Source organism: Pseudomonas sp. 14P_5.3_Bac1, from assembly GCF_025466135.1.
Classification (GTDB): Bacteria; Pseudomonadota; Gammaproteobacteria; order Pseudomonadales; family Pseudomonadaceae; genus Aquipseudomonas.
In genome coordinates this window covers 1-48,773 of sequence record NZ_JANLOF010000086.1, presented here as the reverse complement: position 1 = coordinate 48,773, position 48,773 = coordinate 1, and the positions used below count along the sequence as shown (strand labels likewise).

Here is a 48,773-nt window from a genome sequence, read left to right as displayed (position 1 = left end):
TCAGTGCCTGAGTACTACTCGTCAGTCTTCGGATCCATGTCCGGAAACATCACTTCGATAAACCCGAACTTGCTGAAGTCGGTAATCCGCGAGGGATACAACCGGCCGATCAGGTGATCGCATTCATGCTGCACCACGCGCGCATGGAAACCCTCGGCGATGCGTGTGATCGGCTCGCCTTTAGGGTCGAAACCCTCGTAGCGAATCTGCTGATACCGGTCTACCGCGCCACGCAGGCCGGGCACGGACAAGCAACCTTCATAGCCCTCTTCCACCACCGGGCTGAGCGGGGTGATCAACGGGTTGATCAGGATGGTCTGCGGCACCGGTGGCGCATCCGGGTAACGCTCGCTGGCCTCAAAACCAAAGATCACCAGTTGCAGATCGACGCCGATCTGCGGTGCGGCCAGGCCAACGCCGCCGACGTGTTCCATGGTCTGGAACATGTCGTCAATCAACTGCCAAAGCTCGGGGCTGTCGAACATTTCCGGCGGAACCGGCGGTGCAATACGCAGCAGGCGCTCATCGCCCATTTTCAGGATTTCACGGATCATCGATCAGGCTCAATGGGTGTGGGCTTGGAGTGGTCCCGGCCTAGGCCTGAGACGTGCTGTTTTTCATCCGTGTCAGAAACGTGTTCGGCGGGTTCATCGAACTCTTTTTCTCCCGGGTCCTTGCCTTCAGTCGACATGTGTTCGATCACGGCATTCATCTCCGCGCCCAGCAGCAGCACCGCGGCGGAAATATAGAAGTACAGGAGCAGGACGATGATCGCACCGATACTGCCATACATGGCGTTGTAGTCGGCGAAGGTTTTAACGTAGTAGCCAAAGCCCAGGGAAGCAACGATCCACACCACCACGGCGAGCACCGAGCCTGGCGTGATGAAGCGGAATTTCTGCTCCACATCGGGCATCACGTAATACATGAGGGCCACGGCGAACATCAGCAAAATCACGATCAGCGGCCAGCGCAGGATGGTCCATAAGGTCACCACGAATTCCTGCATGCCGATCTGCCCGGCGAGCCACTCCATCACCTGCGGGCCAAGCACCATCAAGGCGGCGGCGGCGAGCAGCATGCCGGCGATGCCGACGGTGTAGAACACCGAGAGCGGGAAGCGCTTCCAGATCGGACGGCCTTCGACCACATCGTAGGCGGCGTTCATCGCGCTCATCATCAGCCGTACACCGGCGGACGCGGTCCACAGGGCAATCACGATACCCACGGAGAGCAAGCCACCTTTGGACTGCTGCAACTGGTCGATCACCGGGTTGACCTGCTCCAGCGCCTGGGGCGGCAACACCAGTTCCGATTGCATGCGCAGCCAGGTGAAAAAGTCCGGCAGGTGCAGGAAACCGATCAGGGCGATAAGGAACAGCAGGAAGGGAAACAACGAGAACAGCATCTGGTAGGCCAGTGCCGAGGCATAGGTGGGCATTTCGTCATCGACGAATTCCTTGACGGTGCGCACCAGCACCTTATGCAGGGGTAAACCTTGTAATACCGGAAAAATCATAGCGTCTCCTTTCGCCGCAAAAGGGTGAGGTCGTGGGCGACTCAGGGGCCGTTTTCTACATCAAAAGTAGCCTACTTGGCGACTTTGAAACAATTACCAGATTTTAGTTGCAGCATCTGACATAAAAACGGCCATCCGTGGATGGCCGTCGGGCTGCACGCATACAGCCAGCGATTCAGACTTACTTGGTGGCTTTTTTTACCGCGTCTTTGGTATCGCCCACCGCTTTCTGCACTTCGCCTTTCTTTTCTTGAACCACGCCTTCGGCGCGCAGCTTGTCGTTGCCAGTCACTTTGCCAACACCTTGCTTGACGTTGCCGACGGCTTCGTTAGCCAAACCTTTTGCCTTATCCGATGTGCTGCTCATGGTATTTCTCCTGGAACAATCGAGGTTTTTGGTCATTACGTAGAGATTGACCCGAGGCTGTTCGGCAGAGTTTCAATTATTTTTCGACCCGCATTTCATCGCCGCCTGCAGGTTTGGCTTTATGTTTTGCAGCCAACCCACGAGAATGCCCCGCACATTCAGGCTATAACGCTGAATAACAGATCCCGTAGGAAGGTTATGAAACTCAATAAAGCACAGGCTATCGCCCGCAGAAACCAGGAACTGGGCGGTGCCGTACTCGGCCTCAACAACTGCCACTTCACCGACCTGGACCGCAAACGCAACATCTGGTGGTTCGACCTGCCGGTGGGCCGTATTGCCGTGGGCCAGTACGAGTGGATTCACCTGTTGATGCATAACGCCGAGTCCGACCAGTTGCTGCACCTGAAGGTGCCGACAGCATTTTTGCGTGAAAAACTTGAAGGCCTGGTGGTGCGCAATGCAGGCAAGCGCAGCCCGGAAATCACTCTGGAGCTGAGCGCGGACAAGGACTCGTTCCTCACCGATGTGCGCCCGGCGGGTTCGGGTGTGAGCTTCGCGCAGTTTGCGGTGTAAGCACTCGGTGAAACAGTGTGGGAGCTGGCTTGCCTGCGATAGCGGTAGGTCAGTCACATTACATTGACAGTTACGCCGCTATCGCAGGCAAGCCAGCTCCCACAGGGATAGTGTTTCGCCAGCAACAGGCCATAAAAAAACCCCGCAATTGCGGGGTTTTTATTGGGTTACTTTTTCAGGCCGAGCTTCTTCAGCTCTTCATCACGCAACTCACGTCGCAGGATCTTGCCCACGTTGGTGGTCGGCAATGCATCACGGAACTCAACGGCCTTGGGCACCTTGTAGCCGGTGACATTGGCGCGCATGTGCTCCATCACCTGGTCTTTGGTCAGGGTGGCACCGGGCTTGACCACGATGAAGATCTTGATGTGCTCACCGGATTTCTCATCCGGCACGCCGATGGCCGCGCACTGCAGCACGCCCGGCAAGGTTGCCAGCACGTCTTCCAGCTCGTTGGGATAGACGTTGAAGCCGGAGACCAGAATCATGTCTTTCTTGCGATCGACGATGCGCATGTAGCCGTCAGGCTGGATGATCGCGATGTCGCCGGTCTTCAACCAGCCTTCGCTGTCGAGGATTTCGGCGGTAGCGTCTTCGCGCTGCCAGTAGCCCTTCATCACTTGCGGGCCTTTGACGCACAGTTCGCCGATTTCACCGAGGGCCAGCTCGACGCCGTCGTCGGTGATGACTTTGCACACAGTCGATGGCACTGGAATGCCGATGGTGCCGATCTGGATGTTCTGGATCGGATTGACCGTCGCCACCGGGCTGGTTTCGGTCATGCCGTAGCCTTCGCAGATGTTGCAACCGGTCACGTCTTTCCAACGCTCGGCCGCAGCCAGTTGCAGGGCCATGCCGCCGGACAGGGTGACTTTCAGCGCAGAGAAGTCCAGCTTGCGAAAACCTTCGTTATTGCACAGCGCCACGAACAACGTGTTGAGGCCGACAAAGCCGCTGAACTTCCACTTCGACAGTTCCTTGACCATCGCCGGCAAGTCGCGCGGGTTGCTGATCAGGATGTTGTGGTTGCCGATCAGCATCATCGCCATGCAATGAAAGGTGAAGGCATAGATGTGGTACAGCGGCAGCGGCGTGATCAGGATTTCGCAACCTTCGTTGAGGTTGGAGCCCATCAGCGCCTTGCACTGCAGCATGTTGGCGACCAGGTTGCGGTGGGTGAGCATCGCGCCCTTGGCCACGCCGGTGGTGCCGCCGGTGTATTGCAGCACGGCAACATCACTGCTGGCCGGGCTGGCATCATTGACCGCTTGGCCGTGCCCCTTGGCCAGCACGTCGTTGAACTTGATCGCCTTGGGCAAGTGATAGGCCGGGACCATTTTCTTCACGTACTTGATGACGCTGTTGATCAGCAGGCGCTTGAACGGCGACAACAGGTCGGCGACTTCGGTGACGATCACGTGTTTGACGGCGGTCTTGGGCACGACTTTTTCAGCCAGGTGCGCCATGTTCGCCAGGCAGACCAGGGCCTTGGCCCCGGAATCATTGAATTGGTGTTCCATTTCCCGCGCGGTATACAGCGGGTTGGTGTTGACCACGATCAGGCCGGCACGGATGGCGCCGAACACCGCAACCGGGTATTGCAGGACATTGGGCAGTTGCACGGCAATGCGATCGCCAGGCTTCAAGTCGGTATGTTGTTGCAGGTAAGCGGCGAAAGCACCGGACAATTCGTACAGTTCACCGTAGGTGATTGTTTTGCCCAGGTTGCTGAAAGCCGGCTTGTCGGCGAAGCGCTGGCAGGACTGTTTCAGTACCGCCTGAATATTTGGATACTCGTCTGGATTGATGTCTGCAGCAATCCCGGCGGGGTACTTATCCTTCCAAAAGTCTTCGTTCATGGAAGCCCACTCCTCAGCGACGCGAATTCATCATCGCATTTGATGCGATTATTATTGGTGTATGTTTTTTTAAAGGTGAGTCTGGCGCTTTCAAGCAGGCCGAGAAGTCACAAAGCGCGCCGAGAGTAGCAGCTTTGCCAAGGGCCGCCTAGAGCCAAAAGGGGCCCCTACGGTCATAAACATGACTGTCCTACAATATTTGGTCACACTTTAAGCTGCGATGAAATATCCCAGCAAAAGGCTCTGGAATAGGGTTTTCAGGGCAATAAAGAATCTATGTGTAAGGGGGCTTGCCCCCGATAGCGGTGTTTCAGCCAACACATCTGCTGACTGATACACCGCCATCGGGGGCAAGCCCCCTCCCACATTTTGAGTGGATTTCAAGCAGGGTCAGGCGATGTCGCGAAGCTCCCTGCGCAAAATCTTGCCTACCGGCGTCATCGGCAGCGAGTCGCGCAACACAATATGCTTGGGCACTTTGTACCCGGTGAAATTGGTCTTGCAGTACGCCTTCAGTTCTTCAAGGCTCACGCCTTGGGTACGCGCCACGACAAACAGCTTCACCGCCTCCCCGGTGCGGTCATCCGGCACGCCGATGACCGCGCAGTTGGCCACCGCCGGGTGGGCCATCACCACGTCTTCGATCTCGTTGGGATAAACGTTGAAGCCCGAAACGATGATCAGGTCTTTCTTGCGATCAACGATGCTGACGAAGCCATCGTTGTCGATCACCGCAATGTCACCCGTCTTGAACCAACCGTCGGCGTCCAGCGCCTCGGCGGTAGCGGCCGGCTGCTGCCAGTAACCCTTCATCACCTGCGGGCCCTTGATGCACAGCTCGCCGCGCTCACCCAGTGGCAGCTCGTGCCCGTCATCGTCGATCACCTTCATCGCTGTACCCGGCACCGGAATGCCTACCGTGCCCAGGCGCGATTGGCTGCCGTACGGGTTGGTGCTGGCCACGGGTGAGGTTTCTGTCAGGCCGTAGCCTTCGCCGATGGAACACCCGGTCACCGCCTTCCAGCGCTCGGCCGTGGCCTTGATCAGGGCGGTGCCGCCGGAGTTGGTGATCTTGAGGTGGGAGAAATCCAGGGTCTTGAAGTCGGGGTGGTCCAGCAGTGCCACAAACAGGGTGTTGAGCCCCAGCAGGCAGGAGAACCGCCACTTTTTCAGCTCTTTGATGAACCCGCCGATGTCGCGCGGGTTGGTGATCAGCACGTTGTGGTTGCCGGTCACCATCATGCACATGCAGTTCGCCGTGAAGGCATAGATGTGGTACAGCGGCAGCGGCGCGATCATCACCTCCTGCCCTTCCTTTACCAGCGGCTGGCCATCGTCGGTGACCTGGGACATGCACGCCCGGACCTGCTGCATATTCGCCACCAGGTTGCCGTGAGTGAGCATCGCGCCCTTGGCCAGACCAGTGGTGCCGCCGGTGTATTGCAGCACGGCGATGTCATCCAGCGTGACCGGATGCCGGATCACCCCTTGCCCCGCGCCCATGCGCAACGCGCGTTTAAACGACACCGCCCGTGGCAGGTGGTAGGCCGGGACCATTTTCTTGACTTTGTCGACCACGGTGTTGATCAACCAGCCCTTGGCGGCCGGCATGAAGTCGCCCATTTTGGCTTCGATCAGGTAGTCGATCTCGGTGTCGGCGCACACCTCCTGCACCCTCGCACCAAACAGGTTGAGGTACACCAGCGCACGCACGCCGGCATCCTTGAACTGGTGACGCATCTCGCGCGGGGTGTACAACGGGTTGGTGTTGACCACGATCAGCCCGGCGCGCAGTGCGCCGAACACGGCAATCGGGTAATGCAGCACGTTGGGCAGCTGCACCGCGATACGCTCGCCCGGCTTGAGGTCGGTGTGTTGCTGCAGGTAACCGGCGAACGCAGCGCTCTGGCGCTCAAGCTCGGCGTAGGTCAGGGTGATGCCCATGTTGCTGAACGCCGGACGGTCGGCAAAGGCCTTGCAGGAACGTTCGAAGACTTCGATCACCGACTTGTACGTGGTGAGGTCGATGTCATTGGGAACGCCCGCGGCGCGTTTGTCATTCCAGAAATCAGGTTGCATTATTCTTGTCCTCTTACCTGAGTGTGTCCGACCGCTGCAGCGATAAAAAACGTGCTGCTATAAAAAGCGGAGCTTTGGGGACGTTAGCAGCTATGGCCAAACAGGCAAATACAGGAAAGAGCGTCATTAATTGCGTGAATCTTCCTACAAGGGCCTGCACTGATCAGACGCAAGCCCGAGGATGAGCTATACACTGCAACGACCCTGAGCAAAGGAAGCGCCATGAACCACAGCACCTTCTGGCTGACCGCGAATGACCGCAGCCGCCTGTACGTCAATCAATGGCTGCCGGAAGGCGAGACCCGGGCAATCATCATGCTGTCCCACGGCATGGCCGAGCACAGCGGTCGATATGCACGCCTGGCCCAAGCCCTGTGCGGTGCCGGTTACGGCCTGTATGCGCTGGACCAGCGCGGTCATGGCCGCACCGCCGATGAAGGCACGCTGGGGCTGTACGCCGAAAAGGACGGCTGGAACAAAGTGGTGGGCGACCTGGCCAGCCTCAACCAGCACATCGGCCAGCAGCAGCCGGGGCTGCCCATTATTCTGCTGGGCCACAGCATGGGCAGCTACATCGCCCAGGCCTACCTGCTGCACCACAGCGCCAGCCTGAATGGCGCGATTCTCAGCGGTTCGAATTTCCAGCCGATTGCGCTGTACCGCGCGGCAGCGGTGATTGCTCGTATCGAGCGGGCACGCCAGGGTTTGCGCGGGCGCAGTGCGCTGATCGAGTTCCTGTCGTTCGGCTCGTTCAATAAAGCCTTCAAGCCCAACCGAACGGCGTTTGATTGGCTCAGTCGCGACCCGGTCGAGGTCGACCAGTACATCACCGACCCGCTTTGCGGCTTTCGCTGCACCAACCAGTTGTGGATCGACCTGCTGGGCGGCTTGCAGCAAATCAGCAAAGCGTCCAATCTCGCGCAGATCGATCCGGGCCTGCCGATCCTGGTAATGGGCGGCGAATGTGATCCGGTGAGTGAAGGCAAGCGTCTCAAAAGCCTGGCCCATGCGTTGCGTGAGGCCGGCTGTCAGCACCTGCAATTGAATATCTACCCGCAGGCGCGTCATGAAGTGTTCAACGAAACCAACCGTGATGAAGTCACAGCGGATGTACTGGCGTGGTTGCAACAGGCTCTGACCTTGCGCAGGCCGACCCGCTGCGAATAATTTTTCGTTTAAAATCAAACGCTTAAAATCATACTGTTTAATTACCGATTAGCCACAGGATGCACCCCGAGATGACTCAGGTTACCAACACCCCGTACGAAGCCCTCGAAGTCGGTCAGACCGCCAGCTACAGCAAGACAGTCGAAGAGCGCGATATCCAGTTGTTTGCCGCGATGTCCGGCGACCACAACCCGGTGCACCTGGATGCCGAGTACGCCAAGGCGACCATGTTCAAGGAGCGTATCGCCCACGGCATGTTCAGCGGCGCCCTGATCAGCGCGGCCGTTGCCTGCGAGCTGCCTGGGCCGGGCACTATCTATATCGGCCAGCAGATGAGCTTCCAGAAGCCAGTGAAAATCGGCGACACCTTGACCGTGCGTCTGGAAATCCTCGAGAAGCTGCCCAAGTTTCGCGTGCGCATCGCCACTCGCGTGTTCAACCAGCGCGATGAGCTGGTAGTGGACGGTGAGGCGGAAATCCTCGCACCCCGCAAGCAGCAGGTGGTGACATTGACCGAACTGCCGCCGATCAGCATCGGCTGATACCCGGGTATAAAAATCGCCCATAAAAAAGCCCCGCATCAGCGGGGCTTTTTCTAATCAGGCGCGACTCAAGACTGAGCGCGAGCCTGGTTACGCAGGGCTTTCACCTGGTCGTGGTTACGTTGGGCGCCGTGGAACTGACGCTCAACCAGGTCACGAATACCCAGCAGGTTGTGCTTGTTGATCTTCTCGATCGCTTCTTTGTAAGCCTTCAGTGCGTGGTCTTCACCGCGCTCGGCTTCGTTCAGTACGGCTTCTTCATCTTTGCCGGTAACCATCGATTTCACGTCGACCCAACCACGGTGCAGTGCGCCGGCAACCGAACCGGAATTTTCCGGATCGCCACCCAAGGCTTTCACAGCGGTTTGCAGCTCAGCGGCAGCGCTGGCGCAATCGGCGGCACGTTTCTGGAAGAGCGCTTTGAGCTCTGGGTGCTTGATGTCTTCAGCACAAGTTGCGAAGCCTTTCTGGCCGTCTTTGCTGGTCTCGATCAGGTCGTTAAGTACAGAGATCGATTCTTTGTTGATATCAGTCATTTTTCAATTCCTTGTGCGGGTTAAGAAACGTGTATTAATGATTGCAGCGCCCGTGCCAAGTTTTAAAAAACAACTTTTTCCTTATTTTTCAACAAGATAAAAATTATTGAACCATCTGTATGCGAGTTATTTGCATGATCTGTCATTTGGCCTTCATGCAGAATGCCTGTATTTTCCAAGGTCTCGACTTGAACGCTTGAAGACCATGAACCCCGAAAAACTTGAATTGCTGATCACCCGCGAAATGCCCTTCGGCAAATACAAGGGACGGATCATCGCCGACTTGCCCGGCCCCTACCTGAACTGGTTCGCCCGTGAGGGTTTCCCTCACGGCGAGTTGGGCGGCTTGCTGGCGTTGATGCAGGAAATCGACCACAACGGCCTGTCCGAACTATTGGAACCGCTGCGCGTAAAGCACGGCAAACCTGCCCCCCGCCACTGAGAGCCTCGCCATGCCAAGGAATGCAGATAACGAACGTCACTGGCAGGCCATTGCCCAGCGCTATGAGCTGGAACCTGGCCCGATCAATCTGGAAAACGGCTACTTCGGGCGTATGAACCACGCGGTACGGGCGCAGTACCTGGAGCACGTCGCGTTTATCAACCGCAGCAACTCGCTGTATGTGCGCCAGCGCTTTGAGCAGGGTGAAAACGACGAGGTGCGCCGCCAACTGGCCGGACTGATCGACGCCGACCCGGAGTCGATTGCGTTCACCCGCAATGCCACAGAGGCTTTGCAGTCACTGATCCGCAACTACAACAACCTGCAACCGGGCGACCAAGTGCTGATCAGCGACCTGGAGTACGACACGGTCAAAGGCGCGATGCGCTGGCTGGCGGGCTATCGCGGTGTGGAGGTGATCGAGTTATCCCACGCTCATCCGGCCAGTTTCGACAGCCTGGTGCAGACTTATCGCACTGCGTTTGTGCAGTACCCGCGCCTCAAGTTGATGGCCCTGACCCACGTGACCCACCGCACCGGCCTGGTAATGCCCGTCGAGGCGATTGCCACAGCCGCACGTGAGCACGGCGTGGATGTGATCCTCGATGGCGCCCACGCCCTGGGCCAGATCGAATTCAACCTCGCCCAACTGGGCATCCAGTTCGCCGGCTTCAATTTGCACAAATGGATCGGCGCGCCGCTGACCCTGGGCTTTCTGTACATCGCCCCGGAGCGCCTGGCCGATATCGACCCGGACATGGGCGAGTGTCATTACCCGGCCACCGATGTTCGCGCGCGTACGCCCTATAGCACACCGAATTTCCCGGCGCTGATGACCTTGCCGCTGGTGCTGGAAGAGCACCGTGCACTGGGTGGCTCGGCGGCCAAGGGCGCACGGGTCAATTACCTGCGGGATCTGTGGGTGAACCCGGTGCGTCAGCTGCCGGGCATCGAAGTGCTGACGCCGGATGACCCACGGCTGTATTGCGGGATCACGGGGTTCAAGTTCACCGGACGTGATCAGCAGGTGATGGCGGATCGGTTGCTCAAGGACTACGACCTGTTTACCACCACCCGTGTCGGCGCGGCCTTTGGCAGCTGCATTCGGGTGACGCCGGGGTTGGTGACTTCGGCGGCAGACATCGATGCCTTGGTCAAAGCAATAACCGAGCTAAGCGCGGACTGAAATGTGGGAGCGGGCTTGCTCGCGAATAGGCTGGGTCAGTCGACGAATAGGCCAACTGAACCAGCGCATTCGCGAGCAAGCCCGCTCCCACATTGCTCAGCGTTAGATTTGAGGTTTTCTACAGGCAAAAAAAAGCGGCACACCGACCAAGTGCGCCGCAAAAATGCCGTTAAGCACAGCAACAACGATTCGGTAAATCAGCTCAATCCAGCAGTGCCAGCGCCTGTGCGGTGACTTCCTGGATGCGGGCCCAGTCGCCGTTCTTGATCCACTCCGGATCAAGCATCCAGCTACCGCCCACGCACATCACGTTTTTCAACGCCATGTAGTTTTTGATGTTGGCCGGGCCAACACCTCCGGTTGGGCAGAATTTCACTTCGCCGAACGGACCACCCAGCGCCTTGATCGCAGCAACGCCGCCACTCACTTCAGCCGGGAACAGTTTGAAGCGACGGTAACCCAGGCCATAGCCTTCCATGATGCCGGAGGCATTGCTGATGCCTGGCAGCAACGGGATCGGGCTGTGCACCGAGGCTTCCAGCAGGTCACGGGTAATGCCTGGCGTGACGATAAACTGCGAGCCCGCCACTTCGGCGGCTTCGAGCATGTGACGGTCGAGCACGGTGCCGGCACCGGTGCACAATTCAGGGCGTTGCTCGCGCAGCACTTGAATCGCCTTGAGGCCGAACTCGGAACGCAAGGTCACTTCCAATGCGGTCAAACCGCCCGCTGCCAGGGCATCGGCCAGCGGCAGGATGTCCTGCTCGCGGGCGATGGTGATCACCGGCAGGATCCGCGCCTTGGCGCAGAGGCTGTCGATCAAGGCAACTTTATCCGCCATGGACACGGTCGGTTGAGGGCTTTTCATAGCGGCTGATCCTTGGCTCATGGGCACCAGTAAATCTCTAAAGTAGGTTGCAAAAACGCGCGTATCGGCATGGCAGCAACGTCGTCACTGGCCAGCGCGGCGCTCAAGGTGGTCAATTTGGCGCTGCCGGAAATCGACAGCACGGTGTAGTGGGCCGTGGCAAGCAACGCGCGACTCATGGTCAGGCGCTGGTGCGGCACGGTCGGCGCAAGCATCGGCCAGCAACGGCGGGTACCGTCGGCCTTGAGTGCTTCAGCCAGGTTCGGGCTGTTGGGGAACAGCGACGCGGTGTGGCCGTCATCGCCCATGCCGAGTACCAGCACGTCGATGGCGGGCAACTCTGCCAACTGGCGATCGGCCAGTTCGGCGGCATCTTCAAGCGTGGCGGCAACGTGATACAGGCTGAGGAACTTGGCCTTGGCCGCTGGACCTTGCAGCAAGTATTTCTTCAGCAGGCCGGCATTGCTGTCGGCGTGTTCCACCGGCACCCAACGTTCGTCGGCCAGCGTGATGGTGACCTTGGACCAGTCCAGCCCCTGTTTGGCCAGGTTCTGGAAAAACGCCACAGGGCTGCGGCCGCCGGACACCACCAGGGTCGCCTCGCCACGGGCACTGATGGCCGCGCGCAGTTGCTCGGCCACGTCATTGGCCAGGCCATCGGCCAGCAATACAGGCGTGCGGTACTCATGAGCAGTTACGCCCTGAGGCAGTTTCAATTCAGATATCGCCATACCATGACCTCCCATCCCGCGTGATCAGTGCAATTGAGCTCATCGGCCCCCAGGAACCCGCCGCGTACGGCTTGGGCGCATCACCGGATTTTTTCCACCCGGCGATCAACTGGTCACACCACTTCCACGCGGCTTCGATTTCATCTTTGCGAACAAACAGGTTTTGATTGCCGCGCATTACTTCCAGCAACAACCGCTCGTAGGCATCCGGAATACGGGTGCTGCGATAGGTGTCGGAAAAATTCAGTTGCAGCGGGCCACTGCGCAGCTGCATGCCTTTGTCCAGGCCCTGCTCCTTGGTCATCACACGCAAGGAAATACCTTCGTCCGGCTGCAGGCGGATGATCAGTTTGTTGCTGATCTGCAGGCGCTGCTCGGGGGCGAAGATGTAGTGGGACGGTTCCTTGAAGTGGATGACGATCTGCGACAGCTTTTGCGGCATGCGCTTGCCGGTACGCAGGTAGAACGGCACCCCGGCCCAACGCCAGTTACGAATATCGGCACGCAGGGCGACAAACGTTTCGGTGTCGCTCTGGGTGTTGGAATTCTCTTCTTCCAGGTAACCCGGCACCGGCTTGCCGGCGCTGTAGCCGGCGATGTACTGGCCGCGCACCACTTGGGTGGTCAGGCCTTCCGGGCTGATCGGCGCCAGCGCCTTGAGCACCTTGACCTTCTCGTCACGGATGCTGTCGGCGGACAGGTCGGCCGGCGGGTCCATGGCGATCAGGCAAAGCAGTTGCAACAGGTGGTTCTGGATCATGTCGCGCAGCTGGCCGGCCTTGTCGAAGTAACCCCAGCGGCCTTCGATACCCACTTGCTCGGCCACGGTGATTTCCACGTGGGAAATGTAGTGCTGGTTCCACTGGGTTTCGAACAGGCTGTTGGCAAAACGCAACGCGATCAGGTTCTGGACCGTCTCTTTGCCCAGGTAGTGGTCGATACGGTAGGTGCGGTTTTCCGGGAAAAACTGCGCCACGGCGTCGTTGACCTTGCGCGAGGACTCCAGGTCCGAACCGATGGGTTTTTCGAGCACGACGCGGGTGTTTTCCGCCAGGCCGACCTTGGCCAGGTTTTCGCAGATCGCCCCGTAAACAGCCGCCGGAGTGGCGAAATAGGCGATCAGGCGTTGGTCGCTACCGACCTTCTCGGCCAGGCCGACGTAATCGTCGGCTTTCATGAAATCGACATGCACATAGGCCAGGCGCGCGAGGAAGCGTGTCGCCACGGCTTCATCAAGTTCCTTGCCGACGTACTTACGCAGTTCTTTCTCGATGTGGGCAATGTGTTGCTGTTCGGAGCCGGCCTCACGGGCCAGGGCCAGGATGCGCGTGTCGTCGTGCAGGAGGCCCGCGCCATCGAGTTGATAGAGAGCAGGAAATAACTTGCGCAGCGCCAGATCACCCAACGCGCCAAACAGGGCAAAGGTGCAGGGTTCTACGGTTATCGAAGGCATGATGTTTGTTCTTTTATCAAGTTAAGCTACAAATACCTTTTTTCAAGGCATCACTCAAGGAAAAATGTAGTAATAACCACAACATTTTCCCGAAATACGCATTCCGAGTGGTGGTGTTCAGCTACCCTCAGTAGGATAGGCCACCGCAAATAACCACTCGTCGATTGGTTATCGCCCTTAATTTGCATCGTCGCCCGAAGGAAAGACTGAATGGACCGCGTGCGAAATCTTCTGGAACAGATCCGGAACCGCCTCGAAGAATTGAACAAGGCCGAGAAAAAAGTCGCCGAGGTTATCCTGCTCAACCCGCAGCAGGCGACCCGCTTCTCTATCGCCGCCCTCGCCCAAGCCGCCTCGGTCAGTGAACCGACGGTCAACCGTTTCTGCCGTTCGTTCGGCGTCAGCGGTTACCCTGAACTTAAATTGCAGCTGGCGCAAAGTTTGGCCAGTGGCGCGGCGTATGTCAGCCGCGCCGTGGAAGCCGATGATAACCCTGAGGCCTACACGCAGAAGATCTTTGGCAGCGCCATTGCCTCGCTGGACAGCGCCTGCCAGGCCCTGGACCCGGCCCTGATCAGCAAGGCCGTGGACCTGTTGATCCAGGCGCGGCAGATCCACTTCTTCGGCCTTGGCGCTTCGGCCCCGGTGGCCATGGATGCGCTGCACAAATTTTTTCGCTTCAACCTGGCCGTGACCGCGCATGCCGACGTGCTGATGCAGCGCATGATCGCGTCTGTGGCGCATACGGGCGAGCTGTTCGTGATTATTTCCTACACCGGGCGTACCCGTGAGTTGGTGGAAGTGGCGCGCATCGCCCGGGAAAACGGTGCGTCAGTGCTGGGCGTGACCGCCGAGAACTCGCCACTGGCCAAGGCCAGTACGGTAAGCCTGAACATTCCGCTGCCCGAAGACACGGACATCTACATGCCGATGACCTCGCGGATCATCCAGCTCACCGTGCTGGATGTACTGGCGACCGGCATGACCTTGCGCCGCGGGGTGGATTTCCAGCCGCATTTGCGCAAGATCAAAGAGAGCCTGAATGACAGCCGGTATCCGGTGGGGGATGAGTTCAACTAAGCCAGCCTGTGTGCTGGCTTCACTTGCCCCCGATGAGGCCATCAGCCGCACCACTAAGCCCCTGCCCTGGCCTGCAAACTCAAATGCGCCCTCTCCCCCGGTGCCAAGCTCGCACCGGCCATCGCCGACTCCACGCACACAAACCCTGACGCCTCGTTAAAGCTCACGCCCAACAACGGCCGGCTGCCCGGGTGCCACACCACGGTGTCGGCGCTGTCGCCGGTGTCGATGCACAATTCGCGTTGCCAGGCGTGGTCCTTGAGGTGCAATTCGCCCTCGTGCTGGAACACCCGTTGGCACCCGCCATCCACGCGCAGCTCGCCTTCCTGCTGGCAAGCCTGGCGATTGAGCTGGTCATAACCTTGCGCGCCATCAAGCCCAGACAGCGCTATCTCATCCACGTGACCAATACGCCAATAGGCGTGCAAAGCATGGCTCAATTGGCACGGCAACTCGTCCTGATGCTCGGTGCACAGGCGCAGTTCCAGGGTTTCACCCAGGTGTGCATGCAGGTCGACCTGCCAGTCGCACAGCTGCAATTGCCAGTGCAGGCGCACGCCGTCGTCGTCGGTGCTGCTGTCGAGCAGCTTCCAGTCGATCAGCCGCGCCCACCCATGGGAAGGCCACGCGTTTTCGCTCGGATGGCGCCCATACCACGGCCAGCACACCGGCACGCCGCCTCGGATGGCGCCGACTTGCGGCCACTTGGCCGCGCACCACAGCCAGGGTTTCTGGCCACGCGGTTGAAAGTGCAGCAATTGCGCGCCCTGACGGCTGAACACTGCCTGGCACAACGGATGGTCGATGACCAACACGTCGCGCATCTGAAAGCGTTCCCAGGCGAACACCGGACGCTCGCGCAGGGATTTGAAAAAGCGTTGCAGCGGATGCTCATGCATGTGCCACGGTCCTGAAGTTCTTCACAGTGCAATCCAAAAAAAAGCGGATAGCCATGGCTATCCGCAAAATGCGCACAGAGAGAAGGAGCTTATCGCAACAGCGTTAGAACGTAGACTGAATTTTCAGGCCCGCTACTACCGCGTTGTCGACTTGTTTCACACCACCTGGGTTGGCGATGTATTGCAGGTTAGGACGCACGGTCAGCCAGTTGGTGACGTGGATGCCGTAGTTGAGTTCGACGTTGTACTCGGTGTTACGCAGCGGTGCGTAACCGGACTGGTCGTAGTCGGTGAAGCCACCGGCCGCGTTGAGCAGCTCAGCGTTTTTCTTCACGTCACTGTTGGCATGGATGCGGGAAACACCGATACCGACGTCATCTTTGGTACGCGCGTCGAATGGACCTTTATACACAAGCATCAGCGACTGGTAGTTGTCGACCAGGTTGGTGTCTTTGTCGTGGAAGGTCACGTTGGCCGCAATGTTCAGGCCGCGCGAAGCATCGCCATTGTGCGTGGTGAGTTGCTGTTGCAGAACGCCCCAGTAGCCGCTTTTGCTGCTACGCACGCGGAACGCCGCACCGGTGGTGCCCGCATCGTTACCGTTGACGTCTTCACGTACGTCGGTAGCGTCAGCGGTGCTCTTGTAGTAACCCACACGGTATTCGCCCGGCAGGCCATTGACCTTCGGCGACCAGACCAATTCCACCGGCAATACGGTGCCCTTGGTGCCGCTGCCGCTGAGTTTGAAGCCGTTGCCGTGCTCCAGCTGCGATGGGTTCTGGTTGTACGCACCGATTTGCGCATACAGCTCAGGCGTGATGTTGTACTTCACGCGGATCGCCGCCTGGCTGACAGGCCAGTTGTACCAGGTGTTGACGTAGTTACCCACTTGCGAGCCGCAGAACGACAGGTTCTGGAAGTCGCATGGGAAGGTGTTGAAGTCTTCGCCTTCACCGAAGTAACCGAGCTTCACGTCCAACTTGTTGTCGAACATCTGGTGCTGAATCCAGAACTGGGTCAGACGCACCATGTGGCCTCGGCCATCAACTTCTTGAGACGAACTCAAGGTGCCGGCACGCGGGTCACCAATGCGGTCATTGGAGATGTTTGCGCCGTTCCGGTTGGTCAGTTGGATCTTGGCCTGGGTGTTATCCCAGCCCCACAGCTTTTGCAGATCCAGTGCTACGCCCAGACCGAACTGGTCAGCGTAACGGGCAGTTTTGTCGTTGTTGTAGCCACCGCTCAGGTTGCCACCGACTTCCCCAACGTAATCAGCCTTGATATCGATACCTTGCTCGATCAGCTTGGTACGCTCGCCGCCCCAATCGCCGGTCATCCACTTGGAATCGGCACTGAAAGCATCGTCCGCCATCGCATTGGCGGACAATACCAGGGCTGCTGCCGCTGACAGTTGGCAGATCAGCCGGGTGTTGTTGTGTTGCTTTTTCATCCCTACATCCTCGTCTTTATTGTTATTAAACTGTTTTTATCTAACGCGGGTTACTTTTTTTAACTAAAACAACAAGTTATCCATTCAGGCGCAACACTCAGCGTCCCTTGAATTGGGCCACATTATCCGCACGGTCCTGTGCTGGCAATGAAGCGGCAGTGCCCAGGCGCTCGCCGGTGTTGGCGTCAAACAGCAGCACCTTGGCTGGATCGAATTGCAGGGTCAGGGTCTCGCCCACCTGCGGCGCCACGTCGGGCGCCAGGCGGCAGCAGACCTTGGTGTCGTTCAGTTGCACGAACACCAGGGTGTCCGGACCAGTCGGCTCGGTGACCTGGACTTCGGCACGAATGCTCGATGCGCTGTCGCCCTCGCCTGCCGCCAGCATGATCTGCTCCGGGCGCAGGCCCAGGATCACGTCGCGGTCTTCGAGGCCGGCGTCCGACACGTTAAGCGCCAGCTCGCAGCGCGCCTGGCCGCTGTCGAGCAGCGCCACCAGACGACCGTCCTTGCGTTGCAGGCGCAGCGGCACGAAGTTCATCGGCGGCGAACCAATGAAGCTCGCCACAAATTGGTTGGCCGGGTTGTTGTAGATCTCTTTTGGCGTGCCGAACTGCTGGATGATGCCGTCCTTCATCACCGCCACTTTGTCGCCCAGGGTCATCGCTTCGATCTGATCGTGGGTGACGTAGACGGTGGTGGTTTTCAGACGCTGGTGCATCAGTTTCATTTCGGTGCGCATCTCGACGCGCAGCTTGGCGTCGAGGTTGGACAGCGGTTCGTCGAACAGGTAGATCTTCGGCCGACGCGCCAGGGCACGGCCCATGGCCACACGCTGTTGCTGGCCACCGGACAGTTGTCCCGGTTTACGGTTGAGCAAGTGTTCGATCTGCAGCAGCTTGGCCACGCGCGCTACTTCGGTGTCGATATCGGCCTGGCTCATTTTGCGAATCTTCAGGCCGAACTCGATGTTCTCGCGCACGCTCATGGTCGGGTACAGCGCGTAGGACTGGAACACCATGGCGATGTCGCGATCCTTGGGGCTCATGCCGCTGACGTCTTTATCACCGATCATGATCGCGCCGCCGGTGATGGTTTCAAGCCCGGCGATGCAGTTCATCAGCGTGGATTTGCCGCAACCCGAAGGGCCGACCAGGATCAGGAATTCGCCTTCCTTGATCGACAGTTCGATGTTCTTCAAGGTGTCGGGCAGGCCGGCGCCATAGGTCTTGTTTACATTGCGAAGTTCAAGCGTAGCCATGATTACCCCTTGACCGCGCCGGCCGTGAGGCCGCGCACGAAATACTTGCCTGCGATCACATAGACCAGCAGGGTCGGCAGCCCGGCGATCATCGCCGCCGCCATATCCACGTTATATTCCTTGGCCCCGGTGCTGGTGTTGACCAGGTTGTTCAGCGCCACCGTAATGGGCTGCGAGTCGCCGCTGGAGAACACCACACCGAACAGGAAGTCGTTCCAGATCTGGGTGAACTGCCAGATCAGGCAGACCATGATGATCGGCGTCGACATCGGCAGAATGATCTGACGGAAGATGGTGAAAAAACCCGCACCGTCCAGTCGTGCCGCCTTGATCAGCGCATCCGGAATGCTCACGTAGTAGTTACGGAAGAACAGTGTAGTAAACGCCAACCCGTAGACCACGTGCACAAACACCAGGCCGGTGGTGGTACTGGCCAGGCCCATTTTGCCGAGGGTGAACGAGGCCGGCAGCAGCACGGTCTGGAACGGCAGGAAGCAGCCGAACAACAGCAGGCCGAAGAACAACTGCGAGCCTTTAAAGCGCCAGAACGACAGCACATAGCCATTCAACGCGCCGATGGCGGTGGAGATCAATACGGCCGGAACGGTGATCTTGATCGAGTTCCAGAAGTAGCCATCTACAGTGGCCCAGGCCTTGACCCAGCCGATGCCGGTGACCACGGTCGGCCAGCTCAGCAGGTTGCCGGTGCTGATGTCTTCCGGGGTTTTGAAGCTGGTCAGCAGCATCACCACCAGCGGCACCAGGTACAGCAGCACCGCGAGGATCAGCACCGCGTAGATCGCGACGCGACTCAGGCTGGTGGTCGGTTTGGAAGCGAGACTAGTCATTACGCTTGGTCCTCAGCTCGGAGTACAGGTAAGGCACGATGATCGCGAGGATCGCGCCGAGCATCAGGATTGCACTGGCCGAGCCCATGCCCATCTGGCCACGACTGAAGGTGAACGAGTACATGAACATCGCAGGCAGGTCGGAGGAGTAGCCCGGGCCGCCGGCGGTCATTGCCGCCACCAGGTCGAAGCTCTTGATGGCGATGTGCGCCAGGATCATTACCGCACTGAAGAACACCGGACGCAGGCTGGGCAGCACCACGCTCCAGTAGATGCGCGGCAGGCTCGCGCCGTCGATCTGCGCGGCACGGATGATCGACTGATCAACGCCACGCAGGCCGGCGAGGAACATCGCCATGATGAAACCGGAGGCTTGCCACACGGCGGCAATCACCAGGCAGTACACGACGCGGTCGGGGTCGATCAGCCAGTCGAGACGGAAGCCTTCCCAGCCCCAGTCACGCAGAAGTTTGTCCAGGCCCATGCCCGGGTTGAGCAGCCATTTCCAGGCGGTACCGGTGACGATCATCGAGAGCGCCATCGGGTACAGGTAAATGGTGCGGATAAAACCTTCGCGGCGGATTTTCTGGTCGAGGAAAATCGCCAGGGTCACGCCAATCACCAGGGTGATACCGATAAACATCCCGCCAAAAACCGCCAGGTTCTTGCTCGCTACCCACCAGCGGTCGTTGTCGAACAACCGCGCGTATTGCGCAAGGCCGGCCCATTTGTAACTTGGCAGGAAGGTGGATGTGGTGAACGACAGCACGAACGTCCACAGGATGTAGCCATAAAAGCCCACCAGCACGATGAACATGCTGGGCGCCAGCACCAGTTTAGGGAGCCAGCGCTGCAGTGCATCGAACGGCGAGGCCTTGCTGAACACAGCAACAGAACTCATGGGAAAATCCAGTACAGGGAAAAAGGACTACAGGAACAAACCTTGTGAGGGGTCAGGGGGTTTCCCCTCACAAGGATCAGCCGTGCTAACCGTTACTTCGCAGACTTGATCGCAGCGCCGAGTTTCTTGGCGGTGTCGGCCGGGTCGGCTTTCGGGTCGTTGATGTAGTTGGTCACGACATCAAAGAACGCACCTTGCACGGCCAGGGTGGTGGCCATGTTGTGCGCCATGCTTGGCTGCAGGCCGCCCGTCTTGGCGTCAGCCAGGAAGTCTTTGGCAGCGGTCTGGGCGCAGGAGTCGAAACCGAGCTTGTCCATTTCGTTGAGCATGTCGGTGCGCACAGGGATCGAGCCCTTGTTGATGCTGAAGACTTTCTGGAAGTTTTCACCCAGCACGACTTTGGCAATGTCCTGCTGACCGGCAGCAGTGCCTTTGTCTTTCTGCTTGAACACCGCCAGGGAGTCGATGTTGTAGGTGAAGGCTTTGTCGGTGCCCGGAAAGGCTACGCACTCGTAATCCTTACCGGCGACTTTCTTGGCGGCGGTCCACTCGGACTTGGCCCAGTCACCCATGATCTGCATGCCGGCCTTGCCGTTGATGACTTTGCCTGCTTCCAGGTTCCAGTCCTGGCCTTTGCCGTCGACGTCCATGTAGGTCGCGACTTTCTTCAGCTCAGTCAGAGCCTTGACCATTTCAGGACCGGTCAGCGCGCCGTTGTCCAGGTCAACCAGGGCTTTCTTGTAGCCGTCGGCACCCATCACCGACAGCACGACCGCTTCGAATACGGTGCTGTCCTGCCAAGGCTGGCCACCGTGGGCAAGCGGAATGAAGCCCGCGGCTTTGAGCTTGTCGCCGGCTGCGTAGAATTCTTCGAGGGTGGTCGGGTTCTTGGTGATACCGGCTTTCTTGAAGACTTCCGGGTTGATCCACAGCCAGTTGACGCGGTGGATGTTGACCGGTACGGCAACGTAGTTACCTTCGTACTTCACGGTATCGGAGACTTTCTTGTCGAGCAGGGAGTCCCACTTTTCTTCTTTGGCGACGTCTTTGAGCACGTCGGTGTCGAGCAAGCCAGTGGACGCCCATTCCTGGATGTCGGGGCCTTTGATCTGGGCAACGCCGGGCGGGTTGCCGGCAACTGCGCGGCTTTTCAGCACGGTCATGGCCGTGGCACCACCGCCGCCTGCGACAGCACCGTCTTTCCAGGTGAAGCCGTCTTTCTCAACTTGGGCCTTCAGGACATCTACAGCCGCTTTTTCACCGCCCGAGGTCCACCAATGCACAACTTCAACCGTCCCTTTCGAGTCGGCGGCAAATGCACTGAGGGGAAACAACGAGGCAATGGAAATAGCTACGGCGAGGCGATTAATCGCGTTCATCTGAGTACCTTTTCTTGTTGTTATGCATGCAAGTCTAGAGCTTGCGCTGCACGGAGTTTAAACAGGGATTTTCAAGGCGCAGGTAACAAAGGGACGTACAAATGTCACCATTTGGTGACATAACAACCCTGTGCCAAAGCGCTGGTCATGCTGGGTGACAAGGGTAGCGCAGGCAGCACCACCGCTTGCCAGGCGTGATAAAGGTCTGGCTTGCCGCCCCAGATCTTGCTGCTGGGCTGGTTGTGCGGGCTCAGCTCGTGGTGCCAGCTGCCATGGACACGGTCGATAAAGTGGTTTTCGCAAAACTCCCAGAACCGCCGATACCAGATTTCGTAATGCAGCTCTGCGGTGCGTTTGAGCAGCGCTTGGGCAGCGGCGCTGGCTTCGGCATGGGTCCAGTGCAGGCGCTCGCGCACCACCGGGCGGTGGTTCCAATCGAGCGTGTAGACAATGCCAGGCGCACCGTCCACGGCCCAGGCGTATTCGCAGGCACTGGCGAACAAGCCCTTGGCATCGGTGACCAGCCAGTCCGGGGTCATCAGCCCGGCTTGCAGGCGGGCCGCCTCCAGGTGCAGCAGCAGCCGCGCCCACTCAAAACCGTGGCCGGGGGTGATGCCATAAGGGCGAAAGCCGTCGGCGGGATTGTCTTCGTTGTAGCCCAGCAGCGGTTGCCACTGGGCGTCGAAATGCTCGATGACCATGAACTGGTTGCCGGCGGCGCAGGTGTGAATAACGCGCTCGACAATACGCAGTGCGCGGTCCAGCCAGCGCGTGTCTGCGGTGACATCGGCCAGCGCCAGAAACGCTTCGGTAGCGTGCATGTTGCTGTTGGCGCCGCGATAAGCCTCCACACCGGTCCAGTCCTGGGCAAAGGACTCGAGCATGGCGCCCTCCTCCTCGCTCCAGAAAAACTGGTCGATGATGTGCACGGCGTCGTTCAACAGATTCTGAGCACCGGGCGCGCCCACTGCCACCGCCGAACTCGCGGCGAGGGCAACGAAAGCATGCAGGTAAGCGGCCTTGCCACGGTTGCCATCGACGGCGTGGGCCGCGGCGAACCAACCGCCGTGCTCGCTATCACGCAATGGGCCACTCAGGGCCGCGACGCCGTGCGCCACCAGGTCGACATAACCGGGCAGGCCCATGGCGTGGGCCATGGCGAAGCTGTGGGTCATGCGGGCGGTGTTCATGGTTTCGGCGTGGGCATCGGCCGGCAATTGGCCTTGATCATCGAGGTTGCCAAAACCGTCAGGCAGGCGCGAGGCCTTGGCGAATGCCAGCAGGCGCTGGCCTTCGGTGGCGAGCCAGCTGTGATGGGCAGGTGCGTTCAGCCAACTACTGGCAGGCAGTGGTTGCATGGTCATGGGTGGCCCTTATTATTTTTTATGGGATGACCGGAGTCTAAACAAGGGTGACATGAGGGCAAGTAACGAAGGGGACTGGAAATGTCACCAGCCGGTGACAATCCAGACGCGAGCCCTGCGCCCAACTCTGGCCCCCATCTGATTGTGGGAGCTGGTTTGCCTGCGACAGCGGTGGGTCAGTTACAAAGCATGAGCTGGCAGACCGCTATCGCAGGCAAGCCAGCTCTCACAGTTTGAAACCGGCTCACACCGACTATCACTGCCCTCCTAGAGGCCTGACTTTCGCCGGCTCGTTGAGCTGTTGCTGCAGGTTCTGCACCTGGCTCTGCAACGTGGTGATGTTGCGCGTGGTCTGGATACGGAACACGTCGAACTCTTTATTGGTCGGCGCATCGCTGTTGGCGGGCTGGTTGTCCTGGGCGCTTTTGAGTACCACCAGGTCCTGCTCCAGGCGCGCAATCGCCGCGCTCGGGTTGCCCTGTTTTTTCAGGGCAGCCACGTCGGCAGACAGGTCTTTGATTTCGCTTTGCGCCGCCTTGAGCGTTGCCACCGCGTCGGTCAACGCCTGCACCTGGCCCTGTAACTTGGCATTCGCATTGGCCAGGTCGGTCGTGCTGGCGGTCATTTGCGCCAGGCGCTGGTCCAGCTCGCTCGCCTGGCCGGCAACGCCGACCTGCTGCTTGCCTTGCTCCTGCAACTGCGCTTCCAGCTGCTTGATTTGCAACTTGAGCGCTTCGCTGCCGTTGTTCACGTTGGCTTCGCTGGCGACCACCTTGCCGGATATGTCCTGCAAACGCCCCGCCGCTTCTTCACTGATGCGCGCAAAGCTTTCTTGCGTGGCAACCAACTGCTGGCCCATCAGGGAAATCTGCTGAAAGCTCCACCAGGCAAGGCCCGCAAAGGCGATCAGCAGCGCGCCCACCAGTGCCCACAACGGGCCGGTCGTGGCGCTCTTGACCTTGACCACCGGCGTATTGCGCGAGCGCACGGAGGTAGCAGGTGTCGGCTCGAAATCATCATCGTCCCCGATGTCTGCCCGCAGGCTGGGAACGTTGTCGAAATCGTCTTTAGCATCGTTACGCATGAATCAACCCTGAATCGGTGAGATGGCTACCTGAAAAGCCGAGCGACGGCAGTATAAACCGCGTTCGCGCCGCACTGATCGACCCGGAACCGCACATTCGGTTCCCGATGTATTGCCGCTTGTGAACCTACTTGAGCCCCGGATCCTGAGCTTTCCACCAACTGCAGAATTCGTCGAGGGCGGTCCACAGGCTGACCTTGGGCTCGTAGTCGAGATAATGCCTCGCGCGGCTGATGTCGAGGGTGAAATCTTTGTTCATCACCTGCATGCCCAGGCGCGACAACGCTGGCTCCGGACGCCCCGGCCACATCGCGCAGAATGCCTCGTTCAACGCCGCCACGCTGTAGGACAAGCCGTAAGACCGATAACGCGTGACCTGCGGCATGTCCATCTGGCGCATCACGTAGTTGACCACGTCCCACACCGGCACAGGCGCGCCGTTGCTGATGTTGTAGGCCTTGCCCAGCGCCGAGCCGGTCGCCAGCAAACTGCTGAGCAACGCTTCGTTGAGGTTGTGCACGCTGGTGAAATCGACCTTGTTCAGGCCATCGCCGACGATGGCCAGGCGGTTCTTGCGCTGCATTTTCAACAGGCGCGGAAAAATGCTCATGTCACCGGCCCCCGTGACAAAGCGCGGGCGCAAGGCCAGCACTTCCAGGCCGAACTCCTGGGCGCCGAACACCTTCTGTTCCGCCAGGTATTTGGTAGCGGCATACGGGTGCTTGAAGCGCTTTGGCACTTGCTCTTCGGTCAGCCCCAGGTGATCACGCCCGTCGAAGTAGATCGACGGCGACGACAGGTGCACCAGCCGGCCGACGCGCTGCTTGAGGCAGGCTTCGACGACGTTTTCAGTGACCAGCACATTGCCTTGATGGAAGTCCTGATACTTGCCCCACAGCCCGACGGCGCCGGCGCAATGCACCACGGCTTCGACGTCTCGGCACAGATCGCGCACAAGGTCGGCATCATTCAAATCACCCTGGATAAACTCGGCACCGCGCCGTATCAGGTGTTCCACACCTTCGGCGCGCCGCCCGTTGACCCGCACGTCCAGGCCTTGCTCCAGAGCGAACCGCGCAAAGCGCCCGCCGATGAAGCCGCTTGCGCCGGTGACCAGAATCTTCATGTAGCCTCCTACGGATGCAGCTGCCAGCGTCAAGCTTCAAGCCACAAGTTAAAAACGATCCGCAAGCTTTTCTCTTGCAGCTTGCAGCTTGACGCTTGTTACTGCTGATAGGGCACCAACCATTGGCCACATGCCTGGGCCAAATGGTCGGTCAACAAGCCCAACAGTTGCCCGCCACTGCGCCAATGATGCCAGTACAACGGCACGTCAATGGGCTTATCTGGCAACAACTCGACCAATACGCCGGTTTGCAGTTGGTCGCGCACCTGTAATTCGGGTACCAGCCCCCAGCCCAGGCCGGCTTCGGTCAAACGGATAAAGCCTTCGGACGACGGGCATAGATGGTGCTCGAAACCGCCATCTACTCCCAGGGACGCCAGGTAACGGTGTTGCAGGAAATCATCCGGACCGAACACCAGCGCCGGTGTTCGCGCCAGTTGATCGGCGCGCACGCCCTCAGGGAAATGCCGCGCAATAAACGCAGGGCTGGCCAACGCGCGATAACGCATGGCGCCGAGCAACAGGCTGCGCGCCCCAGCCACGGGGCGCTCGCTGGCGCAAATACAGGCCGCCACTTCACCGGCGCGCATGCGCTTGAGGCCAACGGTCTGGTCTTCCACCACCAGGTCCAGCAGCAAATGCTGCTCGGCGCAAAAGTCGCTGACCGCCTCGGCCCACCAGGTGGCAAGGCTGTCGGCATTCAGCGCGATGCGCAAACGCTCGGGCATGCCCTCCTCGTCCAGCGCCGGCACCTGGCTTTGCAGGTCGCGCTCCAGCAAGCGCACTTGTTGCACGTGGTTGAGCAGGCGCCGGCCGATGTCGGTGGGCGTCGGCGGCGAGGCCCGCACCAACACCGGCTGACCGATGCGCGCCTCAAGCAACTTGATGCGTTGAGAAATCGCCGACTGCGAAAGCCCCAGCACCTGGGCGCCGCGTTCAAAGCCGGCCTGTTCCACCACCGCGGCCAATGCGGACAGCAATTTATAGTCGAACATCAGTTTCTCTAATGAGCGATCAGCAATATTGGTTTTTCTTATACAACGTAGCCCGTGAGAATGACCAGCATTGCTTCTTTCTCTATCAAGGAATTCTCACATGGCCGGTGAAACCGCCCTGGCAACCCTGCTGCGCAGCATGAGCCCGCACCTCAATGACGGCGATTATGTGTTCTGCACCCTGCCCGATCAGCGCGTGCCGCAAGGGTGCGACGTGATCGGCAGCTTTCGCGAACAGGAAGGGCTGACGCTGATTCTAGAGCGCCAACAGGCAGAGCACGCCGGGCTGGCGTTTGACTATGTGGCTGCGTGGATCACCTTGAACGTGCACTCCGCCCTGGAAGCCGTGGGTTTAACCGCGGCCTTTGCCAGCGCGCTGGGCCAAGCCGGCATCAGCTGCAACGTGATCGCCGGTTACTACCACGACCACCTGTTTGTCGGCCGCAGCGATGCTGAGCGGGCCATGGATGTATTGCGCCAATTGGCAGCAAACGCGGAGTAACTCTTATGTGGCAAAGCTACGTGAACGGGCTGCTGGTGGCCCTCGGCCTGATCATGGCGATCGGCACCCAGAATGCGTTCGTGTTGGCGCAAAGCCTGCGCCGTGAACACCATTTGCCGGTGGCCGCGCTGTGCATCGTGTGCGATGCAATACTTGTAGCTGCCGGGGTATTCGGCCTGGCTACGGTGCTGGCGCAGAACCCGCTGCTGCTGGCAATCGCCCGCTGGGGTGGTGCGGCATTCCTGCTGTGGTATGGCACCCTGGCGCTGCGCCGGGCGTGTTCCAGGCAAAGTCTGGAACAAGGCGAAAACCTCAAGGTGCGTTCGCTGCGCGCGGTGTTACTCAGCGCCCTGGCGGTGACACTGCTCAACCCGCATGTGTACCTGGACACCGTGCTGTTGATTGGCTCGTTGGGCGCTCAACAAACTGAACCCGGCGCCTATGTAGCCGGTGCCGCCAGCGCGTCATTCCTGTGGTTTGCCACACTGGCATTGGGCGCTGCGTGGCTGGCACCCTGGCTCGCGCGCCCCGCTACATGGCGGCTGTTGGACTTTCTGGTGGCGGCGATGATGTTCAGCGTGGCGTATCAATTGATCAGTGCTTGATGAATATTCCAAAACGCTCTGGAACCTCTATCCCACACAGTTGTTGCGTGGTTTTGCCGCACCCCCGGTGCTATGATCCGGACCCTGCGCCGCAAAGAGTACAAACTCCCCGGCGCTTGTTTGGCCGCCCGTGATCGGCCTTGCGCTCACCGCAACTGACCTGATTAGGAGAATCATCATGGCTTTCGAATTGCCGCCGCTGCCCTACGCACACGATGCCCTGCAGCCGCACATTTCCAAGGAAACCTTGGAATACCACCACGACAAGCACCACAACACCTATGTCGTGAACCTGAACAACCTGGTGCCAGGCACCGAGTTCGAAGGCAAGACCCTGGAAGAAATCGTCAAGTCTTCTTCGGGCGGCATCTTCAACAACGCCGCTCAGGTCTGGAACCACACTTTCTACTGGAACTGCCTGGCGCCAAACGCCGGCGGCCAACCTACCGGCGCACTGGCTGAGGCTATCAACGCCGCTTTCGGTTCGTTCGACAAGTTCAAAGAAGAGTTCACCAAGACGTCCGTCGGCACCTTCGGTTCCGGTTGGGGCTGGCTGGTGAAAAAGGCTGACGGTTCCCTGGCCCTGGCCAGCACCATCGGCGCCGGCAACCCGCTGACCAGCGGCGACACCCCGCTGCTGACCTGCGACGTCTGGGAACACGCTTACTACATCGACTACCGCAACGTGCGTCCAAAGTATGTGGAAGCGTTCTGGAACCTGGTCAACTGGAAGTTCGTGGCTGAGCAGTTCGAAGGCAAGACCTTCACTGCCTAAGCAACGCTTGCGGTAAAGAGAGCCCGGCCATCGTGCCGGGCTTTTTTATGGGCAGTGAATTGTGCTCTGGTGGCTGGAACTCGGTGCGCGGATCTTGCCACGTAGACAGTGTGAGGAATTCGCCTCTCGTACCTGTCGGAGAAATTACTATGACCATCGGCGCAATAACATCCATGCTCCCTATGGTTGCCGGTTTGGCCCAAGAGGGCCTCAAAGCTGTGACCGAGCTCGCCAAAGCAGCCGGTCAAATGGCTCAGTCGCAATCTGGCAACAAGCAAGGTGAAGGTGATCAAAACAAGATTGCGCATGAAGACATGCACAACAAGGAACGTGTGAATTTTTCAAACAACGAATCCACCAACAGCACCGTCAACATCAACGTCGCGTAAAAAAGCGTCAGTTCCCAGCGCATCCGCTGCGCCCACGGGAATTGCTCAAGGCAGGCGGATCCATGTCCGCCTCGCCCCGGTGCCCCTCTCAAGTTCCTTGTCAAACCTGCCGATGCCCTAATGTTCCTTTGACTGCCATCACGAGATTGCCAATACTCATGGCATATTGAGGCCACCCGCATGGAACAAGGAATGCCCCTTTGAAGCTGGAACTCAAAAACAGCTTGTCGGTGAAGTTGCTACGGGTGGTGCTGCTGTCGGCATTGATCGTGGGCGTGGCGCTGAGCGTGGCGCAGATCGTTTTCGATGCCTACAAGACGCGCCAGGCCGTGGCCGGCGATGCCCAGCGCATCCTCGACATGTTTCGCGACCCCTCCACACAGGCCGTCTACAGCCTGGACCGCGAGATGGGCATGCAGGTAATCGAAGGCCTGTTTCAGGACGATGCCGTGCGCATGGCCTCCATCGGCCATCCCAACGAAACCATGCTCGCGGAAAAAAGCCGCGCATTACAGCAATCGCCCACCCGCTGGCTGACCGACCTGATTCTTGGCCAGGAGCGCACCTTCACCACCTCATTGGTCGGCAAAGGCCCCTACAGCGAGTATTACGGTGACCTGAGCATCACCCTGGACACGGCTACCTATGGCAAAGGTTTTCTGGTCAGCTCGGTGATCATCTTTATTTCCGGCGTACTGCGCGCGCTGGCCATGGGGCTGGTGTTGTACCTGGTTTATCACTGGCTGCTGACCAAGCCGTTGTCACGGATTATCGAGCACCTGACGTCGATCAACCCGGACCGGCCCAGCGAACACAAGATCCCCCAAATCAAGGGCCACGAACGCAACGAGCTGGGGCTGTGGATCAACACCGCCAACGAGTTGCTCGAATCCATCGAACGCAATACTCACCTGCGGCACGAGGCAGAATCGAGCCTGCTGCGCATGGCCCAATACGACTTCCTCACCGGCCTGCCCAATCGCCAGAAACTGCAGGAGCAACTGGACAAGATCCTGATCGACGCCGGCCGCCGACAGCGCCGCGTTGCGGTGTTGTGCGTAGGCCTGGATGACTTCAAAAGCGTCAACGAACAGTTCACTTATCAGGCCGGTGACAAACTGCTGCTGGCCCTGGCCGATCGCTTGCGCGCCCACAGTGGCCGCCTCGGCGCCCTGGCCCGGCTGGGCGGCGATCAGTTCGCGCTGGTGCAGGCGGATATCGACCAACCTTACGAAGCCGCCGAACTGGCACAAAGCATCCTGGATGACCTGGAAGCCGAATTTGCCCTCGAGCATGAGCAGATTCGCCTGCGCGCGACCATCGGTATCACGTTGTTCCCGGAAGACGGCGACAGCACCGAGAAGCTGCTGCAAAAAGCCGAACAGACCATGACCCTGGCCAAGAGCCGCTCGCGCAACCGCTATCAGTTCTATATCGCCAGCGTCGACAGTGAAATGCGCCGGCGCCGCGAGCTGGAAAAAGACCTGCGCGACGCCCTCAGCCGCGACCAGTTTCACCTGGTCTACCAACCGCAGATCAGCTACCGCGACCACCGCGTGGTGGGCGTGGAAGCCTTGATCCGCTGGCAGCATCCGGAACACGGCCTGGTGCCGCCCGATTTGTTCATCCCGTTGGCCGAACAGAACGGCACCATTATTCCAATTGGCGAATGGGTACTCGACCAGGCCTGCCGGCAATTGCGCGAATGGCATGACCTGGGCTTCACCACCCTGCGCATGGCGGTCAACCTGTCCACCGTGCAGTTGCACCACACCGAGCTGCCGCGGGTGGTCAACAACCTCATGCAGATTTACCGCCTGCCGCCGCGCAGCCTTGAACTGGAAGTGACCGAGACCGGCCTGATGGAAGACATCAGCACCGCCGCCCAGCACTTGCTGAGCCTGCGCCGTTCCGGGGCGCTGATCGCGATTGATGACTTCGGCACCGGCTATTCGTCCCTCAGCTACCTGAAAAGCCTGCCGCTGGACAAGATCAAGATCGACAAGAGCTTCGTCCAGGACCTGCTCGATGACGACGACGACGCAACCATCGTGCGCGCCATTATCCAACTGGGCAAAAGCCTGGGCATGCAGGTGATCGCCGAAGGCGTGGAAACCGCCGAACAGGAGGCCTACATCATTTCCGAGGGGTGCCACGAGGGCCAGGGCTATCACTACAGCAAACCGCTGCCGGCCCGGGAGTTGGCGGCGTATCTGAAACAGTCCGAGCGCGACAACGCGGCGATTCTCTGAACGCTGAAAACAATACTAAATATTTCCCTCGTATAAACCTTTACACAAAATGCAAATCTTTCGCATTATGTCGCAGTTTTTGCGCTCCCCGCGCGCCCCATCAACAACCGAAGCAGGATGTTCGCCATGATTCGTATGCCCCTGGCCACCGCCAGTCTGCTGGCCATTGCCATTTCTCTCGCCGGTTGCGGCGAAGGTAAAGACAAGGCCGCCGCGCCCCAAGCGCCGACCCCGGCTGCCAGCACCACCGCTCCAGCGGCTGCCACCCCGGCAGGCCAGGTCGACGAAGCGGCCGCCAAGGCCGTGGTCGCGCACTACGCTGACATGGTGTTCGCGGTGTACAGCGATGCCGAATCCACCGCAAAAACCCTGCAAACCGCAATCGACACCTTCCTCGCCAACCCGAACGACGACACCCTCAAAGCGGCCCGTACCGCCTGGATCGCCGCGCGCGTACCGTACCTGCAGAGTGAAGTGTTCCGCTTCGGCAACACCATCATCGACGACTGGGAAGGCCAAGTTAACGCCTGGCCGCTGGACGAAGGCCTGATCGACTACGTCGACAAATCCTACGAGCACGCCCTGGGTAACCCAGGCGCCAACGCCAACATCATCGCCAACACCGAGATCCAGGTGGGCGAAGACAAGGTCGACGTGAAAGAAATCACCCCGGAAAAACTCGCCAGCCTCAATGAGCTGGGCGGTTCCGAGGCCAACGTCGCCACCGGCTACCACGCCATCGAATTCCTGCTGTGGGGCCAGGACCTCAACGGCACCGGCCCAGGCGCGGGCAACCGCCCTGCGTCGGACTACATGACCGGTGACGGTGCCACCGGCGGCAACAACGAGCGTCGTCGCACCTACCTGCGCGCGGTGACTCAGCTGCTGGTCAGCGACCTGGAAGAAATGGTCGGCAACTGGAAACCCAACGTCGAAGACAACTACCGCGCCACCCTGGAGGCCGAACCGGCCACCGACGGCCTGCGCAAAATGTTGTTCGGCATGGGCAGCCTGTCCCTCGGCGAGCTGGCCGGTGAGCGCATGAAGGTGTCCCTGGAAGCCAACTCGCCGGAAGACGAGCAAGACTGCTTCAGCGACAACACCCACAACTCGCATTTCTACGACGCCAAGGGCATTCGTAACGTTTACCTGGGCGAGTACACCCGCACTGACGGCACCAAGATGACGGGGCCGAGCTTGTCGTCCCTGGTGGCCAAAGCTGATCCGGCCGCCGACACCGCGCTCAAGGCTGACCTGGCGTCGACCGAAGCGAAGATCCAGGTCATGGTTGACCACGCCAACAAGGGCGAGCACTACGACCAACTGATCGCGGCAGGTAACGACGCGGGCAACCAGATCGTGCGTGACGCCATCGCCGCGCTGGTCAAGCAGACCGGTTCGATCGAGGCCGCGGCGGGGAAGCTGGGTATCAGCGACTTGAACCCGGATAACGCTGATCACGAGTTCTGATCCGCGCCGCGTTGAATGAGGCGACCTTCGGGTCGCCTTTTTTATGTCCGCTCCCGACCACCCCATAACCCTGTGGGAGCTGGCTTGCCGGCGATGGCGGTGGGTCAGGCAACGCAGTGGCTGAAAGGTACATCGCCATCGCAGGCAAGCCAGCTCCCACATGTGTGAACCGAGTCGCCTCGGACAGCCCGGTTTACAAGCCCTGCACCGCGGGTAGAATGGCGCCACTCTCCCAACACCCGAGCTTTCTTCATGGCGTTGCCGACCTTACGCATCATCGGTTTCATCATCGGCATCTTCCTGATCACCCTCGCGATCGCCATGGTCATCCCGATGGCCACCCTGGTGATTTTCGAACGCACCAGCGACCTGCCCTCGTTCCTGTGGGCCAGCCTGATCACCTTTCTCGCTGGCCTGGCGCTGGTCATTCCTGGCCGCCCCGAACACGTACACCTGCGCCCCCGAGACATGTACCTGCTGACCGTCAGCAGTTGGCTGGTGGTCTGCGTGTTCGCCGCGCTGCCGTTTTTACTGACCCAGCACATCAGCTACACCGACTCCTTCTTCGAAAGCATGTCGGGCATTACCGCCACCGGCTCCACCGTCTTGAGCGGCCTGGACAGCATGTCACCGGGCATCCTGATGTGGCGCTCGCTGCTGCACTGGCTCGGCGGCATCGGCTTTATCGGCATGGCGGTGGCGATCCTGCCACTGCTGCGCATTGGTGGCATGCGCCTGTTCCAGACCGAGTCCTCGGATCGCTCTGAAAAAGTCATGCCGCGCTCGCACATGGTGGCGCGCCTGATTGTGGCCGCGTATGTGGGCATCACCATCCTCGGCAGCCTGGCGTTCTGGTGGGCCGGGATGGGGCTGTTTGATGCGATCAACCACGCGATGTCGGCCATTTCCACCGGCGGGTTTTCCACCTCTGATGAATCCCTGGCCCACTGGAAACAACCGGCGGTGCACTGGGTCGCCGTGGTGGTGATGATCCTCGGCAGCTTGCCGTTCACCCTGTATGTCGCCACCTTGCGCGGCAACCGTCGGGCGCTGATCAAGGATCAACAGGTGCAAGGCTTGCTCGGGTTGCTGCTGGTGACCTGGCTGGTACTGGGCACCTGGTACTGGTGGAGCACCGACCTGCCGTGGTTCGATGCGCTGCGCCATGTGGCGGTGAACGTCACGTCGGTGGTGACGACGACCGGTTTTGCACTCGGGGACTACAGCATCTGGGGCAACTTCTCACTGATGCTGTTCTTCTACCTGGGCTTTGTTGGCGGCTGCTCGGGCTCCACGGCGGGCGGGATCAAGATCTTCCGCTTCCAGGTTGCCTATATCCTGCTCAAGGCCAACCTGAACCAGCTGATTCACCCGCGCGCGGTGATCAAGCAGAAGTACAACGGCCACCGCCTCGACGAAGAGATCGTGCGCTCGATTCTGACCTTTTCGTTCTTCTTCGCCATCACCATCTGCGCCATTGCCCTGGCATTGTCGCTGCTGGGCCTGGATTGGATGACCGCATTGACTGGCGCGGCCAGCACCGTTTCCGGCGTGGGCCCGGGCCTGGGCGAAACCATCGGCCCGGCCGGTAACTTCGCCAGCCTGCCGGATGCGGCCAAGTGGATCCTGTCGTTCGGCATGCTGCTGGGCCGACTGGAGATCATTACAGTCTTTGTTCTGTGCATTCCGGCGTTTTGGCGGCACTGACCGTCGACGCTTCGAGCAGCCGCGCCCGGTATTCGCCGGGCGTGGCATCGAACCAACGGCGGAACGCGCGGAAAAAATTGCTCGGGTCGGCAAACCCCAACAGGTAGGCAATCTCCAGCAGGGTCATGCTGGGCTGCGCCAGGTACTGCTCAGCGAGTTCGCGGCGGGTGTCGTCGAGCAATGTCTGGAAACTGGTGCCCTCCTCCTGCAAGCGCCGCTGCAAGGTGCGCTGGGACAGGTGCAAGGTCTGGGCGACCACTTCGCGTTTGGGTTCGCCCTGGGGCAGCAGACGGCACAGCACTTGCCGCGCCTTGTGGGTCACGCGGCTCTCGGAAAAGCGCGCGAGGTATTCACCGGCAAACCGATCATGCAGCAACGCCATGGCTTCGTTCGCCGTGGGCAACGGCGCGTCCATGTCGGCCTGCTCAAAAATCAGCGCGTCATAAGGTGCATTGAATTCCAGGGGCGCATGGAAGGCTTGTTTGTAAGGCGTCAGGTCCGCCGGTTGATCGCCTTGCAGCACCACTTTGCGCGGTTGCAAAGTGCGGCCGGTCAGCCAGCCGCACAATGCCAACGCACTGGCCAGCGAGGCTTCGGCGCTCTGGCGGGTCGGTGGCAAGTGGTCGCCGTGCACTGTCAGAATCAGCGCGTAGCCTTCAGGTAAGAGTCGGAAGCTCAAGTCGGCGCTTTCGGCGATGATGCGCTGATAACGCACCAGGCGCATAAAGCCCTCGGCCAACGTGTTGCTGGACATCAGCGCATAACCGGCCACATGAAACGACGCCGGGCGAACGACCTTGCCCATGTTCAGGCCGATCGCCGGGTTGCCCGAGAGCTCAACTGCCCGTTGCCAAAGCCGCGTCATCGAGTCCTGAGGAAAACGCGCGTCAGGGTCACTGAGGGCGGCGTAGTCCAGGCCCAATTGCTTGAACAGCATACGGCAGTCCAGGCCGTCCATTTCCAACGCCTTGACTATCCCCATCGCCCAGCTTGCAGAAGTTGTTCGTTCGCTCATGGCGTCTTCTTAAAAAAGCAGGCTTAACGGCAGCCAGGAAGCCAAGGATACTAAAGTGGCATCTATTGTCACTGGCTGTTACCACTGATCACTCTAGACTCAAATAAGCTCCCCGCCGAACATCTGTTAGGCGGTACAACCACCCAAGGGCCGGCCAACGTGGAAAACGTCAAACAATTCAATAGCTTCGCCGAGTTCTATCCTTACTACCTGAGTGAACACGGCAATAGCACATGCCGGCGTTTGCACTTCATCGGCACCACACTGGTGATTGGCATCCTGGCGTACGCCATCGGCAAAGGTTCGGTGGGGCTGCTGCTGGCTTTGCCCATCGCCGGTTACAGCTTCGCCTGGATCGGCCACTTCTTCTTCGAAAAGAACCGCCCGGCGACGTTTCAACACCCGCTCTACAGCCTCTTGGGCGACTTTGTGATGTACCGCGACATGATCTTGGGCAAGGTCCCTTTTTAAACAGGGCGCCTTTTTGAACAGGGCGCCTTTTAAGGGGCGTCCTTGAAGGTGTGACCTCTTGTCACTTGCTTAAACAATGAAAATTCGTACATAGGTCGACATAAAATTCTTTTTGTCATTTTCAGTGCTGTATCCTGCCAAGGCTTTTTGAGAGCGCGCAATCACACTGCGATTGATAAAACAGACCTTGCGAGGAGCGACGACGATGCACGAGATACCTAATCTCCCCTTCCCAAGCCTGCACCCAACAGAGCAGCCAACACCGCAGCAGGCCAGCGACAACCGGCCTGAGACCAAAGAAGCACAACCAGTCGACAGCAAAAGCCAGGACTGACGCCGTACCAGACCGTGTGGAAAGCGCACCTTTGAGCGCTTTCCACACTGCCTGAATCACCCCGAGATGCCCGCCATGACTGATACCCTCCCCGACACCCCCGACGCCGCTGTACTCGACGCAGCCCTGCAAATGATCGACGTGTGGAACCGCCTCAGCCCTGAAAAACAGGCGCTCCTGCTCAAGCGCTTCGGCACCCAGGAAAACGCCCTGGCCGCCCTGGTGACCACGCAAATGCTGACGCCTGCCAAACCCTGATCTGTCGGTAATCTGAAGTTTTTACGTTTTGCCGCCCCGCGAGGCGTAAGCGCCGGTATCATTAGCAGCCTATCTTTACCTGCTGCGACAGTGGACCTCTCCCATGCCAGATACCCAGCGCCCCATGGCGGTCACGCTGCAAGTCGTTTCCATCGTGCTGTTCACCTTTATCGGTTACCTCAATATCGGCATTCCCCTGGCCGTGTTGCCGGGCTATGTCCACAGTGAACTGGGCTACGGCGCGGTGATTGCCGGCCTGGTGATCAGCGTGCAGTACCTGGCCACGCTGCTGAGCCGCCCGTATGCCGGCAAAATCATCGACAACCTGGGCAGCAAGCGCGCGGTGTTGATCGGCCTGGCGGGCTGCGGCCTGAGTGGCGTGTTCATGTTGCTGGCCGCGTGGTTTTCCAGCCTGCCGGCCGTCAGCCTGATCAGCCTGCTCATCGGCCGACTGGTGCTCGGCAGCGCCGAAAGCCTGGTGGGTTCGGGCGCCATCGGCTGGGGCATTGGCCGGGTCGGCGCGGCCAACACCGCCAAAGTCATTTCATGGAACGGCATCGCCAGTTACGGCGCACTGGCCATCGGCGCACCACTTGGGGTGGTGCTGGTCAGCCATTTCGGATTGTGGAGCATGGGCGTCAGCATCATTCTGCTGGCGGTGCTCGGCGTGTTTCTGGCCTGGAACAAGGTTGCAGCGCCGATTGTGGCCGGTGTGCGCCTGCCGTTCATGAATGTGCTGGGCCGCGTGCTGCCCCACGGCTGCGCGTTGGCCCTGGGCTCGATCGGCTTTGGCACGATCGCCACCTTTATTACCCTGTATTACACCACCCAGCACTGGGACAACGCCGTGTGGGCATTGAGCCTGTTCGGCGCCAGCTTCATCGGCGCGCGCCTGCTGTTCGGCAATTTGATCAACCGCATCGGCGGCTTTCGCGTGGCGATTGCCTGCCTGTCCGTGGAAATCCTCGGGTTGCTGTTGCTGTGGCTGGCGCCCGACGCCCACCTCGCCCTGGCCGGTGCGGCGTTGAGCGGGTTCGGCTTTTCCCTGGTGTTTCCGGCGCTGGGGGTGGAGGCGGTCAACCTGGTGCCGGCCTCCAGCCGGGGCTCGGCGGTGGGGGCTTACTCGCTGTTTATCGACTTGTCGTTGGGCATCACCGGCCCGCTGGCAGGTGCGGTGGCGGCGGGGTTCGGCTTTGCCTCAATCTTCCTGTTCGCTGCGCTCGCCGCCGCCGGAGGCTTGCTACTGAGCCTGTACCTGTACCGGCAAGCGCCCAAGGCCCGCGAGGCGCGCGACGCTTAAAAGTCGACCTTACCGCGCCCGGCCTTGATGCTGCCGCGCTTGGTCTTGGATTCCAGGCGGCGCTTTTTCGAGCCCAGGGTGGGCTTGGTCGGGCGGCGCTTCTTCTCGACCTTGGTAGCGCTGAGGATCAGCTCCACCAGGCGCTCCAGCGCATCCGCGCGATTCTGTTCCTGGGTCCGGTATTGCTGGGCCTTGAGCACCAGCACGCCTTCACTGGTGATACGGCTGTCGCGCAGCGCCAGCAGCCGTTCCTTGTAAAAGTCCGGCAACGACGATGCCGGAATATCAAACCGCAGGTGCACCGCGCTCGATACCTTGTTGACGTTCTGCCCACCGGCGCCCTGGGCGCGAATGGCGGTCAGCTCGATCTCGGCATCGGGCAGGTGCACGTTGTTGGAAATTACCAGCATCACTCAAAAACCTTAGGCAACGGACAAGCCCAACTCGGATAACAACATCGACGCCTGGGCTTTGGAAATCACGGCGCCTTTGAACAGTTTGGCATCATTGAGGCGAAAGCCGCTCAAATCCGCGCCCCGCAAGTCAGCGCCGGCAAAATTGGCACCGTTGATGCGGGCGTGAGCGAGGCTGCAGTCGACAAGTTCGGCCTTGCGAAAGTCTGCATCCGACAAGTCGCTGTCGGAAAAATCCAGATTATTGAGCACGGTTCGGGCAAACGACAGGCCGGACAAGAACGCACTGTTGAGCAAGGTCTCGCTGAAGCTCAGCCCCAGGGACGCGCAATGGGTGAAGTTGGCGCCCGTCAGTTTGCACTGCGTGAAATGGGCTTGGGACAACTTGCTGCGCTGCCAACGGGTGTTGTTCAGGTCGCAGCTGATGAATTGCGCCTCGAGCAGGTTGGCCGCCTCGAACACGGCGTGCCCGGCCCGGCAACTTTTCCACTGCGTGCCTTCCAGGCGCGCACCGAGAAAGGAAGTTTGCGCCAGTGTGCAGCGCTCGAACACCCAATGCTCCAGCACCCTCCGCGACAGGTCTGCCCCGCTCAAATCGACGCCCATCAAGCGCAACGGCCCGCGGTGCTGGTCGATCAGGTCTTGCACCTCATCGCGCTGCAAGCTGCCGCCGTCGATATCGATGTGCTGCATGAAGCCTCCGGGCAGGGCCGATGAAAAAGAAGGCGCGAGTCTACCCTGTCGGCGCCGACAAAAAACCCGGCAAGGCGCCGGGTTTTCTGTTGAGGCAAGACGGCCTACTTCAACGCCGCACTCGCCGTGGTCAACGCCGCTTCAGCGCTGCGCTTGTTCTTGATCCAGTAGCACAGCCCCATGAACGCCACCCATACCGGAATCGCGTACACCGAGACCTGAATGCCCGGAATCATCAGCATGATCACCAGGATAAACGCCACGAACGCCAGGCAAATGTAGTTGCCGTACGGGTACCACAGCGCTTTGAACAGCGGTACCTGGCCGGTGCGGTCCATGTGCTGGCGGAATTTCACGTGCGAGAAGCTGATCATCGCCCAGTTGATCACCAGCGTGGCCACGACTAGCGACATCAACAGCTCCAGCGCGTGTTGCGGGATCAGGTAATTCATCAGCACCGCCACCAGGGTGACCGCCGCCGACGCGAGGATCGAACGCACCGGTACGCCACGCTTGTCGATCTTCGCCAGGGCTTTGGGCGCATCGCCCTGCTCAGCCATGCCCAGCAGCATGCGGCTGTTGCAGTAGGTGCCGCTGTTGTACACCGACAGCGCCGCGGTCAGCACCACGAAGTTGAGGATGTGCGCGGCAGTGTTGCTGCCCAGCATCGAAAACACCTGCACGAACGGGCTGCCGCTGTAGGCATCGCCGGACGCGTTGAGGGTTGCCAGCAAGCTGTCCCACGGCGTCAGCGACAACAGCACCACGAGCGCGCCGATGTAGAAAATCAGAATGCGGTAGATCACCTGATTGATCGCTTTGGGGATCACGGTGCGCGGCTGGTCGGCTTCAGCCGCGGTAAAACCGAGCATTTCCAGGCCGCCGAACGAGAACATGATGATCGCCATGGCCATCACCAAACCGTTGACGCCATGCGGGAAGAAACCGCCGTGGTCCCACAGGTTGCTCACCGAGGCTTGCGGCCCACCACTGCCGCTGACCAGCAGGTAGCTGCCCAGGGCGATCATGCCAACGATGGCCACCACCTTGATGATGGCAAACCAGAACTCGGCCTCACCAAAGACTTTGACGTTGGCCAGGTTGATCATATTGATCAGCACGAAGAACGCTGCCGCCGAGACCCAGGTCGGGATCTCCGGCCACCAGTAGTGCACGTATTTGCCAACCGCCGTCAGCTCCGACATGCCCACCAGAATGTACAGAATCCAGCAGTTCCAGCCCGACAGGAAGCCGGCAAAACCGCCCCAGTACTTATGGGCAAAGTGGCTGAAGGAACCGGCGACCGGCTCTTCGACGATCATTTCGCCGAGCTGGCGCATGATCATGAAGGCGATGAAGCCGCAGATGGCATAGCCCAGGATCATCGACGGCCCGGCTGATTTAAGCACCCCGGCCGAGCCCAGGAACAGGCCGGTGCCGATGGCGCCACCGAGGGCGATCAACTGGATATGCCGATTTTTCAGGCCGCGTTTCAGCTCGCCTGAAGAGGAATGGGGTCCACTCATGAAAAGGGTCTCACGCAAGGTTTGATGATGTTGAATGCACGTTGCTGCCTTGAATCTCGACTCAAGCAGCGCCGCTCAAACCCCAGCGCAGGCACCAGGAGTACAGCGTCTTTCTAACGGTCATGCGTCACCTGTTTGTTTTTATCTGTGACGAAATCGAACCCGTCCGGCTCGTGGCCAGGCGGAGTGATCAGGATGGATAAACCCTGAGGTCTTGGCCTTTTGCGTAGGTACGCAAGGGAGTCACAGTAAAACGCGGCGCATTGTACACCGCTCGACAGCTTCGGGCCGCCACTGGGGAGCGCCTGTGACAATCTGTCAGGCATTCCTTACAGCGCCGGGTCGCTCAATGACAGCGCGCTTTTAGCGTAAATTAATCGTTACATCCCGGAAAATAAGCGTTACAGGCGCGCTTGATCCGTCAGAAAACGGAAAAATGTCAGTATGAAAAATCCTACAAATTAGCTTCGCCAGTCCGTTGTTTTTTCTAAATAAAAAACCACCGCGAAAAAACAGAAGAAAAAATCCAAATGAGACCGTGTCAATAAATATTTTGCATTCTGAAATACACTCTCCTAGGTTCTTTCACTTGCCAGCGAAGCCCGTTGGCAAGCCGTTCTCAAACAACGTCCTCTAGGAGATACACCATGCAAGCACTGGAAAAAGACCTGGAAACCGAACTGCAACTCGACGATTGGTTTGAAGCGCCGACCCATGAGGCCGCCGTTGAAATGATGCAAGCTGATGCCGTTGTGCCTTTTGGCACCGCGATGTGGCCTTTCTAACACCCGGCAGGCAACCGGCAGGTGTTGTGCACGGCACCTGCCCCCTTACCCCAGGCACAGAAGGACACACGTCATGGACAAGGCCCGCGCCGTCGAACATTTTCTCTACTACCTTGCGCATCACCCGGCCCTCAACGGCCTGAGCCGCCCAACCGTGCTGCTGGGCCACACCGAACGCTATGACGCCATTGCCCAGGCGATCACCCACGGCAGCGCCGCCCGCTTCAATTTCCAGCTGCAGCGCCTGGACCTGGCCGCCAGCGACACCCTGGCCCAGGCCATCGAAACCTGTGACCTGTACCTGTTTCTCTACGATTCCTCGACCCTGCCCAACCCACGCGCCGAAGGCCCGGACTTTATCCGCGCCCTGCAGGGGGTGATGGCCGAGCACTGGAAGAAATCCCTGCTGTTCAAGGATTACGGCGACTATTTCTACGACACCTTCAGCGTCGAGCCGCAACGCATCGCCGACCTCAATGCCACGCTGATCCGGCGCATGTCCCAGGCCAACGTGCTGAGCTTTACCGACAAACACGGCTCGCGCCTGGAAGCGCCGATGAGCAGCATCAAGAAGTGGACCAATATCAATGGCGTCGGCAACCATGACCTGGCGCCGGGCGAGATCGCCACGCACAGCGAGGCCATCAACGGCCAGGTGCGGTTTGTCGGCACCTTCCTCAGCACCATCCCGTTTGCGCGCAAATACGGCGTACTGCAATCACCGCTGGAGCTGTGGATCGAGAACTCGACCATTTGCAGCGTGGCCAGTGATGTGCCGGGCCTGGCGGACGATTTCAACAAGTACTTGAATGCCAACCCGTCCAACCGTCGCGTGGAAGAGCTGGGGATTGGCACCAATGAAGGGGTCAAGGATTTGTATGCGCGCAATGCCGGGTTCGAGGAGCGCCATTGCGGCTTGCACCTGGGCTTGGGCGGCGGGCAGAAAGGCAGTCATCACCTGGATTTGATCTTTGCCAGCGGGGTGTTGGCGCTGGATGACAAGCCGGTGTTTGATGGAAGGTTTGCGTTCTGAGCACACGGCCACCGTGTAGCAGCCGGCTTGCTGGCGATGCCGCCGGTTAGCCATGCACCAGCTTTAGGGCGCTGAAGACCAATGTGGGAGCTGGCTTGCCTGCGATAGCATCACTGCGGTCTGTCAGAAATACCGAGGTGCCTGCATCGCAGGCAAGCCAGCTCCCACATTGGATTGGGTGATCAAATTGAGAGCAAAAAAAACGCCAACCCTCGGGTTGGCGTTTTTTTTGTGCAGCACTTACATCACTGCGGCTTCTTGCGACCAAAACCAGGACGCTGGCCGGAACCGGCCGGGGCGCCACGGCGCTTGCCCGACGGCTCGTCCGCGACCAGTTTCGGCCCAGGACGCTTGTTCGCTGCCGGCTTGGCTGGACGCTTGGTGCTGGCGCTGTCGGCTGGGCGGTCGGCTGCCGGAGCACCACGGCCTTCACCACGGTTGCCGCGGCCGCCGCTTGGTGCTTCGCCGCCACGCGCAGGACGCGGGGTGCGAGGGGCACGCTCGCCTTCCTGGCGGGACGGAGCGGTTGGGCGACGCTCGCCTTCGATGTGCGGCTCACGCGAGATGCGACCGCCGGTGGCCGGTGCATTCAGCGCCGGACGCAGGGTGCGGGCAACACGTTCGGTACGGGCCACAGGACGCGACGATTTACGCTGCATACGCTCAAGCTTGTCTTTGCTCTTGGCGTTCATCTGCGGCATGGCAACCGGCGTCAGGCCGACCTCAGCACTGAGGATATCGACTTCGTACTGGCTCATTTCGCGCCAGCGGCCCATCGGCAGATCGGAGTTCAAGAACACCGGGCCGAAACGCACGCGTTTCAGGCGGCTGACCACCAGGCCCTGGGATTCCCACAGGCGACGCACTTCACGGTTACGGCCTTCCATCACCACGCAGTGGTACCAATGGTTGAAACCTTCGCCGCCTGGCGCCTGCTTGATGTCGGTGAACTTGGCCGGGCCGTCCTCAAGGACGACGCCCGCTTTCAAGCGCTCGATCATCTCGTCATCGACTTCACCGCGTACACGCACGGCGTATTCACGGTCCATCTCGTAGGACGGGTGCATCAGGCGGTTGGCCAGCTCACCGTCGGTGGTGAACATCAGCAAACCGGTGGTGTTGATGTCCAAACGGCCGATGTTGATCCAGCGGCCTTCTTTAGGCTTGGGCATCTTGTCGAACACGGTCGGACGGCCTTCCGGGTCGTCACGGGTGCAGATCTCGCCGTCGGGCTTGTTGTACATAATGACGCGGCGCACCGATTCGGCGGCCTCTTCACGCTTGATGACCTTGCCATCAATGGTGATTGCATCGTGCAGGTCGACGCGCTGGCCAAGGGTGGCTTCAACGCCGTTGACCTTGATGCGCTTCTGGGTGATCCAGGCTTCGACGTCGCGGCGCGAGCCCACGCCGATACGCGCCAGCACCTTTTGCAGTTTTTCGCCTGCTGGGCCGATTTCCTGGCTGTCGTTCTGGTCTTGGTCGTTCATCTTAAGCACCTCCCGGTGGGTCGATTCAGGCGTGGCCTGAAGAGTGTTGAAAGCGGGGCTTTGGGCGAATACGTCGCCAAAGGGTCGCGAATCATACGCGCATGGCGCGCATTGCGCATCACAGACTAGTCGATTAAGCCGCAGTCATTTGCTTTTCCGCCGACCGGTGGCGCCCAGGGCCAACAGGCGCAGCTCGGCTTCGGCCAGCACTGTGCGTTTGTCGACCTTGTCGAGTTTCTTCCAGGCGCGGATTTCGCGCTTGCTGCGGCCACAGCCGACGCAGATATCGTCGCTGAATTTGCAGATGCTGATGCACGGGTCTTTGCTGGAGCTCATGTTTTCTCCCAGACAACCCAGACAATGCAGATCCAATGTGGGAGGGGGCTTGCCCCCAATGCAGTGTCTCAGCCTGCATTTTTGTCACTGGGGCACTGCTATCGGGGGCAAGCCCCCTCCCACATCGAATTGCGTCAGTCTTCGAGTTGGCGGCGTTCGTTTTCGATGGCCTCGGCCAGGGCCCGGGCTTCGTCTTCCTCATCGCTCAACGGCGGTTGTTCGAGGGCGGCGACGGCAGCCAGGAGTTTCTCGCGGGCTTCAGCCACGCCAAGGATGTCTTCCTCGGGCTCCGGTTCTGGCTCGGTTTCCGGTTCCGGTTCCGGCTCAACTTCGACCTCGGGCGCGGTTTCACCGTTCACCTGGGTTTGCGGTTCACTCGCACCGTCACGCAGCAAGTCGTCGAAGTCAGTCTTGATTCCCTGCTCCATGTCGTCCAATTCGAGCAACAAGGTATGGAAACTGGTCTCGTCCTTCGGCTCTTCCGGCTCGGCCGTGGCGTCGGCGAGTTCCTGCAGGCTGGCGGGAACCGGTGCGTCGTCGAAATCCAATACCGGCTCGGCCTCCATCTCGCGCAATTCGGCGAGCGGCGGCAGGTCATCCAGGTTTTTCAGGTTGAAATGGTCGAGGAACACCTTGGTGGTGGCAAACATCGCCGGTTTGCCGGGCACGTCGCGGTAGCCGACGATGCGGATCCACTCGCGCTCAAGCAATGTCTTGACGATATGGCTGTTGACCGCCACACCGCGCACGTCTTCGATTTCGCCCCGGGTGATCGGCTGGCGATAGGCGATCAGCGCCATGGTCTCAAGCATCGCCCGCGAATAACGCTGCGGGCGCTCTTCCCACAGACGGCCGACCCACGGGGAAAACTTCTCACGGATCTGCAGGCGATAACCCGACGCCACTTCGCGCAGCTCAAAGGCGCGGCCATCGCAGGACTTGCGCAGGATCTCCAACGCCTTCTTGAACACCGGTGGCTCAGGGCGCTCGGCCTCTTCAAAGAGTTCGAACAGGCGCTCAAGGGATTGCGGTTTACCCGAGGCCAGGAGAAAGGCTTCCAGCAGCGGCGCCAGTTCGCGGGGTTCAGTCAAATTCATCGATTCAGCTCGTTATTCGGCTCGCGCCCGCACGTGGATAGCCGCAAAAGGCTCATTCTGGACCAGCTCGACCAAGGACTCCTTGACCAGCTCAAGGATTGCCATAAAGGTCACCACCACCCCCAGGCGCCCTTCTTCTTTGGTGAACAACTCGACAAAGGGTACAAACCCGCCGCCCTTGAGGCGTTCGAGCACATCGCTCATGCGCTCGCGGGTCGACAGTGCCTCGCGACTGACCTGGTGGCTTTCAAACATGTCGCCCCGGCGCAGCACTTCGGCCATGGACATCAGCAATTCTTCCAGGCTCACATCCGGCAACAGCTTGCGCGCCCGGGCTTCCGGGGCGTCGAGCTTGGGCACCACCACATCGCGGCCCACACGGCTCAGGTTGTCGATGCCTTCGGCGGCGGCCTTGAAACGTTCGTACTCTTGCAGGCGGCGGATCAGCTCGGCGCGCGGGTCATCCTCTTCGGCTTCGATGGTCTCCGAGCGCGGCAACAGCATGCGCGATTTGATCTCGGCGAGCATCGCGGCCATCACCAGGTACTCGGCGGCCAGCTCCAGGCGCACGGTCTGCATCAGCTCGACATACCCCATGTACTGGCGGGTGATTTCCGCCACCGGGATGTCGAGGATATTGATGTTCTGCTTGCGGATCAGGTACAGCAGCAAGTCCAGCGGGCCTTCGAAGGCTTCAAGGAACACTTCCAGGGCGTCCGGCGGGATGTACAGGTCCAGCGGCATTTCCAGGACCGCCTGGCCATAGACCATGGCAAAGGGCAGTTCCTGCTGGGCGCCGGCCTGGCTGTCGACGGTTTCGACGACCGACATTCAGGCCTCAACCATGAACGGCGTCGGATCGCCGCAACCCACACGCACCACTTCCGGCTCGCCGTCGGCCAGATTGATCACGGTGGAGGCCTTGTTGCCGCCGTAGCCGCCGTCGATGATCAAGTCGACGTGTTTTTCCAGCAGGCGGCGCATTTCGTAAGGGTCGTACAGCGGCTCTTCTTCACCGGGCAGGATCAACGACACACTCATCAGCGGCTCGCCCAGCTCAGCCAGCAACGCCAGGGCAATCGGGTGCTCCGGCACACGCAGGCCGATGGTGCGCTTTTTCGGGTGCAGCAACAGGCGCGGCACTTCGCGGGTGGCGTTGAGGATAAAGGTGTAGGGCCCCGGCGTGTGGGCCTTGAGCAGGCGGAAGGTGCCGGTGTCGACCTTCGCAAACAGCCCAAGCTGGGACAGGTCGCTGCAAATCAGTGCGAAGTTGTGGTTCTTGTCCAGGTCACGCAGGCGTCTGACCCGTTCAACCGCGTTCTTGTCGCCGATCTGGCAACCAATGGCGTAGGACGAGTCGGTTGGGTAGATCACCACGCCGCCGGCGCGGATGATCTCCACGGCCTGTTTAATCAGGCGCGCTTGAGGGTTTTCCGGATGAATCTGGAAGAATTGACTCACGTGTTCTACCTGTTCAGACGGTGGCAATAATGGGGTCATGCTTGAATCGCCCCCACAACAGCGGCAGATCTTCCGGTACTTGGCGATACTCGCCAATCTCGGACCAGCCGCCTGGGCCATGAAAGTCACTGCCGGCGCTGACCAGCAGACCAAATTCGCGAGCAAGTATCGCCAGGCTGCCCACCTGATCGGCGGGTTGGTGCCCGTTAACCACTTCGATAGCGTGGCCGCCCGCTCCAATATAGTCGGCAATCAGCTTGCGGCGCTTGCTGCGGGTGAAATCGTAATGCCACGGATGCGCCAGGCTGACCCAGGCCCCAGCGGCCCGCAGCGTGCCGACGGTGTCTTCCAGGGTCGGCCAGTGTTGCTTGACGTCACCCAACTTGCCGGCGCCCAGCCATTTGCGGAACGCCTCGGCGCGATCCTTTACAAAACCTTCACGCACCATCCAGTCGGCAAAGTGCGGACGGGCCGGTGCGTTGCCGCTGTCGCCCAGCTCCTGCTGGATGGCGCGGGCGCCTTCCAGGCCGTTGGGCATGCCTTTAAGGCTGAGCTTGCGGCTTATTTCTTCGGACCGCAGCCAGCGGCCATCGTGCAATTGGGCAATGGCTTCGACCAACGGCGCGGCGTTCTGATCAAAACCGTAACCGAGCACATGAATGGTGGCGCCGCCCCAGGTGCAGGACAATTCCACGCCGTTGACCAGTTGCATGCCCAGCGCATGCGCGGCCGTACGGGCTTCGTCGAGGCCTTCGAGGGTGTCGTGGTCGGTCAAAGACAGGACTCGCACGCCTTTTTCAAACGCACGCGCAACCAGAACCGCGGGCGCCAGGGCGCCGTCGGAGGCCGTGCTGTGGCAGTGCAAATCAACATTCACGGGGGTGTGTAACCTCAAGTCAGCTGGCGCTATCGCAACCAAGGATGTTTGTTATTATGCCGCCACATCCAGCTTCTGGCTCTTACTGTGAAACAATTCATCGACTTCATCCCGCTGTTGCTGTTTTTCATCGTTACCAAACTCGACCCCAGGGTCATTGATATCGCCGGTCACGAGCTGACATTCGGGGGCATCTACAGCGCCACCGCCGTGCTGATCATCAGCTCGATCGTGGTCTACGGCGCCATCTTCATCTCCCAGCGCAAGCTGGAAAAAAGCCAATGGCTGACCCTGATTGCCTGCCTGGTATTCGGTGGCCTGACCCTGGCCTTTCACAGCGAAACCTTCCTTAAATGGAAAGCCCCCGTGGTGAACTGGCTGTTCGCCCTGGTCTTTATCGGCAGCCACTTCATCGGTGATCGCCTGCTGATCAAGCGCATCATGGGCCATGCACTGACCCTGCCGGACCCGGTGTGGACACGCTTGAACGTGGCCTGGATCGTGTTTTTCCTGTTCTGCGGTGCCGCCAACCTGTTCGTGGCCTTTACCTTCCAGGCCTACTGGGTCGACTTCAAGGTCTTCGGCAGCCTGGGCATGACCGTATTGTTCCTGATCGGCCAGGGTATCTACCTGTCGCGCCACCTGCATGACACCGCCCCTACCACGCCGAAAACCGAGGACTGACATGCTCTACGCCATCATTGCTACCGACGTTGCCAACTCGCTGGAAAAACGCCTGTCCGTGCGCCCGGCCCACGTCGAACGCCTGAAAAAGCTGCAAGCCGAAGGCCGCATCGTGCTGGCCGGCCCACACCCGGCAGTGGACAGCAACGACCCGGGCGACGCCGGTTTCACCGGCAGCCTGATCGTCGCCGAGTTCGCCTCGTTGGCCGACGCCCAAGCCTGGGCCAAGGCCGACCCGTATGTAGCAGCAGGCGTCTACGCCGATGTGGTGATCAAGCCGTTCAAGCAAGTCCTGCCTTGACCCGCTTTGTTTAATAAAGCCGGGCCGAACCTAATCGGTTCGGCGCGCTCCTAATGGCTCATTATTCTCGGTAACCTGCCGACAACGTTCTGAATATTCGTGTGGAATCAGGAGTTCCGATGCGCTTACCTCAGTTGTGTCTGTTGGCAGTGTTAACGATCGGGGCTACGGCCCACGCTGAAGAAACCTCGAACACCGGCAGTTCCACGCCCCTGTCCGTGAGTGCCGCCAGCCAGATCACCGAGTTGCAGCAACGTTTGAAAGAAAGCGAACGGCTGCGTGAAGAACTGAGCAAGCAACTGCAAAGCGCAGACACTGCCCGCGAAAGTGCCCAACTGAATCGCTTGCGCCAAGAGAACCAACGCCTGGCCCAGCAACTCAAAGAATCACAAGGCGGCGCCTTGACCCGCTGGCTGACCGAGCAACAACAGTGGTTTGTCACCGGTGGGGCCGTCGCACTGATCGCCCTGCTGTGCGGGATCTTCGCCAGCGGTGGGCACCGTCGCCGTCGACAATGGCTAAATTGAGTGAGTCATGAGCGAGCTGTTACTGATAGATGATGACCAGGAGCTCTGTGAGCTGCTGACCAGTTGGCTGAGCCAGGAAGGTTTCCAGGTGCGTGCCTGCCACGACGGCTTGAGCGCGCGTAAAGCCTTGGCCGACAGCGCCCCTGCGGCGGTGGTGCTCGATGTGATGCTGCCCGACGGCAGCGGCCTGGAGCTGCTCAAGCAATTGCGCAACGACCATCCGGAATTGCCGGTGCTGATGCTTTCGGCACGGGGCGAGCCGCTGGATCGCATCCTCGGCCTGGAGCTGGGCGCCGACGATTACCTGGCCAAGCCCTGCGACCCGCGCGAACTGACTGCCCGCTTGCGCGCCGTATTGCGCCGTAGTCATCCGGCGGCGGTATCTACTCAGCTGGAACTGGGCGACCTGTGCTTCAGCCCGGTGCGTGGGGTGGTGACCATCGATGAGCAGGAGTTTGCTCTCACCGTGTCTGAGAGTCGCCTGCTTGAAGCCTTGCTGCGCCAGCCGGGTGAGCCGCTGGATAAGCAGGAGCTGGCGCAGATCGCGCTGGGGCGTAAGTTGACCCTCTACGATCGCAGCCTGGATATGCACGTGAGCAATCTGCGTAAAAAGATCGGCCCACATCCGGATGGCCGACCGCGGATCATGGCGTTGCGTAGTCGCGGGTATTATTACAGCCTCTGAGTGGTATAGGGGTTGGGCTTTTGGGGTGGGTGTATATCCGTTATTTGGGTGATGGCCGCTTTGGGTTCCGCCCTTACG

At 59.9% G+C, this 48,773-nt stretch carries 51 protein-coding genes; 22 read left to right on the top strand and 29 right to left on the bottom strand.

The genetic code is table 11. From position 1 onward, the window contains the following. Positions 1-14: 14 nt before the first annotated feature. From def to NTD89_RS25990, 3 genes are all read right to left on the bottom strand, one after another. A complete protein-coding gene (def, locus tag NTD89_RS26000) occupies positions 15-554 on the bottom strand; it encodes a peptide deformylase (RefSeq protein WP_262210427.1) in 540 nt (179 codons plus the stop codon). After that, on the bottom strand, positions 551-1,519 hold the full coding sequence (locus tag NTD89_RS25995; RefSeq protein WP_262210425.1) for a YihY/virulence factor BrkB family protein: 969 nt from the start codon (positions 1,517-1,519) through the stop codon (positions 551-553). Before NTD89_RS25995 ends, def begins: the two co-directional genes overlap by 4 nt. Positions 1,520-1,700: 181 nt before the next feature. After that, positions 1,701-1,886 (bottom strand): CsbD family protein, encoded by a 186-nt coding sequence (locus tag NTD89_RS25990; protein ID WP_076015848.1) that lies wholly within the window; start codon positions 1,884-1,886, stop codon positions 1,701-1,703. 198 nt (positions 1,887-2,084) lie between these two features. Between NTD89_RS25990 and NTD89_RS25985 the strand changes: the two genes are divergently transcribed. Continuing rightward, positions 2,085-2,462 carry a hypothetical protein gene (locus tag NTD89_RS25985; RefSeq protein WP_262210422.1) on the top strand — a complete coding sequence of 126 codons (378 nt, stop codon included), beginning with the start codon at positions 2,085-2,087 and terminating at the stop codon, positions 2,460-2,462. Between the two features lie 167 nt (positions 2,463-2,629). Here NTD89_RS25985 and fadD1 read toward each other — a convergent pair whose 3' ends face one another. Then, positions 2,630-4,321, bottom strand: coding sequence for a long-chain-fatty-acid--CoA ligase FadD1 (gene fadD1, locus NTD89_RS25980; RefSeq protein WP_145159507.1), 1,692 nt, complete (start codon positions 4,319-4,321; stop codon positions 2,630-2,632). A gap of 390 nt (positions 4,322-4,711) precedes the next feature. Beyond that, entirely contained in the window at positions 4,712-6,400 is a 1,689-nt protein-coding gene (gene fadD2 / locus NTD89_RS25975; protein WP_262210420.1) for a long-chain-fatty-acid--CoA ligase FadD2, read from the bottom strand. Between the two features lie 222 nt (positions 6,401-6,622). On the opposite strand from fadD2, the gene NTD89_RS25970 reads away from it, so the two are divergent. Continuing rightward, positions 6,623-7,567: an alpha/beta hydrolase gene (locus NTD89_RS25970; RefSeq protein ID WP_262210418.1), complete on the top strand. Its 945-nt coding sequence runs from the start codon at positions 6,623-6,625 to the stop codon at positions 7,565-7,567. Positions 7,568-7,638: 71 nt separating this feature from the next. Further along, positions 7,639-8,109: a MaoC family dehydratase gene (locus NTD89_RS25965; RefSeq protein ID WP_003175719.1), complete on the top strand. Its 471-nt coding sequence runs from the start codon at positions 7,639-7,641 to the stop codon at positions 8,107-8,109. Between the two features lie 68 nt (positions 8,110-8,177). On the opposite strand, the gene NTD89_RS25960 is transcribed toward NTD89_RS25965, so the two are convergent. Further along, entirely contained in the window at positions 8,178-8,645 is a 468-nt protein-coding gene (locus NTD89_RS25960) for a ferritin-like domain-containing protein (protein ID WP_145159513.1), read from the bottom strand. A gap of 205 nt (positions 8,646-8,850) precedes the next feature. On the opposite strand from NTD89_RS25960, the gene NTD89_RS25955 reads away from it, so the two are divergent. Both NTD89_RS25955 and NTD89_RS25950 read left to right on the top strand, forming a co-directional pair. Then, positions 8,851-9,087: a DUF3820 family protein gene (locus tag NTD89_RS25955; RefSeq protein ID WP_017139191.1), complete on the top strand. Its 237-nt coding sequence runs from the start codon at positions 8,851-8,853 to the stop codon at positions 9,085-9,087. Positions 9,088-9,097: 10 nt separating this feature from the next. Beyond that, on the top strand, positions 9,098-10,273 hold the full coding sequence (locus NTD89_RS25950; RefSeq protein WP_262210417.1) for an aminotransferase class V-fold PLP-dependent enzyme: 1,176 nt from the start codon (positions 9,098-9,100) through the stop codon (positions 10,271-10,273). A gap of 202 nt (positions 10,274-10,475) precedes the next feature. On the opposite strand, the gene NTD89_RS25945 is transcribed toward NTD89_RS25950, so the two are convergent. From NTD89_RS25945 to zwf, 3 genes are read right to left on the bottom strand one after another with little or no spacing between them, the layout of a single operon-like run. After that, positions 10,476-11,141 (bottom strand): bifunctional 4-hydroxy-2-oxoglutarate aldolase/2-dehydro-3-deoxy-phosphogluconate aldolase, encoded by a 666-nt coding sequence (locus NTD89_RS25945; RefSeq protein ID WP_106578446.1) that lies wholly within the window; start codon positions 11,139-11,141, stop codon positions 10,476-10,478. 17 nt (positions 11,142-11,158) lie between these two features. Further along, complete coding sequence (gene pgl, locus NTD89_RS25940) at positions 11,159-11,872, bottom strand: 6-phosphogluconolactonase (protein WP_145159519.1); 714 nt, start codon at positions 11,870-11,872, stop codon at positions 11,159-11,161. Further along, positions 11,859-13,325: a glucose-6-phosphate dehydrogenase gene (gene zwf / locus NTD89_RS25935; protein WP_262210415.1), complete on the bottom strand. Its 1,467-nt coding sequence runs from the start codon at positions 13,323-13,325 to the stop codon at positions 11,859-11,861. Before zwf ends, pgl begins: the two co-directional genes overlap by 14 nt. 219 nt (positions 13,326-13,544) lie before the next feature. Here zwf and NTD89_RS25930 point away from each other — a divergent pair, with 219 nt between their 5' ends. Further along, positions 13,545-14,405, top strand: coding sequence for a MurR/RpiR family transcriptional regulator (locus NTD89_RS25930; RefSeq protein ID WP_170039859.1), 861 nt, complete (start codon positions 13,545-13,547; stop codon positions 14,403-14,405). A gap of 53 nt (positions 14,406-14,458) precedes the next feature. On the opposite strand, the gene NTD89_RS25925 is transcribed toward NTD89_RS25930, so the two are convergent. From NTD89_RS25925 to NTD89_RS25880, 10 genes are all read right to left on the bottom strand, one after another. After that, the gene (locus NTD89_RS25925) at positions 14,459-15,304 is read right to left on the bottom strand and encodes a D-hexose-6-phosphate mutarotase (RefSeq protein WP_124418336.1); all 846 of its coding nucleotides are present in this window, start codon (positions 15,302-15,304) and stop codon (positions 14,459-14,461) included. Between the two features lie 103 nt (positions 15,305-15,407). Further along, positions 15,408-16,754 carry a carbohydrate porin gene (locus tag NTD89_RS25920; RefSeq protein ID WP_145159521.1) on the bottom strand — a complete coding sequence of 449 codons (1,347 nt, stop codon included), beginning with the start codon at positions 16,752-16,754 and terminating at the stop codon, positions 15,408-15,410. A gap of 97 nt (positions 16,755-16,851) precedes the next feature. Next, positions 16,852-18,012: an ABC transporter ATP-binding protein gene (locus NTD89_RS25915; RefSeq protein WP_145159523.1), complete on the bottom strand. Its 1,161-nt coding sequence runs from the start codon at positions 18,010-18,012 to the stop codon at positions 16,852-16,854. Between the two features lie 2 nt (positions 18,013-18,014). Further along, entirely contained in the window at positions 18,015-18,860 is an 846-nt protein-coding gene (locus tag NTD89_RS25910) for a carbohydrate ABC transporter permease (RefSeq protein WP_262210414.1), read from the bottom strand. Beyond that, positions 18,853-19,761: a carbohydrate ABC transporter permease gene (locus NTD89_RS25905; RefSeq protein ID WP_053257700.1), complete on the bottom strand. Its 909-nt coding sequence runs from the start codon at positions 19,759-19,761 to the stop codon at positions 18,853-18,855. The genes NTD89_RS25910 and NTD89_RS25905 overlap by 8 nt, the downstream gene beginning before the upstream one ends. A 92-nt stretch (positions 19,762-19,853) precedes the next feature. Next, positions 19,854-21,140, bottom strand: coding sequence for an ABC transporter substrate-binding protein (locus NTD89_RS25900; RefSeq protein WP_106578439.1), 1,287 nt, complete (start codon positions 21,138-21,140; stop codon positions 19,854-19,856). Positions 21,141-21,244: 104 nt separating this feature from the next. Further along, positions 21,245-22,504, bottom strand: coding sequence for an AGE family epimerase/isomerase (locus NTD89_RS25895; RefSeq protein ID WP_262210411.1), 1,260 nt, complete (start codon positions 22,502-22,504; stop codon positions 21,245-21,247). Between the two features lie 256 nt (positions 22,505-22,760). Further along, positions 22,761-23,588, bottom strand: coding sequence for an ATPase (locus NTD89_RS25890; RefSeq protein WP_262210409.1), 828 nt, complete (start codon positions 23,586-23,588; stop codon positions 22,761-22,763). Positions 23,589-23,715: 127 nt separating this feature from the next. Further along, positions 23,716-24,714, bottom strand: a complete 999-nt coding sequence (locus NTD89_RS25885; RefSeq protein ID WP_262210408.1) for an NAD-dependent epimerase/dehydratase family protein — start codon at positions 24,712-24,714, stop codon at positions 23,716-23,718. A 98-nt stretch (positions 24,715-24,812) separates the two neighbouring features. Then, a complete protein-coding gene (locus tag NTD89_RS25880) occupies positions 24,813-25,709 on the bottom strand; it encodes a LysR family transcriptional regulator ArgP (protein WP_119741468.1) in 897 nt (298 codons plus the stop codon). A gap of 100 nt (positions 25,710-25,809) precedes the next feature. On the opposite strand from NTD89_RS25880, the gene NTD89_RS25875 reads away from it, so the two are divergent. From NTD89_RS25875 to NTD89_RS25845, 7 genes are all read left to right on the top strand, one after another. Continuing rightward, a complete protein-coding gene (locus NTD89_RS25875) occupies positions 25,810-26,211 on the top strand; it encodes an ACT domain-containing protein (protein WP_145159532.1) in 402 nt (133 codons plus the stop codon). A 5-nt stretch (positions 26,212-26,216) separates the two neighbouring features. Further along, a complete protein-coding gene (locus NTD89_RS25870) occupies positions 26,217-26,816 on the top strand; it encodes a LysE/ArgO family amino acid transporter (protein ID WP_145159534.1) in 600 nt (199 codons plus the stop codon). Positions 26,817-26,994: 178 nt separating this feature from the next. Then, complete coding sequence (locus NTD89_RS25865) at positions 26,995-27,591, top strand: superoxide dismutase (RefSeq protein WP_003212997.1); 597 nt, start codon at positions 26,995-26,997, stop codon at positions 27,589-27,591. Between the two features lie 149 nt (positions 27,592-27,740). After that, positions 27,741-27,980 (top strand): hypothetical protein, encoded by a 240-nt coding sequence (locus NTD89_RS25860; RefSeq protein WP_145159536.1) that lies wholly within the window; start codon positions 27,741-27,743, stop codon positions 27,978-27,980. A 200-nt stretch (positions 27,981-28,180) separates the two neighbouring features. Further along, the gene (locus NTD89_RS25855) at positions 28,181-30,232 is read left to right on the top strand and encodes a putative bifunctional diguanylate cyclase/phosphodiesterase (protein ID WP_145159537.1); all 2,052 of its coding nucleotides are present in this window, start codon (positions 28,181-28,183) and stop codon (positions 30,230-30,232) included. Between the two features lie 126 nt (positions 30,233-30,358). Next, positions 30,359-31,702 (top strand): imelysin family protein, encoded by a 1,344-nt coding sequence (locus NTD89_RS25850; RefSeq protein WP_145159538.1) that lies wholly within the window; start codon positions 30,359-30,361, stop codon positions 31,700-31,702. 252 nt (positions 31,703-31,954) lie between these two features. Continuing rightward, positions 31,955-33,409 carry a TrkH family potassium uptake protein gene (locus NTD89_RS25845; protein WP_262210404.1) on the top strand — a complete coding sequence of 485 codons (1,455 nt, stop codon included), beginning with the start codon at positions 31,955-31,957 and terminating at the stop codon, positions 33,407-33,409. Here the strand turns inward: NTD89_RS25845 and NTD89_RS25840 are convergent. Beyond that, complete coding sequence (locus tag NTD89_RS25840; RefSeq protein WP_262210402.1) at positions 33,366-34,424, bottom strand: AraC family transcriptional regulator; 1,059 nt, start codon at positions 34,422-34,424, stop codon at positions 33,366-33,368. The two genes, NTD89_RS25845 and NTD89_RS25840, sit on opposite strands and share 44 nt — an antisense overlap. 159 nt (positions 34,425-34,583) lie before the next feature. Between NTD89_RS25840 and NTD89_RS25835 the strand changes: the two genes are divergently transcribed. The 3 genes from NTD89_RS25835 (at position 34,584) to NTD89_RS25825 (ending at position 36,787) form a co-directional block, all read left to right on the top strand. Then, complete coding sequence (locus NTD89_RS25835; protein ID WP_124418341.1) at positions 34,584-34,895, top strand: DUF962 domain-containing protein; 312 nt, start codon at positions 34,584-34,586, stop codon at positions 34,893-34,895. Between the two features lie 409 nt (positions 34,896-35,304). Beyond that, the gene (locus NTD89_RS25830) at positions 35,305-35,487 is read left to right on the top strand and encodes a hypothetical protein (RefSeq protein WP_262210401.1); all 183 of its coding nucleotides are present in this window, start codon (positions 35,305-35,307) and stop codon (positions 35,485-35,487) included. A 103-nt stretch (positions 35,488-35,590) separates the two neighbouring features. After that, entirely contained in the window at positions 35,591-36,787 is a 1,197-nt protein-coding gene (locus NTD89_RS25825; RefSeq protein ID WP_145159540.1) for an MFS transporter, read from the top strand. Here the strand turns inward: NTD89_RS25825 and arfB are convergent. The 3 genes from arfB to NTD89_RS25810 form a co-directional block, all read right to left on the bottom strand. Further along, positions 36,784-37,197 carry an alternative ribosome rescue aminoacyl-tRNA hydrolase ArfB gene (gene arfB, locus NTD89_RS25820; protein WP_034109044.1) on the bottom strand — a complete coding sequence of 138 codons (414 nt, stop codon included), beginning with the start codon at positions 37,195-37,197 and terminating at the stop codon, positions 36,784-36,786. The two genes, NTD89_RS25825 and arfB, sit on opposite strands and share 4 nt — an antisense overlap. Positions 37,198-37,209: 12 nt before the next feature. Beyond that, a complete protein-coding gene (locus NTD89_RS25815) occupies positions 37,210-37,893 on the bottom strand; it encodes a pentapeptide repeat-containing protein (protein WP_262210400.1) in 684 nt (227 codons plus the stop codon). A 104-nt stretch (positions 37,894-37,997) separates the two neighbouring features. Next, positions 37,998-39,419 (bottom strand): amino acid permease, encoded by a 1,422-nt coding sequence (locus NTD89_RS25810; RefSeq protein ID WP_242196363.1) that lies wholly within the window; start codon positions 39,417-39,419, stop codon positions 37,998-38,000. A gap of 647 nt (positions 39,420-40,066) precedes the next feature. On the opposite strand from NTD89_RS25810, the gene NTD89_RS25805 reads away from it, so the two are divergent. Both NTD89_RS25805 and NTD89_RS25800 read left to right on the top strand, forming a co-directional pair. Then, the gene (locus tag NTD89_RS25805) at positions 40,067-40,204 is read left to right on the top strand and encodes a hypothetical protein (RefSeq protein ID WP_003237751.1); all 138 of its coding nucleotides are present in this window, start codon (positions 40,067-40,069) and stop codon (positions 40,202-40,204) included. Positions 40,205-40,277: 73 nt separating this feature from the next. Continuing rightward, positions 40,278-41,237 (top strand): leucyl aminopeptidase, encoded by a 960-nt coding sequence (locus NTD89_RS25800; protein ID WP_262210399.1) that lies wholly within the window; start codon positions 40,278-40,280, stop codon positions 41,235-41,237. Between the two features lie 245 nt (positions 41,238-41,482). Here the strand turns inward: NTD89_RS25800 and rluB are convergent, their stop codons facing one another. The 6 genes from rluB to NTD89_RS25770 all read right to left on the bottom strand — a co-directional run bounded on the left by rluB (position 41,483) and on the right by NTD89_RS25770 (position 46,498). After that, the gene (gene rluB, locus NTD89_RS25795) at positions 41,483-42,727 is read right to left on the bottom strand and encodes a 23S rRNA pseudouridine(2605) synthase RluB (RefSeq protein WP_262210398.1); all 1,245 of its coding nucleotides are present in this window, start codon (positions 42,725-42,727) and stop codon (positions 41,483-41,485) included. 144 nt (positions 42,728-42,871) lie between these two features. Beyond that, the gene (locus NTD89_RS25790) at positions 42,872-43,063 is read right to left on the bottom strand and encodes a DUF1289 domain-containing protein (RefSeq protein ID WP_145159550.1); all 192 of its coding nucleotides are present in this window, start codon (positions 43,061-43,063) and stop codon (positions 42,872-42,874) included. Between the two features lie 134 nt (positions 43,064-43,197). Beyond that, on the bottom strand, positions 43,198-44,160 hold the full coding sequence (scpB, locus tag NTD89_RS25785) for an SMC-Scp complex subunit ScpB (protein ID WP_262210397.1): 963 nt from the start codon (positions 44,158-44,160) through the stop codon (positions 43,198-43,200). 12 nt (positions 44,161-44,172) lie between these two features. Continuing rightward, positions 44,173-44,871 (bottom strand): segregation and condensation protein A, encoded by a 699-nt coding sequence (locus NTD89_RS25780; RefSeq protein WP_242196412.1) that lies wholly within the window; start codon positions 44,869-44,871, stop codon positions 44,173-44,175. 120 nt (positions 44,872-44,991) lie between these two features. Next, the gene (locus tag NTD89_RS25775; protein ID WP_106578417.1) at positions 44,992-45,621 is read right to left on the bottom strand and encodes an L-threonylcarbamoyladenylate synthase; all 630 of its coding nucleotides are present in this window, start codon (positions 45,619-45,621) and stop codon (positions 44,992-44,994) included. Positions 45,622-45,634: 13 nt separating this feature from the next. After that, the gene (locus NTD89_RS25770) at positions 45,635-46,498 is read right to left on the bottom strand and encodes a PHP domain-containing protein (RefSeq protein WP_145159557.1); all 864 of its coding nucleotides are present in this window, start codon (positions 46,496-46,498) and stop codon (positions 45,635-45,637) included. A gap of 87 nt (positions 46,499-46,585) precedes the next feature. Here NTD89_RS25770 and NTD89_RS25765 point away from each other — a divergent pair, with 87 nt between their 5' ends. From NTD89_RS25765 to NTD89_RS25750, 4 genes are all read left to right on the top strand, one after another. After that, positions 46,586-47,182, top strand: coding sequence for a septation protein A (locus tag NTD89_RS25765; RefSeq protein ID WP_106578415.1), 597 nt, complete (start codon positions 46,586-46,588; stop codon positions 47,180-47,182). A 1-nt stretch (position 47,183) separates the two neighbouring features. Then, the gene (locus NTD89_RS25760) at positions 47,184-47,483 is read left to right on the top strand and encodes a YciI family protein (RefSeq protein ID WP_262210396.1); all 300 of its coding nucleotides are present in this window, start codon (positions 47,184-47,186) and stop codon (positions 47,481-47,483) included. 119 nt (positions 47,484-47,602) lie between these two features. After that, complete coding sequence (locus NTD89_RS25755; protein WP_145159560.1) at positions 47,603-48,010, top strand: translation initiation factor 2; 408 nt, start codon at positions 47,603-47,605, stop codon at positions 48,008-48,010. A 7-nt stretch (positions 48,011-48,017) separates the two neighbouring features. Next, a complete protein-coding gene (locus NTD89_RS25750; RefSeq protein ID WP_145159562.1) occupies positions 48,018-48,695 on the top strand; it encodes a response regulator transcription factor in 678 nt (225 codons plus the stop codon). Positions 48,696-48,773 lie beyond the last annotated feature (78 nt).

Bases quoted from the DNA above. Each gene is read 5' to 3' on its own strand.
- def (WP_262210427.1), bottom strand. From the start codon at position 554: ATGATCCGTGAAATCCTGAAAATGGGCGATGAGCGCCTGCTGCGTATT.
- NTD89_RS25995 (WP_262210425.1), bottom strand. From the start codon at position 1,519: ATGATTTTTCCGGTATTACAAGGTTTACCCCTGCATAAGGTGCTGGTG.
- NTD89_RS25990 (WP_076015848.1), bottom strand. From the start codon at position 1,886: ATGAGCAGCACATCGGATAAGGCAAAAGGTTTGGCTAACGAAGCCGTC.
- NTD89_RS25985 (WP_262210422.1), top strand. From the start codon at position 2,085: ATGAAACTCAATAAAGCACAGGCTATCGCCCGCAGAAACCAGGAACTG.
- fadD1 (WP_145159507.1), bottom strand. From the start codon at position 4,321: ATGAACGAAGACTTTTGGAAGGATAAGTACCCCGCCGGGATTGCTGCA.
- fadD2 (WP_262210420.1), bottom strand. From the start codon at position 6,400: ATGCAACCTGATTTCTGGAATGACAAACGCGCCGCGGGCGTTCCCAAT.
- NTD89_RS25970 (WP_262210418.1), top strand. From the start codon at position 6,623: ATGAACCACAGCACCTTCTGGCTGACCGCGAATGACCGCAGCCGCCTG.
- NTD89_RS25965 (WP_003175719.1), top strand. From the start codon at position 7,639: ATGACTCAGGTTACCAACACCCCGTACGAAGCCCTCGAAGTCGGTCAG.
- NTD89_RS25960 (WP_145159513.1), bottom strand. From the start codon at position 8,645: ATGACTGATATCAACAAAGAATCGATCTCTGTACTTAACGACCTGATC.
- NTD89_RS25955 (WP_017139191.1), top strand. From the start codon at position 8,851: ATGAACCCCGAAAAACTTGAATTGCTGATCACCCGCGAAATGCCCTTC.
- NTD89_RS25950 (WP_262210417.1), top strand. From the start codon at position 9,098: ATGCCAAGGAATGCAGATAACGAACGTCACTGGCAGGCCATTGCCCAG.
- NTD89_RS25945 (WP_106578446.1), bottom strand. From the start codon at position 11,141: ATGAAAAGCCCTCAACCGACCGTGTCCATGGCGGATAAAGTTGCCTTG.
- pgl (WP_145159519.1), bottom strand. From the start codon at position 11,872: ATGGCGATATCTGAATTGAAACTGCCTCAGGGCGTAACTGCTCATGAG.
- zwf (WP_262210415.1), bottom strand. From the start codon at position 13,325: ATGCCTTCGATAACCGTAGAACCCTGCACCTTTGCCCTGTTTGGCGCG.
- NTD89_RS25925 (WP_124418336.1), bottom strand. From the start codon at position 15,304: ATGCATGAGCATCCGCTGCAACGCTTTTTCAAATCCCTGCGCGAGCGT.
- NTD89_RS25920 (WP_145159521.1), bottom strand. From the start codon at position 16,754: ATGAAAAAGCAACACAACAACACCCGGCTGATCTGCCAACTGTCAGCG.
- NTD89_RS25915 (WP_145159523.1), bottom strand. From the start codon at position 18,012: ATGGCTACGCTTGAACTTCGCAATGTAAACAAGACCTATGGCGCCGGC.
- NTD89_RS25910 (WP_262210414.1), bottom strand. From the start codon at position 18,860: ATGACTAGTCTCGCTTCCAAACCGACCACCAGCCTGAGTCGCGTCGCG.
- NTD89_RS25905 (WP_053257700.1), bottom strand. From the start codon at position 19,761: ATGAGTTCTGTTGCTGTGTTCAGCAAGGCCTCGCCGTTCGATGCACTG.
- NTD89_RS25900 (WP_106578439.1), bottom strand. From the start codon at position 21,140: ATGAACGCGATTAATCGCCTCGCCGTAGCTATTTCCATTGCCTCGTTG.
- NTD89_RS25895 (WP_262210411.1), bottom strand. From the start codon at position 22,504: ATGACCATGCAACCACTGCCTGCCAGTAGTTGGCTGAACGCACCTGCC.
- NTD89_RS25890 (WP_262210409.1), bottom strand. From the start codon at position 23,588: ATGCGTAACGATGCTAAAGACGATTTCGACAACGTTCCCAGCCTGCGG.
- NTD89_RS25885 (WP_262210408.1), bottom strand. From the start codon at position 24,714: ATGAAGATTCTGGTCACCGGCGCAAGCGGCTTCATCGGCGGGCGCTTT.
- NTD89_RS25880 (WP_119741468.1), bottom strand. From the start codon at position 25,709: ATGTTCGACTATAAATTGCTGTCCGCATTGGCCGCGGTGGTGGAACAG.
- NTD89_RS25875 (WP_145159532.1), top strand. From the start codon at position 25,810: ATGGCCGGTGAAACCGCCCTGGCAACCCTGCTGCGCAGCATGAGCCCG.
- NTD89_RS25870 (WP_145159534.1), top strand. From the start codon at position 26,217: ATGTGGCAAAGCTACGTGAACGGGCTGCTGGTGGCCCTCGGCCTGATC.
- NTD89_RS25865 (WP_003212997.1), top strand. From the start codon at position 26,995: ATGGCTTTCGAATTGCCGCCGCTGCCCTACGCACACGATGCCCTGCAG.
- NTD89_RS25860 (WP_145159536.1), top strand. From the start codon at position 27,741: ATGACCATCGGCGCAATAACATCCATGCTCCCTATGGTTGCCGGTTTG.
- NTD89_RS25850 (WP_145159538.1), top strand. From the start codon at position 30,359: ATGATTCGTATGCCCCTGGCCACCGCCAGTCTGCTGGCCATTGCCATT.
- NTD89_RS25845 (WP_262210404.1), top strand. From the start codon at position 31,955: ATGGCGTTGCCGACCTTACGCATCATCGGTTTCATCATCGGCATCTTC.
- NTD89_RS25840 (WP_262210402.1), bottom strand. From the start codon at position 34,424: ATGAGCGAACGAACAACTTCTGCAAGCTGGGCGATGGGGATAGTCAAG.
- NTD89_RS25830 (WP_262210401.1), top strand. From the start codon at position 35,305: ATGACTGATACCCTCCCCGACACCCCCGACGCCGCTGTACTCGACGCA.
- NTD89_RS25825 (WP_145159540.1), top strand. From the start codon at position 35,591: ATGCCAGATACCCAGCGCCCCATGGCGGTCACGCTGCAAGTCGTTTCC.
- arfB (WP_034109044.1), bottom strand. From the start codon at position 37,197: ATGCTGGTAATTTCCAACAACGTGCACCTGCCCGATGCCGAGATCGAG.
- NTD89_RS25815 (WP_262210400.1), bottom strand. From the start codon at position 37,893: ATGCAGCACATCGATATCGACGGCGGCAGCTTGCAGCGCGATGAGGTG.
- NTD89_RS25810 (WP_242196363.1), bottom strand. From the start codon at position 39,419: ATGAGTGGACCCCATTCCTCTTCAGGCGAGCTGAAACGCGGCCTGAAA.
- NTD89_RS25805 (WP_003237751.1), top strand. From the start codon at position 40,067: ATGCAAGCACTGGAAAAAGACCTGGAAACCGAACTGCAACTCGACGAT.
- NTD89_RS25800 (WP_262210399.1), top strand. From the start codon at position 40,278: ATGGACAAGGCCCGCGCCGTCGAACATTTTCTCTACTACCTTGCGCAT.
- rluB (WP_262210398.1), bottom strand. From the start codon at position 42,727: ATGAACGACCAAGACCAGAACGACAGCCAGGAAATCGGCCCAGCAGGC.
- NTD89_RS25790 (WP_145159550.1), bottom strand. From the start codon at position 43,063: ATGAGCTCCAGCAAAGACCCGTGCATCAGCATCTGCAAATTCAGCGAC.
- scpB (WP_262210397.1), bottom strand. From the start codon at position 44,160: ATGAATTTGACTGAACCCCGCGAACTGGCGCCGCTGCTGGAAGCCTTT.
- NTD89_RS25760 (WP_262210396.1), top strand. From the start codon at position 47,184: ATGCTCTACGCCATCATTGCTACCGACGTTGCCAACTCGCTGGAAAAA.
- NTD89_RS25755 (WP_145159560.1), top strand. From the start codon at position 47,603: ATGCGCTTACCTCAGTTGTGTCTGTTGGCAGTGTTAACGATCGGGGCT.
- NTD89_RS25750 (WP_145159562.1), top strand. From the start codon at position 48,018: ATGAGCGAGCTGTTACTGATAGATGATGACCAGGAGCTCTGTGAGCTG.